The sequence below is a fragment of the Candidatus Gracilibacteria bacterium genome (assembly GCA_041661045.1).
Classification (GTDB): domain Bacteria; phylum Patescibacteriota; class Gracilibacteria; order UBA1369; family 2-02-FULL-48-14; genus 2-02-FULL-48-14.
Genome location: JBAZVE010000001.1, coordinates 1,268,773 through 1,316,577, shown reverse-complemented (window position 1 = coordinate 1,316,577; position 47,805 = coordinate 1,268,773). Strand labels below are relative to the sequence as shown.

Annotated in this window: 49 protein-coding genes, 2 tRNA genes and 3 pseudogenes (1 of these 54 only partly in view); 26 read left to right on the top strand and 28 right to left on the bottom strand. The window is 48.2% G+C overall.

Annotation, left to right across the window (positions count from 1 at the left end; genetic code table 25):
• On the top strand, positions 1 to 1,235 hold a 1,235-nt coding region (locus WC777_06390; protein ID MFA6024789.1), incomplete at its 5' end, for a class I SAM-dependent rRNA methyltransferase.
• A 661-nt stretch (positions 1,236 to 1,896) separates the two neighbouring features.
• On the opposite strand, the gene WC777_06385 is transcribed toward WC777_06390, so the two are convergent.
• From WC777_06385 to WC777_06360, 6 genes are all read right to left on the bottom strand, one after another.
• Positions 1,897 to 2,298, bottom strand: a complete 402-nt coding sequence (locus WC777_06385) for an FKBP-type peptidyl-prolyl cis-trans isomerase (GenBank protein ID MFA6024788.1) — start codon at positions 2,296 to 2,298, stop codon at positions 1,897 to 1,899.
• 38 nt (positions 2,299 to 2,336) lie between these two features.
• Entirely contained in the window at positions 2,337 to 3,425 is a 1,089-nt protein-coding gene (locus tag WC777_06380) for a HAMP domain-containing sensor histidine kinase (protein MFA6024787.1), read from the bottom strand.
• A complete protein-coding gene (locus tag WC777_06375; protein MFA6024786.1) occupies positions 3,409 to 4,083 on the bottom strand; it encodes a response regulator transcription factor in 675 nt (224 codons plus the stop codon). Before WC777_06375 ends, WC777_06380 begins: the two co-directional genes overlap by 17 nt.
• Positions 3,968 to 4,768, bottom strand: coding sequence for a hypothetical protein (locus WC777_06370; GenBank protein ID MFA6024785.1), 801 nt, complete (start codon positions 4,766 to 4,768; stop codon positions 3,968 to 3,970). The genes WC777_06375 and WC777_06370 overlap by 116 nt, the downstream gene beginning before the upstream one ends.
• 161 nt (positions 4,769 to 4,929) lie before the next feature.
• Positions 4,930 to 5,688, bottom strand: a complete 759-nt coding sequence (locus WC777_06365; GenBank protein ID MFA6024784.1) for a hypothetical protein — start codon at positions 5,686 to 5,688, stop codon at positions 4,930 to 4,932.
• Between the two features lie 13 nt (positions 5,689 to 5,701).
• Entirely contained in the window at positions 5,702 to 6,259 is a 558-nt protein-coding gene (locus tag WC777_06360) for a manganese efflux pump MntP family protein (protein ID MFA6024783.1), read from the bottom strand.
• A 95-nt stretch (positions 6,260 to 6,354) separates the two neighbouring features.
• On the opposite strand from WC777_06360, the gene WC777_06355 reads away from it, so the two are divergent.
• From WC777_06355 to WC777_06345, 3 genes are read left to right on the top strand one after another with little or no spacing between them, the layout of a single operon-like run.
• Positions 6,355 to 6,693: a helix-turn-helix transcriptional regulator gene (locus tag WC777_06355; GenBank protein ID MFA6024782.1), complete on the top strand. Its 339-nt coding sequence runs from the start codon at positions 6,355 to 6,357 to the stop codon at positions 6,691 to 6,693.
• Positions 6,686 to 8,152, top strand: coding sequence for a hypothetical protein (locus tag WC777_06350; protein ID MFA6024781.1), 1,467 nt, complete (start codon positions 6,686 to 6,688; stop codon positions 8,150 to 8,152). The genes WC777_06355 and WC777_06350 overlap by 8 nt, the downstream gene beginning before the upstream one ends.
• A gap of 39 nt (positions 8,153 to 8,191) precedes the next feature.
• A complete protein-coding gene (locus WC777_06345) occupies positions 8,192 to 9,118 on the top strand; it encodes a DUF5671 domain-containing protein (GenBank protein MFA6024780.1) in 927 nt (308 codons plus the stop codon).
• Here WC777_06345 and WC777_06340 read toward each other — a convergent pair.
• Positions 9,096 to 9,302: a hypothetical protein gene (locus tag WC777_06340; protein MFA6024779.1), complete on the bottom strand. Its 207-nt coding sequence runs from the start codon at positions 9,300 to 9,302 to the stop codon at positions 9,096 to 9,098. The genes WC777_06345 and WC777_06340 overlap by 23 nt on opposite strands.
• A 103-nt stretch (positions 9,303 to 9,405) precedes the next feature.
• Between WC777_06340 and WC777_06335 the strand changes: the two genes are divergently transcribed.
• Both WC777_06335 and WC777_06330 read left to right on the top strand, forming a co-directional pair.
• Complete coding sequence (locus WC777_06335; protein MFA6024778.1) at positions 9,406 to 10,599, top strand: hypothetical protein; 1,194 nt, start codon at positions 9,406 to 9,408, stop codon at positions 10,597 to 10,599.
• Between the two features lie 29 nt (positions 10,600 to 10,628).
• A complete protein-coding gene (locus tag WC777_06330; protein ID MFA6024777.1) occupies positions 10,629 to 11,036 on the top strand; it encodes a DUF1801 domain-containing protein in 408 nt (135 codons plus the stop codon).
• Here WC777_06330 and WC777_06325 read toward each other — a convergent pair.
• Entirely contained in the window at positions 11,014 to 11,265 is a 252-nt protein-coding gene (locus WC777_06325; protein ID MFA6024776.1) for a hypothetical protein, read from the bottom strand. The two genes, WC777_06330 and WC777_06325, sit on opposite strands and share 23 nt — an antisense overlap.
• A 98-nt stretch (positions 11,266 to 11,363) precedes the next feature.
• Here WC777_06325 and WC777_06320 point away from each other — a divergent pair, with 98 nt between their 5' ends.
• Positions 11,364 to 12,194, top strand: coding sequence for a hypothetical protein (locus tag WC777_06320; GenBank protein MFA6024775.1), 831 nt, complete (start codon positions 11,364 to 11,366; stop codon positions 12,192 to 12,194).
• 131 nt (positions 12,195 to 12,325) lie between these two features.
• Positions 12,326 to 12,676, top strand: a complete 351-nt coding sequence (locus tag WC777_06315) for a DUF2200 domain-containing protein (GenBank protein ID MFA6024774.1) — start codon at positions 12,326 to 12,328, stop codon at positions 12,674 to 12,676.
• Positions 12,677 to 13,155: 479 nt separating this feature from the next.
• Here WC777_06315 and WC777_06310 read toward each other — a convergent pair whose 3' ends face one another.
• Positions 13,156 to 13,521: a hypothetical protein gene (locus WC777_06310; GenBank protein MFA6024773.1), complete on the bottom strand. Its 366-nt coding sequence runs from the start codon at positions 13,519 to 13,521 to the stop codon at positions 13,156 to 13,158.
• An 80-nt stretch (positions 13,522 to 13,601) separates the two neighbouring features.
• Between WC777_06310 and WC777_06305 the strand changes: the two are divergent.
• Positions 13,602 to 13,685, top strand: a pseudogene (locus tag WC777_06305) (DUF2200 family protein).
• Positions 13,686 to 13,688: 3 nt separating this feature from the next.
• On the opposite strand, the gene WC777_06300 reads toward WC777_06305, so the two are convergent.
• From WC777_06300 to mutY, 7 genes are all read right to left on the bottom strand, one after another.
• Complete coding sequence (locus WC777_06300) at positions 13,689 to 14,696, bottom strand: hypothetical protein (GenBank protein ID MFA6024772.1); 1,008 nt, start codon at positions 14,694 to 14,696, stop codon at positions 13,689 to 13,691.
• Positions 14,697 to 14,756: 60 nt separating this feature from the next.
• Entirely contained in the window at positions 14,757 to 15,254 is a 498-nt protein-coding gene (locus WC777_06295) for a hypothetical protein (GenBank protein MFA6024771.1), read from the bottom strand.
• A 49-nt stretch (positions 15,255 to 15,303) separates the two neighbouring features.
• Positions 15,304 to 15,693: a hypothetical protein gene (locus tag WC777_06290; GenBank protein ID MFA6024770.1), complete on the bottom strand. Its 390-nt coding sequence runs from the start codon at positions 15,691 to 15,693 to the stop codon at positions 15,304 to 15,306.
• A 26-nt stretch (positions 15,694 to 15,719) separates the two neighbouring features.
• Positions 15,720 to 15,794 (bottom strand) — tRNA-Gln (locus WC777_06285).
• Between the two features lie 165 nt (positions 15,795 to 15,959).
• A complete protein-coding gene (locus WC777_06280; protein MFA6024769.1) occupies positions 15,960 to 17,429 on the bottom strand; it encodes a peptidoglycan DD-metalloendopeptidase family protein in 1,470 nt (489 codons plus the stop codon).
• 50 nt (positions 17,430 to 17,479) lie between these two features.
• On the bottom strand, positions 17,480 to 17,683 hold the full coding sequence (locus tag WC777_06275; GenBank protein MFA6024768.1) for a hypothetical protein: 204 nt from the start codon (positions 17,681 to 17,683) through the stop codon (positions 17,480 to 17,482).
• A gap of 33 nt (positions 17,684 to 17,716) precedes the next feature.
• Positions 17,717 to 18,796 carry an A/G-specific adenine glycosylase gene (gene mutY, locus WC777_06270; GenBank protein ID MFA6024767.1) on the bottom strand — a complete coding sequence of 360 codons (1,080 nt, stop codon included), beginning with the start codon at positions 18,794 to 18,796 and terminating at the stop codon, positions 17,717 to 17,719.
• A gap of 108 nt (positions 18,797 to 18,904) precedes the next feature.
• Between mutY and rpmA the strand changes: the two genes are divergently transcribed.
• The 6 genes and pseudogenes from rpmA to pgl all read left to right on the top strand — a co-directional run bounded on the left by rpmA (position 18,905) and on the right by pgl (position 24,203).
• Complete coding sequence (rpmA, locus tag WC777_06265; GenBank protein ID MFA6024766.1) at positions 18,905 to 19,183, top strand: 50S ribosomal protein L27; 279 nt, start codon at positions 18,905 to 18,907, stop codon at positions 19,181 to 19,183.
• A 75-nt stretch (positions 19,184 to 19,258) separates the two neighbouring features.
• On the top strand, positions 19,259 to 19,522 hold the full coding sequence (locus WC777_06260; GenBank protein ID MFA6024765.1) for a hypothetical protein: 264 nt from the start codon (positions 19,259 to 19,261) through the stop codon (positions 19,520 to 19,522).
• Between the two features lie 15 nt (positions 19,523 to 19,537).
• Positions 19,538 to 20,212, top strand: coding sequence for a hypothetical protein (locus WC777_06255; GenBank protein MFA6024764.1), 675 nt, complete (start codon positions 19,538 to 19,540; stop codon positions 20,210 to 20,212).
• 12 nt (positions 20,213 to 20,224) lie between these two features.
• A pseudogene (gene gndA / locus WC777_06250) lies at positions 20,225 to 21,595 on the top strand (NADP-dependent phosphogluconate dehydrogenase).
• Positions 21,596 to 21,603: 8 nt separating this feature from the next.
• Positions 21,604 to 23,061 (top strand): glucose-6-phosphate dehydrogenase, encoded by a 1,458-nt coding sequence (zwf, locus tag WC777_06245; GenBank protein ID MFA6024763.1) that lies wholly within the window; start codon positions 21,604 to 21,606, stop codon positions 23,059 to 23,061.
• Complete coding sequence (gene pgl / locus WC777_06240) at positions 23,061 to 24,203, top strand: 6-phosphogluconolactonase (protein ID MFA6024762.1); 1,143 nt, start codon at positions 23,061 to 23,063, stop codon at positions 24,201 to 24,203. Before zwf ends, pgl begins: the two co-directional genes overlap by 1 nt.
• Before the next feature lie 14 nt (positions 24,204 to 24,217).
• Here pgl and WC777_06235 read toward each other — a convergent pair whose 3' ends face one another.
• Genes WC777_06235 through fsa form a run of 3 tightly spaced genes read right to left on the bottom strand, consistent with a single transcriptional unit; the run spans position 24,218 to position 27,974 of the window.
• Complete coding sequence (locus WC777_06235; protein MFA6024761.1) at positions 24,218 to 26,107, bottom strand: transketolase; 1,890 nt, start codon at positions 26,105 to 26,107, stop codon at positions 24,218 to 24,220.
• On the bottom strand, positions 26,098 to 27,333 hold the full coding sequence (locus WC777_06230) for a glucose-6-phosphate isomerase (protein MFA6024760.1): 1,236 nt from the start codon (positions 27,331 to 27,333) through the stop codon (positions 26,098 to 26,100). The genes WC777_06235 and WC777_06230 overlap by 10 nt, the downstream gene beginning before the upstream one ends.
• Entirely contained in the window at positions 27,285 to 27,974 is a 690-nt protein-coding gene (fsa, locus tag WC777_06225; GenBank protein MFA6024759.1) for a fructose-6-phosphate aldolase, read from the bottom strand. Before fsa ends, WC777_06230 begins: the two co-directional genes overlap by 49 nt.
• Positions 27,975 to 28,046: 72 nt before the next feature.
• Here fsa and WC777_06220 point away from each other — a divergent pair, with 72 nt between their 5' ends.
• Positions 28,047 to 28,754, top strand: coding sequence for an LOG family protein (locus WC777_06220; GenBank protein ID MFA6024758.1), 708 nt, complete (start codon positions 28,047 to 28,049; stop codon positions 28,752 to 28,754).
• Between the two features lie 10 nt (positions 28,755 to 28,764).
• Positions 28,765 to 29,439 carry a type II CAAX endopeptidase family protein gene (locus tag WC777_06215; GenBank protein ID MFA6024757.1) on the top strand — a complete coding sequence of 225 codons (675 nt, stop codon included), beginning with the start codon at positions 28,765 to 28,767 and terminating at the stop codon, positions 29,437 to 29,439.
• A gap of 14 nt (positions 29,440 to 29,453) precedes the next feature.
• Here the strand turns inward: WC777_06215 and WC777_06210 are convergent, their stop codons facing one another.
• On the bottom strand, positions 29,454 to 30,347 hold the full coding sequence (locus tag WC777_06210; GenBank protein MFA6024756.1) for a hypothetical protein: 894 nt from the start codon (positions 30,345 to 30,347) through the stop codon (positions 29,454 to 29,456).
• A 305-nt stretch (positions 30,348 to 30,652) separates the two neighbouring features.
• Here WC777_06210 and WC777_06205 point away from each other — a divergent pair, with 305 nt between their 5' ends.
• Positions 30,653 to 31,417, top strand: coding sequence for a C39 family peptidase (locus WC777_06205; protein ID MFA6024755.1), 765 nt, complete (start codon positions 30,653 to 30,655; stop codon positions 31,415 to 31,417).
• A 66-nt stretch (positions 31,418 to 31,483) separates the two neighbouring features.
• Positions 31,484 to 33,289: a translational GTPase TypA gene (gene typA / locus WC777_06200; protein ID MFA6024754.1), complete on the top strand. Its 1,806-nt coding sequence runs from the start codon at positions 31,484 to 31,486 to the stop codon at positions 33,287 to 33,289.
• Here typA and WC777_06195 read toward each other — a convergent pair.
• From WC777_06195 to WC777_06185, 3 genes are all read right to left on the bottom strand, one after another.
• Entirely contained in the window at positions 33,286 to 33,525 is a 240-nt protein-coding gene (locus WC777_06195) for a type II toxin-antitoxin system RelE/ParE family toxin (GenBank protein MFA6024753.1), read from the bottom strand. The two genes, typA and WC777_06195, sit on opposite strands and share 4 nt — an antisense overlap.
• Before the next feature lie 2 nt (positions 33,526 to 33,527).
• Positions 33,528 to 33,743 carry a hypothetical protein gene (locus tag WC777_06190; GenBank protein ID MFA6024752.1) on the bottom strand — a complete coding sequence of 72 codons (216 nt, stop codon included), beginning with the start codon at positions 33,741 to 33,743 and terminating at the stop codon, positions 33,528 to 33,530.
• 78 nt (positions 33,744 to 33,821) lie between these two features.
• Positions 33,822 to 33,898, bottom strand: a tRNA-His gene (locus tag WC777_06185).
• Between the two features lie 92 nt (positions 33,899 to 33,990).
• Here WC777_06185 and WC777_06180 point away from each other — a divergent pair.
• Both WC777_06180 and WC777_06175 read left to right on the top strand, forming a co-directional pair.
• Positions 33,991 to 34,431 carry a vitamin K epoxide reductase family protein gene (locus WC777_06180; GenBank protein ID MFA6024751.1) on the top strand — a complete coding sequence of 147 codons (441 nt, stop codon included), beginning with the start codon at positions 33,991 to 33,993 and terminating at the stop codon, positions 34,429 to 34,431.
• Positions 34,424 to 34,801: a hypothetical protein gene (locus WC777_06175; protein MFA6024750.1), complete on the top strand. Its 378-nt coding sequence runs from the start codon at positions 34,424 to 34,426 to the stop codon at positions 34,799 to 34,801. The genes WC777_06180 and WC777_06175 overlap by 8 nt, the downstream gene beginning before the upstream one ends.
• Here the strand turns inward: WC777_06175 and WC777_06170 are convergent.
• Entirely contained in the window at positions 34,798 to 38,556 is a 3,759-nt protein-coding gene (locus WC777_06170; GenBank protein ID MFA6024749.1) for a hypothetical protein, read from the bottom strand. The genes WC777_06175 and WC777_06170 overlap by 4 nt on opposite strands.
• A gap of 99 nt (positions 38,557 to 38,655) precedes the next feature.
• Between WC777_06170 and tig the strand changes: the two genes are divergently transcribed.
• From tig to WC777_06145, 5 genes and pseudogenes are all read left to right on the top strand, one after another.
• Positions 38,656 to 39,939 carry a trigger factor gene (gene tig / locus WC777_06165; GenBank protein MFA6024748.1) on the top strand — a complete coding sequence of 428 codons (1,284 nt, stop codon included), beginning with the start codon at positions 38,656 to 38,658 and terminating at the stop codon, positions 39,937 to 39,939.
• A gap of 187 nt (positions 39,940 to 40,126) precedes the next feature.
• Complete coding sequence (locus WC777_06160; GenBank protein ID MFA6024747.1) at positions 40,127 to 40,693, top strand: hypothetical protein; 567 nt, start codon at positions 40,127 to 40,129, stop codon at positions 40,691 to 40,693.
• 57 nt (positions 40,694 to 40,750) lie between these two features.
• The gene (rplS, locus tag WC777_06155) at positions 40,751 to 41,266 is read left to right on the top strand and encodes a 50S ribosomal protein L19 (protein MFA6024746.1); all 516 of its coding nucleotides are present in this window, start codon (positions 40,751 to 40,753) and stop codon (positions 41,264 to 41,266) included.
• 40 nt (positions 41,267 to 41,306) lie between these two features.
• Entirely contained in the window at positions 41,307 to 41,900 is a 594-nt protein-coding gene (locus WC777_06150) for a ribonuclease HII (GenBank protein ID MFA6024745.1), read from the top strand.
• A pseudogene (locus tag WC777_06145) lies at positions 41,876 to 42,739 on the top strand (polysaccharide pyruvyl transferase family protein). Before WC777_06150 ends, WC777_06145 begins: the two are co-directional and overlap by 25 nt.
• 5 nt (positions 42,740 to 42,744) lie before the next feature.
• Here the strand turns inward: WC777_06145 and WC777_06140 are convergent.
• The 4 genes from WC777_06140 to WC777_06125 all read right to left on the bottom strand — a co-directional run.
• Positions 42,745 to 43,635, bottom strand: coding sequence for a sugar phosphate nucleotidyltransferase (locus tag WC777_06140; GenBank protein ID MFA6024744.1), 891 nt, complete (start codon positions 43,633 to 43,635; stop codon positions 42,745 to 42,747).
• Between the two features lie 2 nt (positions 43,636 to 43,637).
• Positions 43,638 to 44,579 carry a dTDP-glucose 4,6-dehydratase gene (gene rfbB / locus WC777_06135; protein ID MFA6024743.1) on the bottom strand — a complete coding sequence of 314 codons (942 nt, stop codon included), beginning with the start codon at positions 44,577 to 44,579 and terminating at the stop codon, positions 43,638 to 43,640.
• 9 nt (positions 44,580 to 44,588) lie between these two features.
• Positions 44,589 to 46,649, bottom strand: coding sequence for a translation initiation factor IF-2 (gene infB, locus WC777_06130; protein MFA6024742.1), 2,061 nt, complete (start codon positions 46,647 to 46,649; stop codon positions 44,589 to 44,591).
• Between the two features lie 99 nt (positions 46,650 to 46,748).
• Positions 46,749 to 47,805 carry the 3' portion of a DNA recombination protein RmuC gene (locus tag WC777_06125; GenBank protein MFA6024741.1) on the bottom strand. It continues 59 nt past the right edge of the window, so the window shows 1,057 of its 1,116 coding nt (coding positions 60-1,116); its start codon lies beyond the right edge, outside the window — the gene reads right to left on this strand; the stop codon is at positions 46,749 to 46,751.

Here is a 47,805-nt window from a genome sequence, read left to right as displayed (position 1 = left end):
AACCGGGCAAAGAGCATATTATGTCCAGCAATCATCCGTGGATTTTTTCCATGGCCTTGCAGTATGACGAATCCGTTCCCAGCGGAAGCCTTGTGGACATTTACGATGGAACGGGAAGGAAGTTTTTAGCTCGCGGTTACTACAACGAAAAATCACAAATTGCGGTTCGCATCCTCACGCGTGATTCACAGCAAAAAATCGATACGGACTTTTTTGTCCAACGGTTCGCGCAGCTCAAAAAAATGCGAGAACGATTCATCGACAGCAAAAAAACGAACGCCTACCGCCTCGTCTTTGGAGAAAGCGATGGGATGCCCGGACTCATTGTGGATCGTTACAATTCCGTGCTGGTGGTTCAAGTGCACACCATGGGGATGGAAATGCTAAAAAAAGAAGTGGTCTCCGCGCTCAAGGCGGTTTTCAATCCACAAAGTATTTATGAAAGAAGCGATATCGGAGTGCGAAATCAAGAAGGTCTGCTCGATCAACCCAAGGGTTTGCTTTTTGGGGAACCGCTCCCAAAAGAGCTGGAAATTCTTGAAAACGGTATTCCCATGCTCGTGAATATTGAGGAAGGACAAAAGACGGGCATGTTTTTGGATCAACGGGAGAACAGGAAGGCCCTGCAGGCCTACACCAAAGACAAAACCGTGCTCAACTGTTTTTGCTACACGGGCGGATTCTCTTTGTATGCCGCGCTTGCGGGAGCCAAAAAAGTCACGAGTGTGGATTCCTCCGGCCCGGCATTGGAAACCGCCAAACGCAATTTTGAACTCAATGGGCTCGATCCCAAAAAGCATGAATTTTTGGATAAGGATGTCTTTGATCTTTTGGAAGAATACCGCAACAAACAAACTCAATTTGATGTCATTATTTTGGATCCACCGGCCTTTGTAAAAAATCAAAAAAGTCTCAAAAAAGGATTGCAGGGCTACACCTTCATCAACGAAAGAGCTCTGCAGCTTTTGCCCAAAGGCGGAATCCTGATTTCAAGTTCTTGCTCCGCGCATGTCACCGAAGAAATGTTTCAAAAAATGTTGGCGCTCGCCGCAAGCAAGGCTCGCTGCACTCTCCGTGTGCTCGCCATTCAAAGCCAACCCATCGACCATCCGTACAACCTCTATTTCCCAGAGGGAAAATACCTCAAGTTCTTCGTGCTCTTGAAGGACGAATGATCACTTCAAGGTTTTCTGAATCTCCTCGTCCGTGAGTTCTCGGCACTCGCCGGTTTTTAGGTCTCCGAGTTCCAGTTCACCAACGGCAGTGCGTTTGAGCGAAAAAACCGTGTGCCCAAATCGTTCCATCACTCGGCGGATTTGGCGCTTGCGGCCTTCTTTAAGGACCATCTCAAGCCAAGTGCGTTTGCCATCCCCACGCAAAACGGTGCTGCGCATGGGCTGAAGCGTAACTCCGTCGAGTTCCACTCCCTTTGTAAGTGCTTTTAAAGTATGAGTCGTCACCTCACCGTAAACGCCAACTTCGTAAGTTTTTTTGTGCTCATAGCGCGGATGGGTGAGCTCCAAAAGCAAGTCCCCGTCAGAAGAAAAGAGGAGCAGCCCTTCGGAGTCCATATCCAGGCGCCCAACAGGATTGAGATGTCGGAATTTTGCGGGCAAAAGTTCGGTCACGGTCTTGGCTCCAAAAGGATCTTTTCGTGTGCTCACCACTCCAATCGGCTTATTAAAAGCAATGGTGATTTTTTTACTGTCAAACTTCAAGAGTTTCCCCTCCACTTCAATTTTATCTTTTTCACTCACTTGAACGCCTTGCTCCTTCACCATTTTTCCATTCACCTTCACCTCGCCATCTTCAATCAAGCGTTCTGCGGCCCTGCGCGAACAATACCCACTGCTTGCGATTCGTTTTTGGAGTCGTTCTTTCATTCCAGTCGCCTTGTTATTCTTGGATGCTCACCAATTCTACCTCAAAAATCAGAGTTGCGCCTCCTGGAATCGGACCAACCCCGCTGTCTCCATAGGCCATGTCGGAAGGAATCGTGAGTTTTCGAGTGCCACCCTCGTTCATTCCGGGGATGCCCTCTTCCCAGCCCTGAATCACTTGGCCGGCTCCAATCGTAAAGCTAAAAGTCTGTCCGCGGGGCCTGGAACTGTCAAAAACGGTTCCATCCAAAAGAGTCCCTGTGTAGTGCATTTCTACCGTGTCACCAACCTTGGCGGATTCACCGCTCCCAATGCTAAGGTCCTCAATTTGAAGTTCAGTGACAGGTTCAGAAGAATCCATGGAAGTGCAAGAAGTTAAAAGTAAAGCGGCCATTAAAAAGGAAAAGATTTTTTTCATAAAAATTATAAATTACCGTGCCTGCATCCTAACAAAACCTAGTTCAAAAAGTAAACACTAAAGCGACTGCCCTTGCCCTCCGTACTGGTGACTTCCACGCGTCCGCCGTGGGCTTCCACAAGCTCTTTTACAATGGCGAGGCCGATGCCAACGCCACCCGTTTTGCGGTTTCTGGAGGCATCAACCCGATAAAAGCGCTCAAAAATATAAGGCAAGGCTTTGGCGGGGATGCCCTGGCCTTCATCCTCCACACTCAAAATAGTTTCTTTTTCGGTTTGAGTGAGATGGACCAGCACAGACTTGTGCGCGGGGGTGTATTGCAGGGCATTGTTCAGCAAGTTCAAAAGGATTTGTGTGCTGCGGTCTTTATCGAGCAAAACTTCCTTGGATTCAAGCTCGGAGACAAAGCGCAGGGAAACTTTTTTAGCATCAAACTGGGGTTGAATTTGTTTGATGACTTTTTTACACAAGGCTTCGATATTGTGTAGAGAGGGGTGGATTTGAAACTGCGTTTTTTCAAGCAAGGGAAGGGCTCGAAGCTCTCGGAGCATTTTTTTGAGCCGCTCGGTTTCTTCATGCATGAGCCCATACACTTCTTTTTGTTTTTCTTTTTTAATGACATCATCTTCCAAGGCCTCCAAGTAGCCTCCGATATTGGTGAGCGGGGTGGCGAGTTCATGGGAAACATTGATCAGAAGTTGCTCTTGCAAATAACGGTGTCGATCCAAGGCCTCAGCCATGGAGTTCAAGGATTCCATTAAATCACCCAGTTCATCGTGAGATTCCACGGGAATCCTCTCTTGATATTTCCCGTCCGCGATGGCCTTGGTGGCGGCAATCATTTTTTTAATAGGGCTGGTGAAATATCCAATGGTCATAAAACTGATCAAAATAGCGAAGAAAGCGGCAGCCATCATGGTGAGAAACATGGACTTTTGAATGGCCTGTAAAAAAACCTCAACTCTTGGCCCGGGCGTCATAGGGAGGCCCTGATTCATAAAATCCTCCGCAAACCGACTAAAATGTTCGCTCACTTGCTCATCCACAAACCAGCTTAAAATCCCCAGCGTGAGCAGGATCATAAGGACATAACTCAGAAAAAGTTTGTTTCTAAGAGAGGTTTTCATCGTCTAAAAGTTTATATCCAACGCCAAATACGGAAGCAATATATATGGGTTTTTTGGAAGAATCACCCAATTTCTTTCTGAGGTTTTTAATGTGTGCGTCGATGGTGCGGTCGTAGACACGCGCCTGAGAATCATAGAGCTCCTGCATCAGCTGATCTCTAGAAAAGACATGGCCCACTTGCTTCATAAAAATGTGCAAAAGCTTGAACTCCAGAGCCGAAAATTCAAGCGTTTGTCCGTTTTTAAGCACCTGCATTTTAGAGGAATCCAAGCTGAGATCCTTGTAATGAAGGGAGGCCGCCACAGGTGCCACAACCTTGCTGCGTCTGAGCAGGGCTTTGACCCGTGCCACCAGCTCCTTGGGGCTAAAGGGCTTGCTCAAATAGTCATCCGCGCCCACTTCCAGTCCAATCACTTTTTCAATTTCATCGCCCTTTGCACTCAGGATCAAAATAGGAACTTCATAAACCGCGCGAACGGCGCGAAGCACTTCAAGCCCTTCCATGCTTGGCAGCATCCGATCCAAAACAATGAGGTCGGGCTTAGCCTTGAGCGCCAATTCCAGACCCTCCGCTCCATCCTCGGCCTTGAGCACACGAAAATTTTCCTTCTCCAAATAAAGCTGAACGAGCTCAGCAATTTTTGAATCATCCTCCACAATAAGAATCGTTTTTTGCATATCGTTGTGAATTATACTTCAAGGGGGGGCTGGCAAGCCAGCCCCCCCAAACTCAGCCCCCTCAAGCTCAGTCCTCCACGGAAGTTTCCGGTTCATCCCATTCAAAATCTTGCAATTGGGATACCACCTCATCATCCTCCGAAGTCAGGGTGATCACGACGCCATTTTCAATGTCCTCCACCGTTCGCTCAACATTTTCATTCATAAACGGCAAGGGCCCCTCTCCACCACGACGGAAGTGCATGCCCTTTTCTCCCGGTTCGGGCATGTTTTGGAGTCGATCAACCGTTTCGGGATCCTCCGACCGAAGGGTGATCTGAATACCATTGTCTAAAAGATTGATTTCTTGGTCCACGCTCTCCATAAAATCTCCATTGCCCCTATGCGCAGGAAATTCCGTCATACTTTGCAGGTGTTCAAGCGCGCTGCTGTCCTCCGTAGTCAGCGTGATGATGACACCGTCTGAAATGTTCTCCACCGTTCTGTCCACTTGTGCGCGCATTTCCATGCCCGGCCGCCCCATTTCTTCCGCAGAACCCGCAGAACCCGCAAAACCAGCGGAAGCATCCTCGGCGGAAGCATTTTGAACAAGCGCGATGGTTCCCGTGCCCCCCACAATGAGACCAAGAACCAAAAGGTGACTTAAAAATTGTTTATTTTTCATGATTTAAAGTTTAGGAGTTAAAAGGATTGTCGACCGGCGCAGATGCCCGAATCCATGACCCAATTTAGGCCTCACATTTGATTTTCTAATGAAGTCCCTGTGAAAAACTTGTGAAATGGGGGTAAACTGCGTCCATGCGAAATCTGGAAGCCTATCGACTCCTACGAACCCAAGACCTTGCGGTGGACCTGTATAAGGACAATGCCGTGGTTCATATTTTTGGAGAGTTCCCCAAAACACAAGAATTCGAAAAACAAGTTCGCACGCAAGTCCCCATCACAGAATTCTTTTACAAAGATCGTCGTGGCAAGGGAGCGGGGGAGGCGCTTAAGGCCGAGCACAAGGAAGTGATCGTGGAAGAAAATGGGCACAAATTTCTCATCAATCTTTCGGATTATTTGGATTGCGGACTTTTCCTGGATCACCGTGAAACGCGCAAATGGATCGAGGCGCAAAGCAAAGACAAAACGGTACTCAACACATTTGCATACACCGGGAGTTTTTCCATCTACGCCGCCTGCGGCGGCGCCACTAAAACCACCAGCGTGGATCTTTCGGAAACCTACTGCGAGTGGATTAAGAAAAACCTTGCTCTCAATCATCTGCCGCCGGAAAAAAACTGGGTCTACAAAATGGATACCCTCGAATTCTTCCGCTACGCCAAGCGCAAAAATCTCTCCTACGACATCATCATCATCGACCCGCCCACATTCAGCAAAAACAAGGGCAACACCTTTTCGGTTGAACGGGATTATCCGGCCCTCCTCAATGCGGCGCTGGAACTTCTCAACTCCGGCGGCTTCATCCTCTTTTCCAACAACTGCACCGGCTTCAAAATAGACGCCTCACGCCTCAATCCCTGCACCATCGAAAAAATCGAACACCTCAAAGCTCCGGACTTTGCCGGACACTTTTCCCACTGGTGTTTTTTGATTAGAAAAAAAGGTGACTGAATAAAATCTTGCAGCCCAGGAAAATCAAAACAACTCCGCCAAATTTTTCAGCGTAACCTGAAAGAAAAGCACCAAACCGTCTGCCCACAAAGACGCCAAGAACGGAGAACGCCAAAGTGACGCCTCCAATCATCAAAACAGAAATCAGCAAAGGCCACTGCATCGCCGACATTCCAATTCCCACCACAAAAGCATCAATACTGGTGGCAAAAGCCAAACTGAACATCACTTTCCAAGACAGTTTTTTCGCCGACTCTTCAATCTCGTTTTCCTTCTGCCAGTCAAAAATCATATTGAGCCCAAGTAAACAAAGAATCGCAAAGGCAATCCAATGGTCCACCGGTGCAATGAACCGTTCAAAAGGTGCGCCCAAGGCATAACCCAGCAGCGGCATCCCTGCCTGAAAAACACCAAAAAGCAAACTCAAACCCAGCAGCCTCAGCATCAAATGCTTAAATCGTGCGCCCATCGCCACCGAAGCCGCACAAGCATCCATCGAAAGCCCAAACGCCGTGAGAAAGATTTGAAACATCAACATAAAAAGATGCTAGCACGCTTCCCTGGATTATAAAAATCCACTTGCAAATCTTTTTACTATGTAGTAAATAGTATTCATCACATAAGTAAAACAACATGGCATTTTCCAAGGAAATTTTAAAGGGGAGTATTGAGCTCATCGTGCTGCAAACGCTGGACGATTTGGATGAGGCTTATGGGTACCAACTCACTTCCGCCATCGAAAAATCCAGCGCATCCATTTTTCAATTTCAAGAAAGCACGCTGTATCCCTTGTTATACCGTTTGGAAGAAAAAGGCTTTTTAGAAAGTGAGTGGAAACAAAAAGGGGAGAAAAAAAGGCGTTACTACAAGCTCACGCGGGAGGGGAAACGAGTGCTGCAAGAAGAAACGGTGCAATTCAAGCATTTCCTCAAGGGAATGAATAAGATTTTAAGAACAGAAGCCCATGCATAAGAAGGATTTTTTCAAAATTCTTTCCAGAGATTTACCCAAAGACGGATACAAGGCTCGCCTGCTTCAGGAACTGAACGATCATTGGGAGGATCATGGAGACCATGGCACTGCGACCATCGACCGTCACATGGGAGACCCCCACGAATTTATTCATTTTTATAAAATCACCATGCAAAAGAAAATCGCCCTGTTTTTAGAAGCTTTATTCCTGGGGGTTTGTGCGGCACCCATTGCCGCCTTGCCTTTTGTGGGGAATGGATTCACGGAAACCACCGAGGATATTTTAGGGAAGGCAGTCATTTGGATCGCAACACTCCTGTTGAGCGGCCTTCTCTATTTTCTTTTTTATCGTTGGCTCTGGGCACATTTAAAAACTTCATTTCCATTCGAAAAAAAAGATATCAAAGCAATCCTGCCGCTTTTACTCCTGCCAGGTTGGTATTGTGCCATTGCACTCATGCTTCTCTTAAGTTTTGATGACGACACCGTTCAAGATCATTTCTTCCCATTGGTGATCAGTAGCTATCTGTTGATTCAAGCCCTTGCTGCATGGAGAGCCAGTGATAAAGCCCTCTCGGCAAAAGGAGAAAAAAGGATTCGATGGATCGGACTCATAGGTGCCACGAGCGCCCTCATGGTGGGGCTGGTTTTATCTCAAACCTCAGGAATAAACATACTGGAATTACCCCTTTTCTTGTTGAAGATATTCGTATTCCTTCCGTTTTTAAACAATCTGCTTCTTGGTCATATTATTGTCGGAATACTTGCCGCTCTCTTCGGCCTCTATATCTTGCATGGGCTCTTTAGTGCTTTAAAAAATAAAAAAGATTTCCCATTAGGGAAGTTTTTCCTGGCTCTGATCCTTGTCTATGGATTCTCATTTCACCCGAAAGAGGACACATCCATTGCTTGGCAGTACCCCAGTGTGAATGTCACAAAGGAATGGGAGAAACAAGAGCTGGGTCCTTTGTATCCTTGGTATCGATTTCTCACCCAAGACGGAGAGCGGGCCTTTTCCTACGCACCACTTTGGATAGAAACCGGCCTGAGAATCGCCAGACAGGACGATGCCAGCATCCTGTTAACAGAACTTTCAGAAGATCCGAAAGAGCTAGAGTGGAATGAGCTGCAAAGGAGAGAAGGGCTCTTCATGGTTCAAGTGAAATCCGGGGAGGTCTACCTGCCGGAAACATTCAATTGTATAGACCCCTTTGCGCTTGAGTTCATGGAGCCGGGAACGGTAAAAGTCCTGGGAGGAGAAACCTATTGCCAAGAATTGTTTTATAAAGAACAACTCATCTATTCCACCACGGAAAGATTCTTGATTGAAGATCTTGTGCTTTCTCCGGATGGGGAGTGGCTGACCATTCATTTCGCAGGACAGGGGCAGATGGACACATCCTGGCAAGCGGATTCCATATTTCTGGTTCACTTAAAGCCGTGATTTTGCTATTGTTAAAGACACGCGTAAGCGACATCACTTTCTTACCCCATCGTTATGGAACACTCCCATGAGCCCCGCCCAAGGTCCACGCCTTATCAAGTTTTTTTGCATCTCATGATGATGGTGATGTACTTCGTCACTGTGATCAGTTTTGTGACGCTGCTGGTTCAGTATATTGATCTCCTTTTCCCCGACGAACTCATCGGATACAGCGGATCCTACGACAGCATTCGCATGGCCTCCTCCATCCTTTTCATCACCTTTCCAGTTTTTATTTTGAGCTCTTGGTTTATTCGCAAAGCGTTCAAAAGTGATCCGAGCGAAAGACACATCAGCATCCGCCGTTGGCTCGTTTACCTCACTCTATTTGTGGCCGGCATCACCATGGTGGTGGACTTGGTTCAGTTTGTGAACAGCTTTTACAGCGGCGCTTTGACCCTTCCATTTTTCCTAAAACTCTTGACGGTTTTGGTGCTCAGCATCGTCACTTTTTCCTATTTTTCCTGGGATCTGCGCAAAGAGGGGATCAACTCAAAAGTGGCAAAAATACTCACGGTGCTCAGCTCATCCGTCCTGGTGTTAACACTGGGAGTGGGCTTTGTCTTGGCGGGAAGCCCTGCACATCAACGCGCGGTCCGTTTAGACGAACAAAGGGTCATGGATTTGCAAAACATTGAATATGAAGTCGGAAATTATTGGCGCGAAAAAAATACGCTGCCCACTCAGTTGAGCGATTTGGAGAGGGACATTTATTACTTCCAATTGCCTGTGGATCCGGAGACCAAAGAAAACTACACCTACACGGCAACCGGCCCTCTTTCCTTCACCCTCTGCGCAAAATTCTCCGAAGATTATGAGCCCGTCCCCAACGAGACCTTACCTCAAAACCCGTGGGCCTATTCCGCCGGAAACTTCTGCTTCGATCGCACCATCGATCCGGATTTCTTCAACAGCGGATTTAAAGAGGCTCTCCCGAACTAAAAGTCTGGACCAACCAGCGATGAAGATCACCATCCGCCCCGGCCTCTTTGGCCTTCTGATCGATATGAGCGATGGTCAAGGGCTCCCTTTTGCCTTGGCCCAAGTGTGCAAGCTGTGCTCTTGCCGCCTCGACATTTTCTTCATCCAGGTGCACGCCCCGAACCTCACCTTCAGTTCTCCCCATAAAATTTTTGTTAAAAGTTAAACTTCCATCCAAGCCTAACACAGATCCATTATTTTTGACTAGTCCAACACAATCCGCTTAAATAAGCCCATAAATTGAGATTATGGATCGCATTTTAAGGGAATACATCGACACCTACGGGGGCAAAAACGGCCCTCTCCTCTTCATACGAGAAAAAATACCAGGTGGACCGCAGCTGGTGCCTCCCATGGAAATAGAGGTCTTGGGAGATTTGCATACCAAAAGACAGGTGCCGGAGCTGTGCAGAGCCATCGCAGCGGCGTGCGAAGAATTGAAAACGGATCAATACATTGCCCGCACAAGTTACCCGGGCCGTGGAGGCCGTGGAGACTGGGAAGGGCTGGTGGACGCCATGCCAACACTTTCTCATATCCCAGTGGAGACTCTAGAGGGTGGCAACTTGCCTGCAAGTATTGCAAGAAGCTTTTACGAGAAACTCTTAGACCCAAGGTTTTTAGCCTTTGCAAGAAAGGAAGGAATAGATTTTGATCCGGATAAAGTCACCATCGCCTTTTCCCCTCAGGTTCCTTTCCCACACTCCACCGTCACCGATCATCCCAATCGTTCCGAGTTCACCATGGTGGATATTGCCAAGCCACTTGACGACGCCATAAGCTATAAGGAAAGCGGGAACTTGAGTACAAGTGAAGACAGAGATTTTGAAGGTGGGGCGGAGGCACAAGGATTTTCTTTCCTGAGAAAAGGTATATTTCGCCCAGATAGATTCTCTACAGCAATGCGTACACGGGAGCAGATTCGAGAATGGGGGATTTTAGACGACGAAACGGAAGCTTATCAGCTTGAAGGAGCCTGTAGAGGGGAGGGCGCCTTGCACTGGATACTCCAACTGCGCCTTTTTGCACAAAGAAGAACTCCGGATTTCAGCCTGGATCAAAATCAGTACATCGCGGGAAGAATCCTCGGCATTACCCCAAGCGATGGAATGGTGTGTACAGTTTTACATGCAGGGACGCGGATTGAGGCCGGAATTTTTGAGGACGAAAATCCAGGAGTCCCTTACTTATTTGTATTGGAGACCTCCGGCGTAACCCAACCGTTGACACTGAGTGATCAAACCACCAAAATGGTAGGCTATAAGCCTAAAGATAAGCCTTATCTAAGTCATCAAAACACGCGTGCTGCACAAGAGGTTCTGCTTAGGCCCTATGGTTTGGTTGATTTATCCAGAACTACTGCCGCTTACTCAGGATTCGTCACCGGAGACCAAGTCCGCATCATCTCCGATGGCCGAACACGAACGATAGAAAGGGCCTAGCTTCAAGTATCCTTTTTCACCCACTCTTTATGGCGGAACTCAAAACCCAAAAAACCACGGCAAGTGTATCCGCCTTTTTGAACACAATTGAAGACGAAGAAAAACGAAAAGATTGCCAAGAACTGGTGAAGATTTTTGAGGAAGTGACTAAAGAAAAGCCCGCCATGTGGGGGAGCAGTATTGTGGGTTTTGGCTCTTACCATTACAAATCGGAACGGAGCAAACAGGAGGGAGACTGGCCTCTCACCGGATTTTCTCCACGAAAACAAAATTTAACGCTCTACATCATGTCCGGCTTCAAGGGTCGGGAAAAACTTCTGGAAAAAATTGGAAAGCACAAAATAAGTGGCGGTTCCTGCCTTTACATCAAACGATTATCGGACATCAATCTCGCCGTCCTGAAAGAGCTCATTGCTACTTTTTTAAACCGGCCTTAAAAATACCAAAAACCGAGACCAAGGCTGCCAGTGTCGCGATCAAAAAAAGGACCGAAAGCAAAGATTCCGAAACAGACCATTCATAGAGCCTTGCCAAATCGTAGTAAACATAAATACCAAAAGTAAGCGCCAAACCGAGCATGGTCAAGCGCCCGCGCACAGCGGCAAGCAGCGCCAACACAGCAATCACCAGCTCAAGAACAATGGAGACGATAGGCAGGAGTTCCATGGTTGTAGGTAAGAGGATGTGGAAACAATACACCAGGGCTCAGAAAGTTCACAAGACTTCATAAAAAGTGCTAAACTCTTCTCAGTATCCCTCCACCCATGAAAGCTAAACACACCCTAGATTACTTAAAAACCAAGTCCAAAATCCTTTTTCTAACGACCTCGAATCGATGGTCCGGGGAGAAGGGGGGTGAAATGCCCAAAAGCACGGCCTTGGCCCACAAGCTGGCAAAGGAAATTGGCGAGGACAAAGTGACCATCCTGGACACCACGAAACTTAAAATCTTTCCTTGTGAGGGAAATGTCTCCACGGAAAGAGGAAATACCTGTGGAGTGAAGGACGCGATTTTAAAGGATTTCAAGAAAAATCCATCGGGTCATCATCGCTGTTGGGCCAGTTTGAACAATCCGGGCGACGAGCTGTGGAAGGTCAGTAAAGCACTTTTGGAATCCGATGCCGTGGTTTTCTTCGCCTCGGTCCGCTGGGGGCAACTGAATTCCTACTACCAAAAATTGATCGAACGGCTCACCTGGCTGGAAAACAGACATTCGACCTTGGGCGAAGCAAACATCTTAAAAAACATCGATGCGGGCCTGATTGTGGTGGGACAAAACTGGAACGGAGCCGAAGCCCTCGCCACGCAAAAACAGGTTCTGGACTTTTTCGGTTTCAAGATCAAAGATGAACTTTTCTGGAACTGGCAGTTCACGCAAGACTCAAAAGATGAAAGCAAAGCCTCCTACAAAAAAGCCGCCAAAACTTTTAAAGAAACTTTTTTACAGATCGGTTCAATCAAGAAAAAGCATGCCTCTGGCGGCACGCCTAACTGATTGTTGTGAGTCCGCGAGCTCCACCCCACCCCCTATATTAACCCACCCATCCTCTTGACCCCCATCTTTTTCCGCAGCTGCGACTTGCTTCCTAACTAAATCATGCCATGCGGGCTCAGCTGTGGGCGGAGCATCCACTTCGGGTTCTTCTTTTGGGTTTCCCATTTTATTTGAATTAGTGATTAATGGCTTGCTAGTCAAAGCATTGACGCCAGTGTATTATAAAACACATGGAAAACACCAGAATATTTTCAATGTCGTTCGCCAGTGTCTACCCACTGTATATTAAAAAAGCGGAGAAAAAAGGCCGCTCAAAGGCGGAGGTGGATGCCATCATTTGCTGGCTAACAGGCTACAGCCCAAAAGAATTACAGCAGCAAATCGACAAAGGCAGCGATTTCAGAACTTTTTTTGAAGAAGCCCCTGAGCTCAATCCAAAGGTCTCAGAAATTACAGGTTTAATCTGCGGTTGGCGCGTAGAAGAAATCAAGGACCCCCTCATGCAAAAAATCCGCTATCTAGACAAATTGATCGATGAACTCGCCAAAGGCAGGGCAATGGAAAAGATTTTGAGAGAGTAGGCAGAACTCACCGTACCTGGCCCAAGACTCCATCATAAACTCTAGTTGGATCAAGGAGTCTCTCCAACTGGAATTCTCTACAAATTGCCGCTTGAAACTGACGACTGACTCCTGTTGTGGCGTATGCAGCGATTCTTTGGAGGAAAAGTTGATAATTTTCCAAGTCACCCGATTTCATTATGCCTATCATTTCCTCTACAAACGGCACACCTATCGAATCAAAAAAAGCCTTAAAGACATGATTTGAAGTTATAAGAGAAAAATCCTTAAGCGGCTTATCACTAACCGCGTATATAAAAGGATAAGGCAGTAAAAGATAGGAAACCAGATCTGTTAAAATCTCTGTAATCCTCAATTCATCAGGATCAACAGGGAGAATTCCTTCACTCTCTTTTCCTCTTCCAATAATTTTCACACTGTAAATGCCAGCTTGAAGTGGCTCGTACGGAAGAGGTTGGGATATCCTTGCAAAGCCCACATTAGTAATGTTGCCATCGTTGAGTCCAACAGTACTCCCATGCACTTGTTCGTGTACGATAACATACGATAACACGAGAGGGAATATCTCCATGCATACGAAGCAATGCATCAGAAAAATGAATAATATGACTCCGAACATCCAGAAATGCCTCTGCACCTTTGGGTGCATATTCTTTAAACACCCGATGGGGGGCATAGGCCAAGGCAAAATCTTTACGCACAGAATCTATGGGGGCAAGGATATCTTCTGCAGCGTGTAATGAAACTTGAAGAGGACGAGGCATCCCAGCTCGAGAAATATCAGCATGCCTCTGAAGCTCTAGTGTTTTCTTTTGATACTCCAGACGAATTCTTTCTGATGACATAAAGGAATGGTTGAGTTGAGCCTTATTTTTAACATAGAAAGTATAATCCGTCAATGTACGCCAGGAGCAATCACCGAGAACTCATGCAAAAAATCCGCTACCTAGATAAACTGGTGGATGAACTCGCCAAAGGCCGGCCAATGGAAAAGATTTTGAGAGTGTAACTTTTAATAGTTATTGAAAATTTTCACCTCAGGGTTATCGCCAAAAACATCAGAATGTCTGGAAAGCGCAGCGCGAATAGATTGAGGATCCAAAGGTTCTGGCACATAAACCTCCTGTGTTAGGCAGTGGACTTGCCCCCCAGTGCGTCGGTTTTGAGTCAAGGGAAAGGTGGACACACCGATTCCAGGGAGAGAAGTCCAACGAGCTTCAAGGCTCTGATTGACAAAAGGTTCGGTTCTAAAAATATGACTACCAGTAAAGAGTTGATTGGGGGCCATCAGCTCTACATCTGTGCTATCCAATTCATGCAATTCCCCTTCAAGATCAGAAACAGTTCTCTCAATTGTTTGTCTAGATTTGTCTGAGAATGCATCCATAGAACTAGCGACATGAAGCGTCTCATTGCCATCTACCACTGGCATGAAAGCACAATCAAAATGGAACCCATCAGTAAGTTCAAGGAAAATTCTGTTTGTTTCTGGAATGCCTAAAAAATCAGCTTGTTCGGTGAGGCCATTCAGGTCGGAACGCACAGAAGTAGAAGCAAAAATCCAGGGTTCCCCTTTAATATTCAACACGCGCGAATTGCCCCCTTCATTGAGTCCTGCCTGAGCATGAACAGCTTTTAAGCCAAGAGCCTCAGCAAACAAGGCATGGATCTGGGGTTCCATCCGTCTAGTCTCTGCGCTCATTTTGAACAAAAGCATGCGTCCATCACGGGAAACCGAAACAGGGTCTCTTACATATTCAATTGCCTCAGACATGCCATTGGCTCTCTTAAAGGTACTTAAAAGTTGAGGTAAGACCAACAAAGGAATACCCGCATCCGTAATAGCTCTCACCATCTCGGCTCGTTCAGTTCTCAAGATATGTACATCTCCCTTCCAGCCAGCATTGAAGGAATCCAGGTTAAACTGATTCCCAACAGGGAACGAAGTAATCCCCTCAGGCCTATACAAGTCTTCCGCCCGTGGAGTATCGAGAGTGGCAATGTATTTATAAGGAGACATAGATGAGTAATATTGTACACATACAAATATCAAATGGAAACGCTAAGTTCCCGAATGGATCTATTTAAAGTCAACTGACCTAAAAATTTGAAGTGCCAGAGCCATTTGCTCTTCATTTAAACCATCTCCCAGCATTTGGAAATCCTCCTGATTGAGTACGCAAACTTCTTCGGTACAAGGTTTGACATCATTGATGTTTTCAATGGACAACACCGTAGGTTTCTCCGCATTCGCTTCATTGGGAACATATATTTTCGCTTCAAATCCATCAATGATTTCTTGGGTAACCGTATAAGCAGATGGATCTTCAAAATAGACGGAATTATTGGAGTAAACGCCAGCATTGACTCCATAATCAAAAATCAAAGTCATTTCACCATCAGAGAACTGCCCAACCGTGGAGTCAATGCCCATTTTGGGGATAAAGGCCCAATCTGAAGGTGCAAGTATCGTAAAATCACCGGCATCGAGTATTACCCCCTGTGGATCAGCTTCTGTTTGCGTTGCACATCCCGTTGTAATTAAAAAGAGGCCGAGAATGAATACATATTTCTTCATAAGAATATAAGATTAGGAAGTTTGGCTGGCTAAATGGGTCTAGTACCCTTTAATCATCTTCCTCTTGATCTAGTGCATCTTGCTCAGCAAGTAGGCGTTCATGATTCTCCTCCCAGAACGCTCTCACCCGTGCAGTAGCCTCAGGGGGAATATTTGCTTGCCTGTCCCGCTCCTCTTGAGGCAATTGAGACGCTCCATCAAAGGCCATTTTTTCGAAGTCAGGGTCAGGTGGGGGTGCGCTCCACAACTGACGCTGCCACGCAGTAAATTCTCCCTTTAGTCTAGCCTTTACTCCTGCTATGCCAGCTCTAATCTGGTCAGCATTTTGATCTTGCCAATTCCTCCATTGATCAGGATCTTGAATCGGGGGGACACGAAAAGCCCCTACAAAATCCTCATCCGAATCTGGGGCCTGATTAGCTCTACCCTTAGGTGCCATATTTTTATCATTTGTTAATGAAGTGTTGGCTGGGGGTGAGGGACTCGAACCCCCGAATGCCGGGACCAAAACCCGGTGCCTTACCACTTGGCGAACCCCCATCTTTGCTTAGCAAACCCTTCGGGTTCGTTTAGCGGAGAAAATCTAATCAATTGGGAGCCTAAAGTCAATTGATACAAAAAATTAAATAAAAATATGTCCCTCCCATTTCTGGGAGGGGTCGCGGGAAAATCCCGAAAGTAGTTTGAGTGTATCAAAGTCAGCTTTTAAAGTCCAATCGCGTCCTGGATTTCACGGATTTGTTCTTCCAGGGCGTTTTGGACTTGGTCCAAATACTGTTCGGGCAGGGAGTCCATGGGGACTTCGTCGAGAGAGAGGTAGCGGAGGGGATCGACGCGGATGCCATCTTGCCAGACTTCAAAGTGGAGGTGAGGTCCGGTGGTGCGGACTCCGGCGCCCACACTGCCGGGCATGGCTCCGGTGGTTCCGATGATTTGTCCGCGAGTGACATAATCCCCACTGGAAACAGCAGGGGCGGAGATGTGTCCGTAAACGGTCATCACACCCATGCGGTGGGCAATTTGAATGTAAGCATAGTTTGTGGAATTGGCGTCATAAACCACGCTGCTCACCACTCCATCGGCGGGAGCGGAAATGGGACTGCCTTGTTTGGCGCGGATGTCCAGAGCCCCGTGAGCCACTCCAAAGAGTTCTTTGTAGCCGCCGTCATCAAAGAAGGCGGTGAGGCCGGTTCCAGGAGAAACGGGCCAATCCAGTTGCAGGAAGGCGGAGGCGGCATTGGCATCAAAGTTTGCCGCCATATCCGCTTCAATTTGAGCCACGGTAGTCTGTTGATCTTCCGTGAGGAGGGCATTCATACCTCTCAACTTTTCCTCCATGCTCGCCACATTTTGTCGATAAATTTCAATATCCTTCAAAAGGTCCTCTTTCTTATCATCCGATGAAGACAGCATGCCCTCCAAAAGTGTTTTTTCAGCCTGGGTCTCATTCAAAAGTTCTTCCTGAGCATGCCGCTCGGCGATCAGCCGGTCTTGTTCATCCGCAAGCTCCAAATCCACTTGGTCCAATTCAGCCTTCCGCGTGCGGAGTTCCGCCCACTTTTCCGCCAAATCCTCAGTGAGGGAATTCATGGTTTCTATCTGGACCTTGTTTTCTTCTTCCACCAACTCCAAATAAGTGAGGTTTTGCAGGGTTTCCGAAACACTGCCCGGGCTGGCCAGCAATTTCACAGGATTGACTTCATCATCGGTGTAATAAATCTCTCGTTTCAAATAGATCAAAGACATCAGTTCTCCCACCAGTTTCTTTTGGTCGGCGACTTTGAACTCCAAAATTTGCACTTCCTCCTCCAAATCCTCAATATCCATACTTTTTCGTTCTTTTTGCGTCTTCACGCTGGTCACCTGCTTTTTATTGTCATGGATCTGATTATTCAAGCTATCCACGATCATTTCCAGGTTCGTGATGGCGGCATCGATTTCGATGAGATGCACCTTGGCCTGTTCCACATTTTGTTCAAAAAGGGTGTACCGGTACTGCATTTGCGCCAACTTTTGCTTGAGTTGGAGCAGCAAAGAGCTCTCTTGCACGATTTCCGTGAGGGTTTCAGTGGAAATCGGCTCCTCGGCCCGTGCCAAGCGCGGCTGCGCGACGGGGCCAAGGAAGAGAGAGAACACCAGCAGAAGTGAGAGTATTTTTTGCATTTCAAAAATCATCTCACCATTATAACACAAAACAGGTTGGGAAGGAAGGGTGGAAGGGGGCTTTATTCGAGGTTGCGAAGGTTCTCAGTCCGAAACTTTGTGTCATCATCTCCACGACTTCTCTTCCAATCTAAAAAACGCAAAAGAACTTGAACCGCTTTCCCTACACCACTTGTGACCGTGTGTACGGGCGCAGCCATCACCTCGTGCACCAAAGGGAGATGGTGCTCAACGGGAGGATAGGACAGATCGAGGGTTCTAGGCATAGGCTCATCAAACTTAAGGATCATTCTACCCCCTTATTTGCGAAAAGAAAGCAATTTATGAATGAGTTTGACATTGGCGGCGGGGAAGGCGAGTTGACTCAGCTGCTCCGGCTTCAGCCACCGGCTCTCACTCGCGGCATTCAAGTTCACCGTGCCGCTGTCAAAATCGGCCAAAAAACAGTGTAAATCGACGGTGTATTTGGTGTAGGCATGCTTAATGTTCATAAAAAAACGCAGATTTTTCACCCGAATAGCCAGTTCTTCCTCAATTTCTCGATGCAGCGCCTCCTCCAGAGTTTCACCGTTTTCCACCTGTCCTCCGGGAAATTCCCAAAGTCCGGCCATGAGCCCGGTATCGCGTCGTTTTTGGACGAAAACCTTCCCATTTTTAGTGATCACCGCAATCACCACCTGGATGGGAATCTTAGAAGAAGAGGGGCCTTTGTTCGGCAAAAACTCCTGAGTTCCGCTGGCCGCCGCCTTGCAAAGGCTTTGGAGCGGACATTTGGAACAGGCGGGACTCTTTGGAGTGCATTGCAATGCGCCAAATTCCATCAGCGCCTGGTTGAAGGCCCGAGCCTGCCCCTTGGGGAGAAAGCGCCCGGCCTCCTCCCAAAACGCCTTCTTAAAATATCGGACATCCTCCCTAAAATCGCCCAAGCGAGAGAGCACTCGTACAACATTCCCGTCCACCACGGGGAAATCCTGCTCAAAGGCAATGCTGCAGATGGCCGCCGCAGTGTAGGGCCCAATGCCGGGAAGTTTCACAATATCCTCATATTTCTCAAAAAAACGCCCCTCATTTTTCTCCACCAAAATCCGCGCCGCCTTGTGAATGTTTTTAACCCGGCTGTAATACCCCAGCCCCTCCCAGAGTTTAATCAAGTCCTCCTCCCTGGCCTGAGCCACCGCCTTGATGCTCGGTAAAGCCTTCATCCATCGATTAAAGTAGGGGAGCATGGTGGCCACCTGCGTCTGTTGAAGCATGATCTCCGATATCCAAACCTCATACGGCGCATAGTGCTTTCTCCAGGGAAGGGGGCGCTGGTGCGTGGCAAACCACCGGAGTAAACCCTTGCTTATTTCGGCCCGTTCTTCTGTGGAGAAATTCATGGAATCAGTATAAAAGAAAAACAGTTCGGAAAAAAGCTTGCATCGAGGGGGGCTTTTGAGTAGAATACCGCAGCAAGTGGCTCAGACCACCTATTATCTCTAAAGTATATGTCAACCAAGAAAGCTGGAGGATCGAGTAAAAACGGAAGAGATTCGCAGGCGAAACGCCTTGGAATCAAACGCTTTGCGGGTGAATTTGTGAGTGCGGGTTCTATTATTGTTCGCCAAAAGGGAACCAAATGGCACCCCGGAGAGAATGTGGGAACCGGACGGGATTGGACTTTGTTCGCACTCACCGACGGGAAAGTGGCTTTCACTGAAAAGAGACAGAAGAAATTCGATGGAAGCACTCACTACAACACTTTGGTTCATGTGACCGCGGCGTAAAAAGCCGGTTTGCCTTTCAATACAAAAAAAGCTATCCTCCGGATAGTTTTTTTAGTTTTTTATAACCCCGCCACTATGAAAAACCAACTCAACACGCTCGCTGCCGCCCTTTCAGTCGGACTTCTTTGGGGAGTAGGCCTTTTGCTTTGGACTTTAATCGCCCTTCAATGGGGCATGGGGGTCTCTTCTTTGGAACTCGTTATGGAGTGGTATCCCGCGTACGAAATCACAGCTACAGGCGCCTTCATCGGTTTGCTTTGGGGCTTTCTGGATGGATTCTTGGGAACCTATATTTTGGTCTCCCTCTACAACTTTATTGCAAAAAAACTCAGTAAATAAAGCGCCCTCTTCATTATGTCTTTAGAATCCTTTTTCGGTCTTGATACACAGGGAAACGGAGGTCCCGAATCCAACGAACAGTTTCAAGAACAAATGCGTGAGAACGCACGGGCCATTAAAAACATGAGTGGCAATCAGGCGGCTCAGAAAAAACAAGAGGACAAATTGGCAAAAATATTGATGCGCTTTATGAAAGATCCCGCAAAAGCCGATATCGTATTTTTGGTGGTGAAACTCTTGCAAGAGAATGTTCCGGGCGCCTTTATTTTAGCCGCACTTTCCATTGCGGACCCGGAAATGGAAAAAGAAATCATGCAAGAATTCGGAGACGCGCCTTTACCAAACGATTCAGCACTGGCTGCTGTGCCGGGAGAAGCCTTCATCCCTCAGGAAATCAAACAAGAGCTCAACGCATGGGGAAAAGCCATTTTGGATGCGGGTCTCCGTCTCCCGGGGAAAACACTACAAACCGTGCTCACGCCGGATCAAAAACTCAAATCACTCATTCTGGATCTCCTTCAATTTGCCCTAGAAGAATACTTGCAAAGACACGGCCTGGATTTCTCCGAAGACAAAGTTCGCCAAGTCGCTTTGCTCAGCATCCAATCGGTACTCATCAAGCTTCGAGAAGTGTCTTTGGAAAAAACGGATGCCGAAATTATAGAAGCGCCCGCGCCGGACGCGCAATAACACCCCTCCATCATGTCATCCCACATCGGACTCATTGGTCTTGGGACCATGGGCTCTGCTCTAGCTCGAAACATCGCAAAGCATGGCTTTAAAGTGAGCGTATGGAATCGCACGCACGAAAAAGTGGTGAATTTTATAAATACTTACGGCACGGAAGATTTTTACGGAGCCGAAAACTTTGAAGATTTTGTGGAGAGCATTCAGGAGCCCAGAAGAATCATCCTCATGGTTCCCGCCGGACAAGCCGTTGAAGAAATGCTGATTCAACTCAAAGAAACGCTACGGCAGGGGGACGCTGTTTTGGAAGGAGGAAATTCTTTTTTCGCGGATACGGAGTCCTGGATTGCTGAATATGAAGCGGAGGGCATTCATCTTTTGGGATGCGGAATCTCGGGAGGGGAGCAGGGGGCCTTAAACGGTCCAAGCCTCATGCCGGGAGGAAGTCGAGAGGCTTACGAAGAATTCGCCGATATTTTAAAAGCCATTGCAGCCGAAGATTTTGATGGACACGCCTGCACCGCATACATGGGCAAAGGGGGTGCGGGGCATTACATAAAAATGATTCACAATGGCATCGAGTACGCGGAAATGCAGGCCTTGGCGGAAGCCTATGACTTATTAAAATCTTTGTTTCAACTCGGCCAGGAAGAAATCGCAGAAATTTTTGAAGGATGGAAAAAGGGAGATTTGGATTCGTTCTTATTGGATATCAGTGTGGAGCTTTTACAAAAAAAAGAAGACGGACAGTTTTTATTGGAGCTCATTCTAGACAGAGCGGAACAAAAGGGAACGGGTCGCTGGAGCAGCGAAGAAGCGCTGCAGCTTGGCATTGCCGCGCCCTCCTTCACCAATGCGGTGTTTGCCAGAGCACTCTCGTCTCAAAAAGAGACCCGTCTCAAGTTGGCGGAGAGCTACCCGGTACAAGCCTCCGCACCCAAGATGCTGGTCTCGGAATTCGCGCTGCATTTGGAAAAAGCTCTCATCGCATCCAGGATCGCTCATTTTGAGCAGGGACTCACCGTCTTGGCGGCAGCGAACAAGGAATACGGCTTTGAACTGAACCTTCAAGAAGTGTTGCGGGTGTGGCAAGGAGGCTGCATCATTCGTTCCAAAATGCTCAAAAATTTTTCCGGTGTACTCAACCATTCCGGCAGCCTTTACTCCGGGCTGTGGACCGAACAAATTTTAAAAACCACACATGAATCTTGGAAAAAAGTGGTGAGCACCGCCATCCAAAATTCAATTCCGGTTCCGGCACTTTCCGCAGCCCTCACGCATTTTGAGAGCATGCGAAGCGCCGAGCTCCCCGCGCATTTTATTCAAGGGCTTAGAGATTGTTTTGGTTCACATGGTTACGAACGCCGAGACAAACCGGGGAACTTTCACTCTCAATGGATATGAAGAAAATTCCATTTCAAATGGCGGAGCACGATTTTTCATTGGTGATCTTTGGAGCCTCCGGATCTTTGGCAAAACTCAAACTTTTTCCGGCACTGTATGAGCTCGTCAAGGAAGGACGGATGCCAAAAGACTTTAAAATCATCGGCTTCGCTCGTACAAAAATGTCGGATGCCGAATTCAGGAAAAGCTTTGCCGAAGCCATCAAAAAAAATGAAAAAGACATCGAGCCAAAAACACTCAAAAAGCTGCTCGATAATGTTTTTTATTTTTCCGGAGACTACAAAGAAAAAGAAGATTACAAGGCGATGCTCAAACGGTTGAAGGAAGTCGAAAACGCTCCAAGCCGCGTGCGCATGGCGTATTTTTCCGTTCCACCCTCCGTTTTCCCGGGCATATTCTCGAGTTTGGCGGCGGTCAGCTTCAACACAAAAAAAGCACCGCTTCGGCTTGTTATAGAAAAACCCTTTGGTTACGACCTCAAGTCGGCAAAAGCACTTAAGACTCAACTCGAAAAATTTTTTAAACCGGAACAAATCTTTTTGCTCGACCATTATTTGGGCAAGGAAGCGGTGAGCAATCTACTTTCGCTCCGCTACGCCAACTCTTTGCTCACCAATCTTTTTAGTAAGGAATTTGTGAGCAATATCCAAATCACCGCCCTGGAGGAAAAAGATATTGAGGGTCGCGCCAACTATTTTGATCATGTTGGGATTTTGCGAGACATGGTGCAATCGCACCTCCTCCAAATTTTGGCTTATTTAACCATGCACGCGCCCAAACAAAAAACAGCGGAAGCCATTCATCACGAAAAAGCAAAAGTACTCAAATCGCTTAAAATAGGAAAGCCGCACGACTGCATCGTGCGCGGACAATACAAGGGCTACAACAAAGAAAAAGGAATTCCGGAAAGCTCACAAACCGAGACTTATGCGGCACTCAAATTGACCATGGATCACCCTTTGTGGAAAGGGGTCCCCATTTTCATTCGAAGCGGGAAATGCCTCAAAAAAAAGTGGACGGCGGTAGTGCTGGAGCTCAAGCCACATCAGGTACAAAAAGAAGCGGGAATCACGCAGCCCAACAGAATTGTGATTCAACTCCAGCCTTACGAGAAAATTGAATTTCATTTGCTCACCAAATTGGGTGGAAAAACTTTTGATTTCCATCCGCTCACCACGGGCCGCCCCATTTATTGCAGCGGCGATTGTATTGGCGAACATGGCCGTCTTCTTTTGGACGCGGTGGCGGGGAAAAATGGACTCTTCCTCAACTTTGAAGAAATTTTTGCAGCATGGCAGGTCATGGATAAAGCGCAGTCTTGGTGTGACATTGAGTCTAAAAAATGTGCGGAGCTCTATTCCTACGATTGTGGGAGCCTGGGACCCAAACAAGCCGACGAACTCTTGGCGAAAGATGGCTTTACTTGGTTTAATGCCCTGCCTCAATAATGACAAATCCATGGATTTTCTATTGTGAGACGGAAGAAGAGTGGGAGAAAATAGCCCTGGAAGATTTGAAATTGTGCATCAAAGAGGTACTTCGGACTCAAAAAGAGTGCCGTTTGGGCCTTGCGGGCGGGTCCACGCCGCTATCCCTATATAAAAAACTCGCAGAAGAAGATCTGCCGTGGGAGAAAATAAAAATGATCCAGCTGGATGAGCGCTTTGTGCCCAGCGATGACAAAGCAAGCAATTTAAACATGCTGCGAAAGACTTTATTCAGTCGTGCACCACTTCCACCGGAAAATATTTTAGCCTTCGACACTTCGCTCCCTTATGAATCCGCCGCCCAGGAAATGAATCGAAAACTCTTGGCCATGAAACAAGAGGGGAGGCCGCTGCTGGATTGTTTGATTTTGGGGGCCGGTAGCGATGGACACATTGCCTCACTTTTTGAAGGCGACTTGGCGCTGCAGAGTCGAGAGTACGCGTGCACCGCGACGGCAAAGGGCACACCTTCACCCCAAAGACTCACCCTTTCCATTCAGGCTTTGCAAGAAGCTTCCTGCGCCATTCTTCTTTTGAAAGGGCCGGAAAAAGCACCCTTGATCCAAGCCATGGAATCAAGCATTGCGGCACTTCCGCTCACGGCGCTCAAGGCCCTTCTCCCCAAAGTTAAGATTAAAGTTTTGGCGTATTTGCACCCCGCCGTGCTTTGAGCTAAACTCTTTTCAGTATTCGCATTAACCTTTTGAACCATGAAAGCTCTTTCAACACCACTCATCGCTCTTGGACTCTTACTCACCGCGTGCAGCCAAGGCATCACCGTAGCAGACAAAGAAACCATCAACGCCTATCCCGAACAAAAGCCGGTCATGTTGGCGTGGCAAGGGCTCACAGAAGCCGCCGCTGCAGAGGATTGTGCTGGGGTCCTCGGGTACATGCGCATCACTCTAAAGGTGGAAGAGGACGCTTGTCCTGAAATTTTCGCATTCTTCGAAGAAACTCCGGAAATCGACTGGTCTCGAACAGACTGGAGCACCTCCAAAGGCAAGGCAAAAATCTATGAGCTGGATGGAGGTTCCATCACTTCCTTCATTCACAACGAAGCCGACGACACCTGGCGCTCCGACGAGAAGTTCTGGGAATAAGAGGTGGCAAGCGCTTAGATGAGCTTTTTAAGAGCTTCTTCAATATGTCTCACGGAGAGCCCCGCTTTTTCATAAAGCTCGTCCGCGGTGCCGGAGAGTTGGTAGCCGGAGACGCCGAGCCGTTGCACCGGCACCATTACGCCGGCTTCAAACAAGGCTTCTTGAACAAAGCTGCCGAGACCGGTGTCGATGTTATGGTCGTGCACCGTAACAACGCGACCCGTCTTGCGAGCACTAGCCACCACGCTCTCAGCATCGAAGGGAATAAAACTGCTCACCACCAAAATTTCGATATCTCCCCCCAAATTTTCCGCTGCTTTCAAGGCGTAATGCACCATGGGCCCGCTCGCCACTATCGTGGCTCGCTTTCCTTGGCGTAAAATATCTGCACGGCCCGGAATAAAATCGTAGCCCTCTCCAAAAAACGGGCTGCCGTCTTCTTTGGTGAGCACCGGAATTTTCGCACGACCCATGCGTACATAAAAATTACCATACTGCGCGGCCACAAAACGAACGATTCGATCACATTGATTGGGGTCGGCCGGTTCAAAAATATTGGTGTGAAAGAACCCCGCAAAAGAGCTGATATCATCAATAGCTTGGTGCGTTGGGCCATCTTCACCCACGCTGAGCCCACAGTGCGTGGCCACCATTTTCACATTGGTCTGATTGATGTCATTCACCCGGGCCTGGTCTTTTGCGCGGCTGCTCATAAAGGCGCCAAAAGTGCTGCAAAAAGGCACAAAACCAAGAATCGAAAGACCTCCGCTGCAGCTCACCATGTGTTGTTCCGCAATGCCACATTCAATGTGTCGATCCGGGAAAGCTTTCTTCACACCGTCCGTTTTCACACTATCGGCAAGATCCGCGGTCAGCGCCAGAATATGGGGGTTGAGCGAAGCCAAATCCACCAAAGCCGCTCCATAAGCACTGCGACAATCGGTCATTTCCTCCGGCCCATAAACGCGAGGAGTGCCACCGTTTACGGCAGCCACTTCCGGTTGAACCGGCGTTTTAATGTTCACCGTCAGTCCTTCAAGTCCTTTCGCTAAAATCGCCGCCTCTTCCTCATCCAAAATCATTTCCATGAGCGCGGCAGCGGCCTCATCTTTTTTGGGAGCCTTGCCATGCCAATCGGCCTTATATTCTCGCCCCGTTTTGGCCATAAACTCCACGCCCTGTCCCATAATCGTGTGTCCAATCAAAACGCTTGGTCGGCCCTTTTCATCCAAAGCCGCCTCCAAAGCAGAATTCATAGCTTCAAAATCATGTCCATCCACTTCCTGCACAAACCAACCCGCCGCCTCATAATGTTTTTTAACCTGCAGCGGCATGATTTCGTCCAAAGAAGCGGTGAGCTGCACTTGGTTGAAATCCACAAACAAAATCAAGTTGTCGAGGCGGTGCTTGACCGCAAAATTCATCATTTCATACGCCTGGCCCTCTTGATTCTCACCATCTCCCATCAGCAAAAATACATGCTTCGCCTCCTCTTCACCGGATCCCAGAACCTTAAGCTTCTCTCCAAGTGCCATCCCCGCAGCCGCACTGGCGCCCACGGCCAGAGGCCCCGTTCCATACCAAACTCCCTGCACTTGTCGATTCACATGCCCTTCATAAATATCCACAGGTTTTCTAAAAGTCTCAATCACGCGAGCCTTGGGGATCACCCCAAGCTCCGCCAACACGCTGTACACAGCGGGGGAGATATGTCCGTTGGAAACCACAATCGGTTCATTGCTTTGGTGGAGCCTCAGCACATACAGCAGAGAGAGATAATCGATGCACGAAAGCGATCCACCCGGGTGTCCGGACTGGGCCTGGGTCACCATTTCCAAAATCGATCGCCTACAAGACTTAGAGAAAGCCTTGAGAAATGCGATTTGGTCGGTGCTTAATTTCATGAGCTTAAAGCCTGTTTAGTGAGCTGTTTGCTGAGTTCCACGCCAGGCTGGTCGAACGCGTTTATCCTATAATATTCACCCAAAAAAGCAATGCTGGCTTCAAAAAATAGAAACAATTGCCCCAGTTCATAGGCATTCACCTCTGGAATGCTGAGGGTTGCCGAAGGTTTTTTATACTCACTCAAGGCCTGTTCGGTTCCTTTTTTCTCAATATTCATGAGCTCGTGAAAACCTCTTCCCGAAAGGTAAGCAAGGGTCTTACGGTCCACGCGGGGAATCTGCGGGCCGGGTTCCTTTTCCACCTCAATAAACACAATCAATTTATCTTTTGGTCCCTCATTATAAAGTTGCAACTGCGAATGTTGATCCGTAACGCCCAAGGCCGAAACAGGCGTGAGCCCCTTGCCCGCCTTCCCGATGCTTTCCGCCAAAAGCTGGGCATACCAATCCGCAAAACTGTGTAAGCGGGAGGAATAGGGCATCATCACCGTGATCGGGATTCCATGCTTCCACTCCAGCAGATACTGGGCGGAAGCGAACTGAAAGGGAAGGTTAAGCCCCCATTCGGAACTTTGAAACAGTTTAACCCCGTCCTCAGCGCCTCGGAGCAATTCTTCAATGTCTATGCCGAGCAGCGCCGCAGGGAAGAGTCCAACAGGAGTGAGCACAGAAAAGCGCCCCCCCACATTTTCCGGAATATCCAAGGTCGGAATTCCATATTCCTGAGCAATCGCTCGCAATTCGCCGCCATTCGGATCCGTAATAAAAACAAACTGTTCTTTAGAAACCTTTTGCTTAAAGTAAAAATACTGCGCCATGGTCTCTGGCGTGGTGCCTGATTTTGAAATCACAATAAACAAGGAATGCTCAAGATCAATCACTCGCTCCAGCTCGCCCACGGTGTCCAAATTGTCCAAAACAAACAATCGAGGGCTCCCGTGATGATTCCAATACACGCCTTTAAGCGCATCGCGGACACACGAAATGCCGAGCGCGCTTCCGCCAATACCCAGGACCACAATGTCCTTGAACTTTCCTTTCATTTTTTCCGCCAAACTTTTAACCGCCAAAACAGGCCCCTTGAGCTTGGGAAGCAGAGGAAACCCCTGTGCTCTCGCCTCAAAACCGCGCAAAAATTCAGGAATCTTCACCCCCTCAGCCTGCAATTCGGCCAAGCTTATGCCCTCACTCCCAAGGCCCACAATGTGCTCCAAAGAAAGTTTCATTTTCGATTGTTCCAGTCGGCCAAAAATTTCTCTAAACCGATGGTGGTTAAGGGATGATAGGGGAGTTTTTTAAAGATTTCATACGGCAAGGTGGCAATATGAGCCCCCATTCGAGCGGCCTCCGTGATATGTCGAGGCCCTCGTACGCTGGCCACCAAAACTTCCGTGTCAAAAGCGTAGTTCGAAAAAATATCTGTAATTTCTTGAATCAAAGTGAGGCCGTCTTCGCCAGCCTCATCCAACCGTCCAATAAAAGGGCTCACCATCGCGGCTCCGGCCTTGGCGGCGAGCAGGGCTTGGTTTGCCGAAAAAATCAAAGTCACATTGGTGGGAATCCCCTTTTTTTTCAGCTCAACCACGGCCTTGAGCCCCTCGGGAGTCATGGGAATTTTCACCACAATGTTGTCTGCCCAAGTGCTGTATTCCAACCCTTGTTTCACCATCTCCTTGCTGTCCTCCGCAAAAACCTCCATGCTCACCGGTCCATCCACAAGTTCACAAATGGCCTGAAGATGTTTTTTTGCATCCACTTTTCCTTCTTTAGCCAAAAGGGTGGGGTTGGTGGTGACTCCATCCAAAATCCCCCAAGAAGCGATTTCCTTGATCTGCTTGAGGTCGGCGGTGTCTAGGAAGAGTTTCATTGGACTTAGGGTAGCATTTATACTTAAAATTTGCTATAATAAATTGATCAAGCGACATCAATGTTTCCCCTCATGACGCCAAAAGACTTCCAAATCAGCGATGAACTCAAAAACCACGACTTCCGAGTCTCCATTTTTGGGTCCGCCCGTATTCAGCCCGAAGATCCGGTGTATCAAGACGCCTACAACCTCGCCAAAGTGATTGGCGGGATGGGAGTGGATCTCATCACAGGGGGAGGTCCGGGGCTTATGGAAGCGGCGAGTTTGGGGCACACCGCCGGAGACATCAAAAACAGAGCGCACAGCATTGGTCTCAACATTGTGCTGCCTTTTGAACAAAAACCCAACGAAGGTTTAGAATTTTTAGACAACCACGAGGTCTTTTCCACCCGTCTCGACGAATTCATGCTCTTGTCCAGCGCCGTGGTGGTGATGCCCGGAGGGATTGGAACTTGTTTGGAACTTTTTTACACCTGGCAGCTCTTGCAAGTGAAGCACATTTGCAATATGCCCGTGATCCTGGTGGGCAAAATGTGGCGCGAGCTCATCAATTGGATCATCGACAATCCTTTGAAAGGGAAACTCATGGATCCCAAAGATCTGCATTTTATTGTGGTGGTGGACAACTGGAAACAAGCCGTCAAAGTCATAAAAAAGGCGAAAAAACACTACGATCAAAATCCGGATGCCTGCCACAACTGGATCCAATACGGTAAAAAACTCCGCAAACTAAGTCCTTATATCGACCCCCAAACTGGCAAACCCAAGGGGATGTGATAGAGTGGGGGAGATGAAAGATAAAAAACTCTTCTTCTTCGGAATTCTTCCCGCCCTCTTCTTTCAAGTGTTTGGGGCCACCCTTTACTTGCTCTGGGAATCGGAGTTAACAGGGTGGATTTATTTAATCACCAAGCTCACGCTTCTTTTTTGGCCCCTACTTTGGCTCACGGCTTTCACCCAGGCACTTCCCAATCAAACGGGTGGAGCCAAGAACTCCATCAAGCTTGCCGCCGGGCTCATCAGCGGACTCCTGTTCTCCGGCATTGTATTCGGAGCATTTTTCCTGGGCTTGCAGCCCGCCGCGGGCGACCTGCTTGAAAGAGTAAAAGCCTTTGGCCTGGCGGACCCGTGGCTCTATCTACTCTTCGCCATCTTTCTCAGTTTTTTTCACTCTCTGCTTGAAGAATATTATTGGCGCTGGTTCGTTTTCCGCGGCTTGCAGCTCAAGTTCTCCTGGGTCTGGGCGGCGCTCATCAGCAGCGCGGCCTTCACCGGACATCATTATTTTGTACTGTCCGGCTTTTTCTCTTTGCCGCTCACCCTGCTCCTGGGCACTTCCGTTGGAGTCGCCGGCTTCATCTGGTGCGCGCTCTACCACAAAACAAAATCCATTTGGCCCGCCTACCTCAGCCATATTTTGGTCGATGCCACCCTCATGGGCGTGGGCTATCTTATCCTGTTTTAGTGGGCTCCGTCCACCTAGCCACTGGGCCTGTAGAGGGAGACGAGAGTGTCTATATAAAACTTGTCACTGCTCCGGTCCGCCTGCTCCCGCAGTCGCCACTGCTCTGGAGCCTCTTCTTCATGTTCAATAAGCCCCAAATGCACCAACCGTTCATGCCCCGTACACACGGCCTGCAGCCGCGCAGGATCATGGATTTTTTCAAGTCCCCACCGTTGCGTGTGATGCAGTGAAGTCGCCGGCCTCCTGCAGCTGGGGTACGCACAAAGTCCGCCGCTCCTGGCCAAAACTTCCCTTTGGATGGCTGCCGGAATGTGTCGGGAGGGAGTGGCCACGGGCACCGCTGGTGGAGTGACTGTCTCCTGCTGTGCTTCCTGACTCACCTGCCTCTTCAGTTCCAGGAGTTCACTCATCAGCTCTTCCCAACTGCGTTGGCCCTTTAAGACCGCCAAATCCTTGGCCAAAGAAGGGCTCAAATCCATTTGCACTTTTACAGATTGAGATTCCGTTCCAGAACGAGATTCTAACCTGTAGTCGTGCACAAAGGTTTGGAGGGCGAGTTTACTCATTCCGGAAGCCTTTTCCGCCCAAAACGCTTCGCTCTCTTGAGTAGCCACCAAGGCCACGGGCCGAAGCCTTTGAAGCCCTTTCGACTCCGCCACTTTCATAAGCAAAGGCTTGTCTTTAATTTTTGAATAAATCCTAAGGGACTCATCCACGCGAACTTTGCTCATACCCGCAAGTTTTGCCGCGTATTCATAAATGCTTGAAAACCGTTTTTTTCGCCAAATTTCCCTCTCCTGGATTTCTGGGAGAAGGAGCTCACACTTACGCATCCACTCGCGAGCATTTTGTCCGTACTCAGAAAACTGTTGATGGAGTTTTTGTTCAAGGACACTCAAGGCTGCCATAAGGAGGGGGTGAAAATGCAGACAAACTTTTAGCACCGACCATCCGTAGATGGCCGCCCGTGGCAGTGAGTAAACCCATCTTAGCACAGAGGGTGAGCATACGCTCTCTTTTTCACTGGACGGCGTACAAAAAAGTGGCCGCATAAGCAACCAGCGATCCACCCACCAACCCCGCCGTGGTGGTCTGCGAGACCTGCTACGCCAGCGCAACCCAATAACAGGTTAAAGCCTCTCCCTAGGGAGGAATTGGGTTGACCAACCAGCATAAGTATGTTATTTTGTGCTAAATGAAATTAAGAAAAACCATGTCAGCCCTAGCACCTCTCGTCATAGGATCCGTCCTATTGATGGAGGATGGGGAGGCCGCTGCACCAGCCCATGTGGGAACAGCTTTTCTCGATGAATCCACGGTGCACACCTCCACAACTGATGCGAATGAACGGATTCAAATTGCCCTAGGTAAAAAGCCGGGTAGATTCCTATATGAGGTGCCTTTTCAGTCAGAGAGCGATGTGGGAGGAGCTACCATATCGGGACGCAACGCCAGCATAGTTTCTTGCTCTCCAGCAGCAGTTTGGATGCTGTTGAGTGCAACCGAAAACATCCCATCAGGATCTACTTTTGCTGATTTCATAGCTCAGGCAGCCAATGGAAGGCACCCTCAGTGGGGCTGGACTCATCAAGGTTTTCAAGAAACTGCGCAAGGGTATGATGTCACATTGGAGGTGAACGACTATGGGGATCAAGAAAGGTTCACCAAGGGGGAAGCGTGGGAGCAGCTAGTTCAGGATCTCGCCCGGTCCCCGGTAGCCGTATCCATTCGACAGATTGACCCAATCACTAAGGTTCCAGAAACCAGGAATACTCACATGATTGTTCTTCGAGGAGCTGAGAGTAATGGTCAGGGGGATGTGACTTTTTTCGTAAATGATCCTATCGCCAAATCCCCAACAACTCCACGCAACCCCGCCGGACCGCAGGCGCGTGACCGCAGGGTTGGGGTGACTTCTTTGTCAGGCGGCTTTGTACAGGACTCCTTCTTGGGTAGGTGGCTGGCACTTGCTGAGTAAAATTTTCCCATTGCCAATCCTATTTTCTCCTGTAGAATCCCTCTGCTAAGCGAACTCACCAACTTTATGGAAATTCGAAACATCGCCATCATCGCCCACGTAGATCACGGAAAAACCACGCTTGTGGATGCCTTGCTTAAAGCCGGTGGTGCTTTCAATTCACATGAAGCGGTGGAGGTTCGTGTGATGGATTCCAACGATCAAGAAAAGGAAAGAGGAATCACCATTTATGCAAAAAATGCCGCCATTCATTACAAAGGAAATAAGATCAACATCGTAGACACCCCGGGCCACGCGGACTTTGGTTCCGAAGTGGAACGCATCCTGCGAACCGTGGACGCCACGGTGCTGGTGGTGGATGCCTACGAAGGCCCCATGCCTCAGACGAAATTTGTGCTTCGCAAGTCGCTCGAACTCGGCCTCAAAGTGCTCGTGGTGATCAATAAAATTGATAAACCCACCGCCAGACCCGACCAAGTGCTCAACGAAATTTTTGACCTCTTCGTGTCACTCGGCGCCAACGATGAACAGCTCGATTTCCCTTATATTTATGCCATCGCTCGTGAAGGAGTGGCCATTCGTCACCTCACCGATGAGCGCAAAGACATCACGCCGCTCCTCGACTTTATTGTGGAGCATGTGAAGCAAGCGGAACACGACACCGAAAAAGCTTTCCGCATGCAGCCCGCAACCTTGGCGTACGACAACTTCCTTGGACGAATCGCCGTGGGTCGCGTGTATGAAGGAAAGCTTCAAACCGGAAAAATGCTCTACATCACCGATATGGAAGGCAACAAGCGAACCGCTCGCGCCTCTAAAATCTTCACCTATCAAGGACTGGACCGTGTGGAGGTGCCGGAAGTTTTTGCCGGAGACCTCGTGGCCGTTGCCGGAATTTCCGACATCGATGTGGGAGAAACCATTTCAACCGAAGAAAACGCGGAGCCGCTCCCTTCCATCAAAATTGATCCCCCTGCTATTTCCATTGAATTCTTGGTGAACAACTCTCCATTTGCGGGGAAGGAAGGAAAGTTTGTGACCAGCCGCCACATCCGTGAACGCTTGGAACGCGAACTGGAAACCAATGTGGGACTCAAAATTGAAGGAGTGCAGGACAGCGACACCATCATGGTTTACGGCCGTGGGGAAATGCAGATCGCCGTGTTGATTGAAAACATGCGTCGCGAGGGGTACGAGCTTCAGATCTCTCAGCCCAAAGTGATCATGCAAGAAGTCGATGGCAAAAAAATGGAGCCTTATGAAATGGCCGTGATCAATGTGCCCGACTCCGATGCCGGAAAAGTGATTGAAGCCATGGGAAAACGAAAAGCTGAAATGAAGAACATGAAATCTGAAAACGGGAACACCTTGCTGGAATTCGAAATCCCCACGCGTGGGCTGCTCGGTTTCCGCTCTCAATTCCTTATTATGACCAGCGGGGAAGGTACGATTTACCATTCCTTCGACCATTTTGGTCCTTACAAAGGAACCATCGACAAACGAACAGTGGGCTCCATGATTTCCGGTGAACCCGGCTCCGCTATGGCCTACTCCATCTGGAAACTTCAGGATCGAGGACCCTTCTTCATTATTCCTCAAGTGGAGGTTTACGAAGGAATGATTATTGGAGAACACAACCAAGGAACGGATATTGTGGTGAATGTGACCAAGAACAAAAAGCTCACCAATGTGCGCGCCTCCGGTTCCGACGAAGCCCTCACCCTCACGCCAATCTCCGAAATGACGCTCGAAAAAGCCATCGAGTACATCAAGGATGATGAATTCGTTGAAATCACTCCCAAAAACATCCGTCTCCGCAAAAAATACCTCACCGAAACCGACCGAAAGAGGTTTGGAAATAAGAACAACTAGTAGATATTTCCTCGGTAGTCGATATCTAAAACCTCTATTGAGCTGTCACGATTGACGAGGTAAATGATACGAATATCACCGACTCTTAATCGAAAAACATTTTTACCATATCCCGTCATTCTTTTGATGTTCTTGCCCAAGAATGGATTCCTCCTCAGTTCTTCCAGTTTCTTCTTTAGCCGTTCACGAGTCTTTGTATCTTGAGAATCAAAAAATTTCTTAATTTTATCAGTCATGTTTATAGCATCTTTATCAGATCATCAATGGGGATACCTTTCCCATTACTGTCTCGGTGTGCGTTGAATACATTGCCCTCCACCCAAGGCTCATCGTCCAAGAAAGCATCGACCAGAGTGATCCGAACGAGAGAACTGCTCGGAACCCCGTATTTTTTAGCTTTCGCTTGAATAGCCGCTTTAAGCTCATCATCGATCTGTATTTGAAGTAGACTCATTAAAATAACATTAAGATTACATTAAAATTATATGCTTTTTATGGGATACAGTCAAATCACTCGATTCAATCAAGTAAATGGGGTGAATGAAGGGTCTCGAACCCTCGACCTCCAGGGCCACAACCTGGCGCTCTAACCAACTGAGCTACATCCACCACTACTGTAAAAGCCCGCCCATTCTAGGTTTTTTGCTTGGAAAGAACAAGGCGAAAGTGTTAAAATCCACCTGACCCTCCAAATCAACAACATGAAATCTTCCAAACCTTTCTATCAAATGTTTACGGTTCTCAATGTGCTCGCAGCTGCAGTGGCCGCCTATTTGACCTACATTCATTACAAGCCCGCCCTCACGGATTTTTGTAATTTTGGAGAAAAATGGAACTGCGACATTGTGAACAAAAGCATTTATGCCGAAATTTTTGGCATTCCGGTGGCACTTTTGGGCCTTCTGGCCTATCTGGGCTTCCTGGCCTTTTCCATCCGTGGTCTTTTTAAGGATCAAACCAAGCTCGTTCCCCTCTACTTTTTTGCGCTTTCCGGTTCCCTGGCCTTTGCACTCTACCTCACCGGAATCGAAACCTTTGTGCTCAAAACCTACTGCCTTTTCTGCGTGATTCAACAAGTTCTCATCCTCATTCAGTGGGGAGTGGCCCTTCGTTTATACCTCTTAACTCGCCGTCATGCGTAAATTTGCCTTGCTTCTTACCGCCAGCCTTTTATTGATGGGTTGCCAGCGGGACACGACCTACGATGCCTTCGCCACCTGTATTGCCGAGTCCGACACCACATTTTATGGAGCTTTTTGGTGCCCTCACTGCGCCGATCAAAAGAAGCTTTTTGGAGATTCCGCCGACCTGCTGCCTTACATTGAGTGTGACCCCAACGGTAAAAACGCTCAAACCGAAGTCTGCAACGATGAAAAAATCCAAAGCTACCCAACCTGGAGATTCCCAGATGGCAGCAAAAAAACCGGCGTCGTCTCTCTCGAAGATCTCAGCGAACTCACCTCCTGCCCTCTCCCCGGGGAAGAAAGCATCATGGTGAAGGAAGAAGACTAAGCGTAAGGCACACCACCTTCGGGAAGCCCTCCATGCACATTGATCATGATTTCTTGCATCTCTTGTCGAATCAATTCCAGATAAGCAGGAAGGTTTCGATGGTGCTTGGGGTAGAAATACTCAGGGAATTTGTTGAGGATATGCTTTCGTACATCGTGGCCCTTTCGTTCAGCTTCCACCCGGTCGCTTATAAAGAGCTCAAAGATCATCTTGCTTTCATTTAAGACAAACTTCTTGAAGTCTTCGATCTCCTCATGGATATAAGCTTCATCCACCCCATTGGGGTTGGTCAAGATTTGAGCAAAACGAGCGTCCACCGTTTGTTTAAAGATTCGTGGCCAAATGTGATCCAGTTTGAGGAGTGCCCCAACTTCCGCACTGCTGTCGTACCATTCCCAGAATGCGCGAGGCGCCTCTTTTTCACGGTACAGATCAAGAGCGCTAAGCATATCTGGAGTTCTTGGCTTGCGTTTAGGGCTGGTCCTCCAAACATCGTAGCTTTCTAAATTGGACTTCAATCCACTGATTGCTCCGTTGTACGAGGTGTCGCTCACCGACTGCACTTGTCCATAAAAACGATCCGGGGAGTAGTCTTGCTTGCCCCCCATGTGCACTTGGAGATTCCAAATAAAGTAAGTGGCATAATCCTTAGGATCTCTAATAGGATCCATGGCTGGATTCTTGGCATCATTGATGCCCGCTTTCCACAAGTTCCAAACGGCGGCCATATTCTCAGGGTTGGGGAGGAAAGCATATTTCTCCCATTTCATGTTTTGAGTGATGTAGCTGGCCACAAGCTCACTGGCCTCCTTCCATTGGCTTGCATAAAAAGGACCCGCCTCAAGGGATTCAAGCATCATTTTTTGAGTGGCGACCTCATCCGTGAGCCCGTAATACCGGATTGCGTCATTTTGTGCCGCTAGAGCCGCATTGGCAATGGCCTCTTCAACCTGTTTTCGATTGGGTTTGAGGCCAAAACCGCCCACAACGGTTCTCAAGGCCCCCATCTTTTCAGCCAACTTCTCTTTGTAAAGCGTATCGCGTACGCTATCTCGCGTAAAGGTATTGCTGATTCCTTGTAGAGCAGATTGGAAACGGCTCGCCATAGCAGCGGGATCTTGATCCTGCAATGGAGCCAAAGCTTGACTGAGCCTATATTTTCCTCCACGGGGACCTTCACTATTCACCATTGCCATAGCCTCCTCAGCAGTGATCACACTATCCGGTGCTTCCAAAGGTTCTACGGTTGCTTCCACTACGCCGCCATGTTCAAGAGATTCTCGTTCGGTGTCAAAGAAAGCATCTTCTTTGCCCTGGAATGCGTCATTACTGTATTTATTGTTTCTAAACATTTCATTCACATACCTTGCCCCAAGTCCATTCACAGGGTCATTGATTAAAACAGTCATTTTGCGAATCACCGCTTTTTCCCATTCATTTTCAAATTGATTTTCAAGCTTATCATTCTTAAGCCAGTTGAGACCACTCTTGAGCCCTTCTTCAATTCTATTCATCAATCCACTTACCACACTGTGGTCACGGCCGGTATATGCCCCGGTAACGCGCAGCAAGGCTTCTTGCACTTGCGGTCGTCCCAAGAAGTCCTTAACCCGTTCGTCAGCTCGTGTGGTCCAGGCGGCTTCCAAGGTGGCATCAGGGCCAAGTTGGAAATTTTTTACAGCATCATTACTATACAGGACACTTCCACGGCCGGTCCCGTAACGGATCACAACCAGCGTAGCGCCGGCAACGCTGTCATCAATATCTTCAACCTCAAAGTCCACCCCAAACAGAGTTGAGCTGATGTCATCCGTAACACGAGTTTTAAAGACAACTTTTTCGTGTTCTTGTTTTGCATCGTCAAGGGTCGCAAAAGAAAGCCCATTGTCCGGCTTCCCATCCCGATCCGCATCCAAACCAATCTTAAAGCTCTTACTGTCCAAATCCACATAAAAGATGACGGGGACTTTAGGATCAGTAGGTTCCTGTAAAAAGTTGGGAAGACCCTTGTGGGCTGTAATAGACTCCGGGACAGCTTGTTCCCAGTAGCCCAGTTCATTGTATTTTTTGTCCCCACCTCCAACTGCGCCAGGCAAGGCTCGAAGGATTCGTGCATCCAATTCAGTAATAAATGGATCCAAAACGCTTTGCAGACCATCTCCGGTAAGCGCGCCCTCAATAAGGGTCTGACCACCCTTAATATAATCCGTAAACACATGGTCGCCATTATCACGGCGGTCGTATTTGTAGGGGTAACCCTTGATAAGGACAACGCCCGAAACGGAGCTGTCTTTTATATACTCTCCAAAACCGGTCATACTCTTGAGAGATGAAAGTCCGGCGGGGAGTCGTTCGGAGGAAGAAGCGGTCATTTCACCCACGCTTCCGGCTCCGGCAGGGGACATCATTTCATCACCTTCTCCGAGCACGCCCGTCATTACAAGGTTGTCTGGGTATTTACTAAGGAAATAATCGGCGCCGGCATCCGCCTGAGCGTCTTCTCCTTTTGTGGGAGAGATCTTTCCCTTTGCAAGGGCTTTATTATAAAGATGAATAAAGTAGGATCTATATCCCTCAAATAGAGGTTTATCTTCCACCATTTTTTCTTCTCGGGTGCTGAGCCCGTTACCAAGCAGGGCGGTGGGGTCGATGCTTCGAGCACCTCGCAAACCTGCTTTAAAAAGAGGAACAATAGTACGCACTTTTGAATCCACGGAAAGAATAAAATTATCCACTTGGTCTGTATCCTCGCTGGGCGTCCATTTCTTAAACATCTCACGAACCCGATCCATGGCCTCGGTACTGAACAATTGATCAGTATTGATACCCGTCAAATCTTCAAGCTGATCCATTCCACCCACGCCATTGCGTTTGAGAGCATCCCAGGCTGTTAAGCCTCCGGCGGCCACTCCCAATCCTCCCAAAATTCCGACGATCCATTTTTGAGCCCCTTCTTGAGGTTTTCCTACAAAAAAGTAAAGCAGGGCAGCCAGTCCGGCGACTCCCGCAGCAGCTCCCAACATATTACGAGGGTTTTTGCTCAAGTCTTTAATAGCATCCACGGTGGGCTTGGCGATCACGCCGGCTCCCATATCTTCCGCGGCATCTCGTAGGGTCTTCCATTGTTCAAAAATGGGCTGTAAGGAATCCGCAATGCCGGTCAATTGCTGTCCAAGCTTTTGAAGTTCGGCAGGGTAATCGGGAGAGCCCACTTTGGGAAGGGAGGCGGTCAGATCCGCAAACAAAGCAGGAGTCAGCACCAGTTTAGCGGCTCTTAAAATATTATCACCAGCTTTAAGGTCAGCTGGGATTAAGTTGTTAAGCGCCAAGGCTTCACAGGCCTTAGCAGCGGCTGTTTGTCCGGTGGCCAAGGTTTCCAGAGTTTCCACAGCTCCACTACCGGCTTGTGCACCAATTCTGGCACTCAAGCCATTGAGTTGTCGCACCAATTCTTCCAGAGAGGCTTCGTCGGCACGGAATCCGATTTCACGCATTTCTCGATCCAGAATACTTTTATCGATTGAATTTGTCTTCAATCTGTCGTTGAGCGCCTGTAAAGCGGCCTCTTGGTCGGGGGTTCGAGGGGTTCGTCCCTCCAAAGCTGCAATTTGAGCCTTCAAAGAATCTTCTTGGGCTTCAAGAACTCGATAAGCCTCCACAAGTTCGGCTTTTCTTTGCTCATTCTTCAGTTTTTCAGCTTCCTTCTCATCACGCCGTTCCTGTTTGCGCTCCTGTTTTTCGGGTCTTTGTGCCATACGGGTTTGTAAAAATCTTATAATTATACCAAAAAAGCCAAAGAATTGCAATACAGGAGTTCTGCAGGTATGCTGGGCGCAAATTTAAAACCCTCATTTATGCAAGTCACCCTTCAGACTCAAGAAAAATCTCAAATCAAAGTCACCGTTGAGCTCACAGCGGAAGAAATGAAAGCCTACCGCGTCAAAGCGCTTGCGGAACTCCAAGATAAGGTAAAGGTGCCCGGGTTCAGAGCCGGTAAAATCCCGGAAAATGTTTTGGTAGAACAGATTGGAGAACAGGCCTTCATGAGTCAGGTTTTGGACATCGCCCTTTCCGAATCTTATACCGCCGCGCTGATTCAGGAGAAACTGCGTCCGGTGGCGCATCCCAAGGTTGAGATTTTGGCGCACGATCCACTCAAGTACGAAGCGCTTGTGCCTGTTTTGCCTGAAGTGAAGTTCAAAAAAGAACCCGAAAAACTGCAGTTGACCCGAAAGGAAGTGGAGGTGAAGGAAGAAGAGTTGGAAGAGGTTTTGCAAAACTTTATGAAAAGGACGGTGGAATGGAAAGATCTTGAGGAGGGAGCGGCTCAAAAAGGCCACCGCGTGGAGGTGGATTTTGACGGTCAGGACATGGAAGGGGTGCCTTTGGAAGGAACCTCCAGCAAGAACCACCCCGTGATTTTGGGAGAAGGCTCCTTGATCCCAGGCTTTGAAGATGAATTGGTGGGGATGAAAAAAGGGGAAGAAAAAGACTTCGAAATCGTTTTCCCTAAAGATTACCACTCCGAAAAGTTCAAGAGTAAGAAAGTCAAATTCCATGTGAAGATCGGCCGAATCGAAGAGGGGAAGGCGGATGAGCTCAACGATGCGTTTGCACAAAAAGTTTCCGGAGACGAAAAAAAGACACTGCCGGCCCTCAAAGAAGAGATCAAACATGAGCTTCACCATCAGAAGGAATACCAAGAAGATCTTCGTTTAGAGAACGAATTTTTGAAAGAACTGTTGGATCTTGTGGAAGCCGAAGTGCCCGAAGCCTTGGTGGAAAAGGAAATCGACTTCTTGATCGAGCGCTTGAAAGAAGATTTGAAGCAACGCAAGCAAAGCTGGGAGGACTATGAAAAAGAGATGAAGGAGGCGGGAAAGGATCTTCGCAAGGAGCTTGAAAAGCCGGCCCTCGAGCAAGTCTTGGTTCGTTTGGCCTTGGAGCGCCTCTTCGAAATGGAAAATCCGGAGGTCACGGAGGCCGATATTGAGGAAGAAATAGACCGCCTTTTGAGCCGTTACCCCGCAGAGTTCAGAGTGATGCTCAAGAGCCGTTATGCAGAGGGAAGCCGTGAAAGGGAGATGGTGCACAGCGGAGTCCGTCTTCGTAAGATTGTAAAGGCACACACAAAATAGAATACAATTTTTGTTCAGCTCGGCTCGTTTAAAAAGTCGAAAGCACAAAAATTTTGTTCAAAGAATCCACTGGGCACAAGCCAAAACTACAGGTTAAGCCCAGTTTTTTCTTGCTTTTTGAATTAAAAAATTATACAGTGCAAGAGATCTTGGGTAAATATTGTATGCAGCGGGCACATCAATCAATATGTTAAAACACTTATTCACCTCAAAAGCTCGGGTAAAGCTCCTCACCATATTCCTGCTTCGGCCGGATGATGAGTTCTTTGTGCGTGAACTCACTCGTGAGCTGGACGAGCAAATAAACTCCGTTCGTCGCGAGCTCGACAATCTAAAGAAGCTAGGACTTTTACGCAGCCGTGCAAAAAATAGGAAAAAATTCTACATCGTGAATAAAAACTTCGTGCTCTTCAATGAACTGCGAAGCATCATCATCAAGGCCACCAATTCCAGTGAAAACTTGCTCAAGAACATCAGCAAGATGGGGGAGGTGGAATTCCTTCTGGTGGCCGGCTTCTTCCTTCAAAAAGAGTCCCCGGTGGATCTTTTGGTGGTGGGAACGGTGGACAAAGAGAATCTCGGAAAATTCCTGGACACGCTGGAAACCCAGGAGCCCATCAAGTTCAGTGTCCTCAAATCAGAAGATTTCCTGTATCGCCTCAAGTGCCGCGATCAATTCATTTTAGACCTCATTCAAGACCCCTCCAATATGATCGCCGTGAACAAGTTGGGGATAGAACCGGAGAAAATCTAAAAATGCCCTTGCAAAAGGGGAAAGAGGTACTTATATTATCCAGGCTTAATCTTTTATATGTCTAGAGCTCTCCTCGACTTCGTAGTGTCTTCCTCTGTAAAGAAGAATGTTCCCGTACTCAAACCGGGGGCTACTGTTAAGGTTTACCAAAAAATCAAAGAAGGGGGAAAGGAGCGCGTACAGATGTTTCAAGGTTTGGTGATCCGCGTCAGTGCGGGAGCCAGCGTGGACAAAACTTTCACCGTTCGCAAGATGGTGCAGGGAGTTGGAGTGGAGAAGATTTTCCCTTTCCACACCCCAACAGTTGAAAAAATTGAAGTGGTGAAGCAAGGAAAAGTCCGCCGTGCAAAACTCTACTACATGCGAGATCTTCAAGGTAAATCCACTCGTCTCAGAGAGACGGACCTTGCCTTGGCCATTATGGACGAAGCCGCCCCCGTTGTGGAGGAGGAAACCCCCGTTGTAGAAGAAGCTGTGCAGGAGGAAGCTGCTGCTCCAGAAGCAGAAGCTGCTCCAGAAGTGGAAGCTGCTGCGCCAGAGGAAGAGACTCCGACAGAAGACGAAGAAAAATAAGCTTTCGGGCTTTTTTTTGAAACGCTAGGATAAGGAAGTTATGATTCCTAGATTTAATGGTATCGTGGTTGGGATGGACGAAGCGGGTCGCGGCTCATGGGCCGGACCGGTTGTGGCCGCCGCCGTGATTCTTCCCAAAGGGCTAAAACTGAAAGGGCTCAAGGATTCCAAGCAAGTCACCGCCAAAGCGCGCGAAAAACTTTTTCAGCTCATCGTGGCCGCTTGTCCCTATGGGATTGGGGTGGCAACAGAGATCGAAGTGGATGAAAAAGGCTTACTCAACGCCACTTACTGCGCCTTCCAGCGAGCTCTGGAGAATCTCCCAACCGTGCCCGACCAAATTTTAATAGATGGACGAGACAAATTCTCCTTTAAAATTCCTCACCTCTCCATCATTCGTGGAGATCAAAAAGTGCCCTGCATCTCCGCCGCCAGTATACTGGCCAAAGTGAGCCGTGATCGCATGATGGTGGACTACGCCAAAACTTATCCCAATTATGGATTCGAGCTGCACAAAGGCTATGGGACCGAGGCCCATCAACGATCCTTGCGACAGTTTGGCCCCTGTGACCTCCATCGACACTCGTACAAACCCTTAAAAGCATTGCAATGCAGCCAAACAGCATTCTTATAGTCGGAAATTATGGAGCGGGAAATTTGGGCGACGACGCTATTTTGGGCGGCATCGTGACCGAGCTTCGAAACAACGGATTTAAGGGAGAAATAATGGTGAGCCATGGAGGAGTGGAAAGCAGCAGAGAAATCTATAAAGGGTTAAAAAAAGTTCCCTTTATCCCCACGGGCTTGAGGAGCCGTTTGAAAAAAGGAAATCGAAAGGCGGCCGAAGCGGCAATCCAAACCGCAGACCGTGTGATCTTGGGGGGAGGGGGGCTATTTGTGGACACGGAAACTTGGAGAGCCCCCTTCATTTGGGCAGCCCAGGCCAAAGCCTATCGTCGTCTAAAAAAGTCCTATTGGATTTATGGGCAAAGCATCGGGCCGCTCAAGAGTAGATTCTCCAGATATTTGGCAAAAAAAACCTTTAAAGGCGCCGCGGGGATTTTGCTGCGAGATGGCGACTCCAAGCAGATTCTAGACTCTCAAGGGATTGCATCCACTCAAGGAGCAGACCCGGCATTCTCCTGGCTTCTGGAACAAAAAAGAAAGATTCCCAAGAAGCCGGTGCTTTTGCTTTCACTTCGAGATTGGCCAGGATTCGGTCCAAAAGAGTGGAAACCTTTGATCAAAGAGATTCAGGTCTTTGCGAAAAGAAGAGGGCTCAAACCCATTGCCATCAGCATGGCCCCCGGCAGCACGCAAGAGCTGCAAGCGCTCAAGGCCTGTGGCTTGGAACTCTACGCGCCACGCTCGGCGCTGGAGGCCTTTGAAGCCTTCGAAAAGGCCCAAATGGCGGTTACCGCCCGTCTACATGCCGGTATTTTTGCATTGGCCGCCGGGACGCCCTGCATCGCTCTTTCTTATTCCAAAAAGGTCCAAGCCTCGCTCGAAGGGTCTTGCCGAGTGCTTTCCGGGGAAGAGATAGGTCCGGAATCGCTTCGTCAGGCACTCAAAGACACTGTAAAAAACACGCCAAGCAACCTGGAAAGCCGCCTCATCTTCAACCAGTCTTTCATAAAGCAAGTGCTTCAGTGAGCCAGGTTTTCCTGAATAAAACGAGAAACAGCCATCATTTGGTCTATGGATTCCCCGCAATCCCCCCAAAAACCATCCAAAAGAGTGTGGCTGAGGCTTCCATTGTGTACAAAAAAGTCATTCACCGTAGTGATCTCCAACTCGCCTCGAGCGGAAGGCTGAATCTCCTGAATGATTTCAAAAACTTTGGGGGTGTAAAGGTAAGCTCCCGTAACCGCATACTGGCTGGGAGGGACACTTGGCTTTTCTAAAATTTCAACAATTTTCCCATCCTCAAAACGAGGGACCCCATAACTTTCAGGTCGGGAGACCTCTTTAAGGAAAAGATGAGCCTCGTTGTTGCCCGATTCAAAGGCCCGAGCGGCCTCGGTAAGGGAATCTTCAAAAATATTATCTCCGAGCATCACCACAAACTTTTCTTCTCCGACGAAATCTTTGGCCAAACTCAAGGCTTGGGCGATGCCACCCGCTTCTTCTTGAACCTCATAGGCAATGCTGAGACCAAACTCGGTCCCGGCCCCCAAAAGTTCCAAAAAATGACCCGCATGCCCCTTGCCGGAAACCAAAAGTACGGATTTGACCCCCATCTCCTTAAGTTTAAGGAGCGGGTAGTAAATCATGGGCTTATTGTAGATGGGAAGCAGGTGCTTGTTGGTCACCTTAGTCAACGGCGACAACCTGGATCCAGTTCCTCCGGCAAGAATTACTCCTTTCATGATTAAAGTGTATACCAAGCAATGGTTTTGCGCATCCCTTCTTCAAAAGAGACCGCGGGAGTCCACCCCAACTCTCTTTGCATCTTCCCAAAATCAATCGCATAGCGCTCATCATGGCCGGGTCGGTCGGGAACGAAAGAAATCAAGTTTTCCGGTCGTCCCAACAGTTTGAGAATCATGCGGGCCACCTCAATATTTTCAGCTTCGGCATGCCCTCCAATATTGTAAATCTCACCAACTTTTCCAGTCTCCAAAATGCGTAAAACGGCATCACAGTGATCTTGGACAAAGAGCCAATCTCGGACATGTTTGCCATTTCCATAGAGGGGAAGGGCTTCTCCGGCAGCGGCTTTGCGGATCATAAGAGGAATAAAGTTTTCCAGGCTTTGGTAGGGGCCATAATTGTTGGAGCAACGGCTGATGCTTACGGGGACACCATAAGTTCTCAAATAGGAAAGACACAACAAGTCCGACCCCGCTTTGCTGGCGGAGTAGGGGCTGCTGGGGCGAAGGGGAGAGTCTTCTCGGAAATGGTCTGTGCTGCCAAAGCCCAAATCTCCATAAACCTCATCCGTGGAGATGTGGTGAAACCGTTTGATCTTAAAATCTCGAGCATTGTCGAGCAAAACTTGAGTTCCATGGACATTGGTGTCCACAAAAAGTCCCGGATTTTTGATGCTGCGATCCACATGGGTTTCCGCCGCAAAATGAACGACAGCATCAAAGTGTTCCGCCTCAAAAAGAGCGCGGACAAGATCGCGATCCTGAATCCGCCCTTCCACAAATTGGACTCCCTGTTCTTCGGCTTTCGCCAAATGTTCTCGGTGCCCGGAATAGGTGAGGGCATCCAGAACCACCAAAGCATCCTCCGGTCGTTTCTCCAGATGCCGATACACATAATTGCTGCCAATGAACCCGGCGCCGCCGGTGACGAGGAGCTTCATAAAAACCTATTATAAAGTCTTCATTTTCTTTTCTTCCTTCCACGCTTCGAGAACATCATGCTCTTCGAGATCAACTTTCCCTTGGTAACGCACTCCACACTCATTGCCCTTATCCAATTCTACCATGTCTTCATTCACCAACTTGAGACCGATGACTTTCCCATCCCCAATTTGTTTGCCATCTCGTAAAACACGGACATTGCATTTGCTTTTGATGACCCCCTCGGTGATTTTTCCTCCCACCACAAACTCATTTTTACCCGTGAAGAAGATTTTCATGACTTTGAATTTTCCAAGTTCCACCAAGAGAACTTCAGGTTGAAGCATACCGGAAAGAATCTTGCGGAGATCTTCGATCAACTCATAGATGATCTTATAAGTCACCACTTCCACACCCATCCGTTCGGCAAGTCGTCTCACTTGGGCTCCGGCCTCCGTGTGGAAGCCAATCACCAAACTACCCGGACTCGCGGCGGCCATGAGCACATCCGATTCTGTTATAGACCCCACCCCACTGTGAATCACCTTAATCGCCACATCGTCATTCTTCACTTTTGCCAAAGATTGTTTGATGGCTTCCAGAGATCCTTGGGTGTCCGCCTTCATCACCACTTTGAGCAGTTTAAGGGAACCTTCTTTGATCCGTTGCAAAATTTCTTGCATCCCCATTCCGGTTTTGATCAGTTCTTCTCTGGCCATGTCGTGGACTTGCATAGCGCGTTGCCGTGCCAATTTTTCATCCTTCACCGCCTGCAAAATCTGTCCGCTTTCCACGGGATCGTGCAAACCGGCAATTTGGGCGGTATCCGAAGGCCCAAGGACTTTTAGCGTTTTCCCGGTGTGGTCGGTCATTTTTTTGATGCGACCAAAAGTTTCTCCCACAATAAAGTTGTCTCCCACGGTCAAGGTTCCGGTATTCACCAAAATGGTGGCCACAGGGCCCATGCTGAGGTCCAGATGCGATTCCACCACAGTCGCCACAGCGGGCCGATTGGGGTTGGCCTTGAGTTCCAGCATTTCCGAAACAAGCAAAACACTTTCGAGCAAAAGATCTATTCCTTGTTTATTCTTGGCCGAAATGGGCACCATAATCGTTTGTCCGCCCCACTCTTCCGATTGAAGACCGTATTCCACCAATTCCGCCTTGATTTTATTGAGGTTGGCATCTGGTTTATCGATTTTGTTGATCGCCACAATCACAGGAACATTGGCCTCTTTGGCGTGGTTGATGGCTTCAATGGTTTGAGGCATCACCCCATCATCCGCCGCCACCACCAAAATAGCGATGTCAGTCGCCCTTGCCCCTCTTGCTCTCATCGCCGTGAAGGCTTCATGCCCCGGAGTGTCGAGAAAAGTGATTTTCTGCCCTTTGAGTTCAACCTGATAAGCTCCAATATGTTGAGTGATTCCACCCGCCTCGGAATCCACCACTTTTGCGTTTCGAATCGCATCGAGCAGTGTTGTTTTCCCGTGATCCACATGTCCCATCACGCACACCACGGGGGGGCGTTTTTCAAGGTCTGCCTTCTCATCTTCTCCGAGCAGTTTCTCCAAATCTCCCTTAAAAATATCTTCCGCTCGTGCATCTTGCCGGTGCTTTTTAAGCTGTACGCCCATTCCGTCGGTGATAATCATCGCGGTGTCGTAGTCAATAACCTGATTCAAGCTGGCCAAAATCCCATTTTTCATCAAAGCCCCAATCAAGACCGCCGCACTCAGCCCCGTTTTTTCCGCCAATTCCTTCACCGAAATGAACTCATGAATTTCCACACTGTCTTTTCTCATTTGAACCGGTTCAGATCGTCTCACTTCCGCTTTTTTCACCACTTTTCCGGCTTTTTGCTTCCGTTGGCTTTTCACAATCTCCTTTTCCTGCTCTTCTTCCACAATTTTCTCATAAACCTCCGCCGCACTTTTATCTAGACGGCCGGCCACCTCATCTTTCACCAAATCAGCCACTTCATCCTCAATTTCTTCATTGTCCTCAAAGCCAAGCTCCAAAAGCAGCTTTCGCATTTCGCTTTCCGTGAGTCCCAGTGTAGACGCTAAATCGGTGAGTGCTGTGGCCATCTAAAGTGCAGGTTACTCGGTGAAACCGAGGGTCTTTTAAAAAAGCCACCCCACTTTAGGTTAAATCAGGTTGAAAGTAAAGAAATACTCAGACAATTATTACTCCAACTCCACAGGTTTATCCTCCAAAACCAGCATTTCAATCTGTCCGCCGGTCTTGCCATCGGTGAGTTTATAAACATCTTTATCAATTTTCTTGAATTCACTTCTCGCCAAATTATAAGTACTGACGGTGGTTCCGATTTGTCGACCAAGTTTTTGAAAGTATTCATTGTAGGCATTCATGTGGCGATGCAGCGGGACCAAGTTATCAAGGATTTCCTGAATTTTTGCCACGCGCTCCTCCCTGTGGATGCCCTGCAGTATTGTTTGTAAATAAGCGGTGAGCGTGCCCGGGGACACAATCGTGACCCTTTTGCTTGCCGCGTATTCAACCAAGTTTTGAGAATTCACATCCAAGGTGCCAACGCTGTGGATCATCAAGTTATAAAAGACACCTTCTGCCGGAATAAACATAAAAGCAAAATCCGTGGTTTGTTCCGATGGCCGTACATATTTAGCCGTTTCATCGATCCGTTTTTTAACATCAGCTTTAAAGGCTTTTTCAAGATCTTCCCGTCGAATTTTATCCGTTTCCTCCATGATGAGATTGTATTTTTCGAGAGAAAATTTGGCATCAATGGGGATGACCAGCTCATTTTGAAAGATGACCGCATCCACAATCTCTCCATTCCGCATTTTGTACTGCATTTGAAATTGATTAGGAGGGAACAAATTGGAAAGAATTTTCTCCAAAAAAATCTCTCCAAGGACGCCTCTCTGCTTAGGATTTTTAAGAATGTTCTCGAGAGTCCTCATCTGTTCGGCAAAGCCAACCACTTGTTTGTTCGTGGACTCCAGGGTGCTCAATTTTTTCGTAACATCCTCAATGAGAAGTGAACTTTGTTTCAACTGTTGCTGCACACTTTGCGTGTTGTCCGTTTGGTGTTTCGTGAGGGAGGCTTGAATTTGATTCAGCTTGGCCGTCATCTCCTCACGATTTTTCCCATGCCCGCTTTCCACATCCCTCCGCAGGTCTCCAATAACCTGAAGCATCATTTTTAAAGGCGCTTCATCTTGGGGAGTTTTAAGCTCCTCAATCTTCTTATTGAAGAAG